At 59.0% G+C, this 57515-nt stretch carries 55 protein-coding genes (2 of these 55 running past the window's edge); 14 read left to right on the top strand and 41 right to left on the bottom strand.

Translation table 11 applies throughout. The annotated features are described in order from the left end of the window. The 24 genes from tagH to NL116_RS00650 all read right to left on the bottom strand — a co-directional run. A protein-coding gene (gene tagH, locus NL116_RS00765) for a type VI secretion system-associated FHA domain protein TagH (protein WP_494375611.1) crosses the window boundary here: on the bottom strand, positions 1-213 show its start. It extends 984 nt beyond the left edge of the window; only the first 213 of its 1197 coding nucleotides appear in the window; the start codon lies at positions 211-213; its stop codon lies beyond the left edge, outside the window. A gap of 17 nt (positions 214-230) precedes the next feature. Continuing rightward, the gene (locus NL116_RS00760) at positions 231-371 is read right to left on the bottom strand and encodes a hypothetical protein (RefSeq protein WP_007894589.1); all 141 of its coding nucleotides are present in this window, start codon (positions 369-371) and stop codon (positions 231-233) included. A gap of 93 nt (positions 372-464) precedes the next feature. After that, the gene (locus tag NL116_RS00755) at positions 465-1982 is read right to left on the bottom strand and encodes a sigma-54 interaction domain-containing protein (protein ID WP_494375610.1); all 1518 of its coding nucleotides are present in this window, start codon (positions 1980-1982) and stop codon (positions 465-467) included. Between the two features lie 10 nt (positions 1983-1992). Further along, a complete protein-coding gene (tssH, locus tag NL116_RS00750; protein WP_494375609.1) occupies positions 1993-4641 on the bottom strand; it encodes a type VI secretion system ATPase TssH in 2649 nt (882 codons plus the stop codon). 13 nt (positions 4642-4654) lie between these two features. Then, positions 4655-5662 (bottom strand): type VI secretion system baseplate subunit TssG, encoded by a 1008-nt coding sequence (gene tssG, locus NL116_RS00745; RefSeq protein WP_494375608.1) that lies wholly within the window; start codon positions 5660-5662, stop codon positions 4655-4657. Continuing rightward, positions 5626-7413 (bottom strand): type VI secretion system baseplate subunit TssF, encoded by a 1788-nt coding sequence (gene tssF / locus NL116_RS00740; protein WP_494375607.1) that lies wholly within the window; start codon positions 7411-7413, stop codon positions 5626-5628. The genes tssG and tssF overlap by 37 nt, the downstream gene beginning before the upstream one ends. 24 nt (positions 7414-7437) lie before the next feature. Beyond that, complete coding sequence (locus tag NL116_RS00735; protein WP_494375606.1) at positions 7438-7905, bottom strand: hypothetical protein; 468 nt, start codon at positions 7903-7905, stop codon at positions 7438-7440. Further along, positions 7892-8185 carry a hypothetical protein gene (locus NL116_RS00730; RefSeq protein ID WP_109626776.1) on the bottom strand — a complete coding sequence of 98 codons (294 nt, stop codon included), beginning with the start codon at positions 8183-8185 and terminating at the stop codon, positions 7892-7894. Before NL116_RS00730 ends, NL116_RS00735 begins: the two co-directional genes overlap by 14 nt. After that, a complete protein-coding gene (locus NL116_RS00725; protein ID WP_494375605.1) occupies positions 8186-9091 on the bottom strand; it encodes a hypothetical protein in 906 nt (301 codons plus the stop codon). Between the two features lie 3 nt (positions 9092-9094). Then, entirely contained in the window at positions 9095-9601 is a 507-nt protein-coding gene (locus NL116_RS00720) for a PAAR domain-containing protein (RefSeq protein ID WP_494375604.1), read from the bottom strand. Positions 9602-9611: 10 nt separating this feature from the next. After that, on the bottom strand, positions 9612-10019 hold the full coding sequence (gene tssE, locus NL116_RS00715; RefSeq protein ID WP_008150080.1) for a type VI secretion system baseplate subunit TssE: 408 nt from the start codon (positions 10017-10019) through the stop codon (positions 9612-9614). A 13-nt stretch (positions 10020-10032) separates the two neighbouring features. Beyond that, entirely contained in the window at positions 10033-11508 is a 1476-nt protein-coding gene (gene tssC / locus NL116_RS00710; protein ID WP_494375603.1) for a type VI secretion system contractile sheath large subunit, read from the bottom strand. Positions 11509-11536: 28 nt separating this feature from the next. Then, positions 11537-12040, bottom strand: a complete 504-nt coding sequence (tssB, locus tag NL116_RS00705) for a type VI secretion system contractile sheath small subunit (RefSeq protein WP_027926311.1) — start codon at positions 12038-12040, stop codon at positions 11537-11539. 32 nt (positions 12041-12072) lie between these two features. After that, positions 12073-13629 carry a type VI secretion system protein TssA gene (gene tssA / locus NL116_RS00700; protein WP_494375602.1) on the bottom strand — a complete coding sequence of 519 codons (1557 nt, stop codon included), beginning with the start codon at positions 13627-13629 and terminating at the stop codon, positions 12073-12075. A 781-nt stretch (positions 13630-14410) separates the two neighbouring features. Next, positions 14411-15160 (bottom strand): hypothetical protein, encoded by a 750-nt coding sequence (locus NL116_RS00695; RefSeq protein ID WP_494375601.1) that lies wholly within the window; start codon positions 15158-15160, stop codon positions 14411-14413. 364 nt (positions 15161-15524) lie between these two features. Further along, positions 15525-15992 carry a hypothetical protein gene (locus NL116_RS00690; protein WP_494375599.1) on the bottom strand — a complete coding sequence of 156 codons (468 nt, stop codon included), beginning with the start codon at positions 15990-15992 and terminating at the stop codon, positions 15525-15527. Next, a complete protein-coding gene (locus NL116_RS00685) occupies positions 15989-16738 on the bottom strand; it encodes a hypothetical protein (protein WP_494375600.1) in 750 nt (249 codons plus the stop codon). The genes NL116_RS00690 and NL116_RS00685 overlap by 4 nt, the downstream gene beginning before the upstream one ends. 364 nt (positions 16739-17102) lie before the next feature. Beyond that, a complete protein-coding gene (locus tag NL116_RS00680) occupies positions 17103-17570 on the bottom strand; it encodes a hypothetical protein (RefSeq protein WP_494375599.1) in 468 nt (155 codons plus the stop codon). Next, positions 17567-18697 (bottom strand): hypothetical protein, encoded by a 1131-nt coding sequence (locus NL116_RS00675; protein ID WP_494375598.1) that lies wholly within the window; start codon positions 18695-18697, stop codon positions 17567-17569. Before NL116_RS00675 ends, NL116_RS00680 begins: the two co-directional genes overlap by 4 nt. Next, positions 18681-19148: a hypothetical protein gene (locus tag NL116_RS00670; protein WP_494375597.1), complete on the bottom strand. Its 468-nt coding sequence runs from the start codon at positions 19146-19148 to the stop codon at positions 18681-18683. Before NL116_RS00670 ends, NL116_RS00675 begins: the two co-directional genes overlap by 17 nt. Beyond that, positions 19145-20275, bottom strand: coding sequence for a hypothetical protein (locus tag NL116_RS00665; protein WP_494375596.1), 1131 nt, complete (start codon positions 20273-20275; stop codon positions 19145-19147). Before NL116_RS00665 ends, NL116_RS00670 begins: the two co-directional genes overlap by 4 nt. Next, positions 20259-23891 (bottom strand): toxin VasX, encoded by a 3633-nt coding sequence (locus NL116_RS00660; RefSeq protein ID WP_494375595.1) that lies wholly within the window; start codon positions 23889-23891, stop codon positions 20259-20261. Before NL116_RS00660 ends, NL116_RS00665 begins: the two co-directional genes overlap by 17 nt. Beyond that, the gene (locus NL116_RS00655; protein WP_494375594.1) at positions 23888-24754 is read right to left on the bottom strand and encodes a DUF4123 domain-containing protein; all 867 of its coding nucleotides are present in this window, start codon (positions 24752-24754) and stop codon (positions 23888-23890) included. Before NL116_RS00655 ends, NL116_RS00660 begins: the two co-directional genes overlap by 4 nt. Then, entirely contained in the window at positions 24751-26751 is a 2001-nt protein-coding gene (locus tag NL116_RS00650) for a type VI secretion system Vgr family protein (protein WP_494375593.1), read from the bottom strand. Before NL116_RS00650 ends, NL116_RS00655 begins: the two co-directional genes overlap by 4 nt. A 532-nt stretch (positions 26752-27283) precedes the next feature. On the opposite strand from NL116_RS00650, the gene NL116_RS00645 reads away from it, so the two are divergent. Next, positions 27284-27679, top strand: coding sequence for a DUF6124 family protein (locus tag NL116_RS00645; RefSeq protein ID WP_494375592.1), 396 nt, complete (start codon positions 27284-27286; stop codon positions 27677-27679). A gap of 88 nt (positions 27680-27767) precedes the next feature. Here NL116_RS00645 and NL116_RS00640 read toward each other — a convergent pair whose 3' ends face one another. From NL116_RS00640 to NL116_RS00630, 3 genes are all read right to left on the bottom strand, one after another. Then, the gene (locus NL116_RS00640) at positions 27768-28043 is read right to left on the bottom strand and encodes an HU family DNA-binding protein (protein ID WP_003213368.1); all 276 of its coding nucleotides are present in this window, start codon (positions 28041-28043) and stop codon (positions 27768-27770) included. Positions 28044-28237: 194 nt separating this feature from the next. Further along, positions 28238-29386: an NAD(P)/FAD-dependent oxidoreductase gene (locus NL116_RS00635; protein WP_494375591.1), complete on the bottom strand. Its 1149-nt coding sequence runs from the start codon at positions 29384-29386 to the stop codon at positions 28238-28240. Between the two features lie 22 nt (positions 29387-29408). After that, a complete protein-coding gene (locus NL116_RS00630; RefSeq protein WP_007954349.1) occupies positions 29409-29576 on the bottom strand; it encodes a rubredoxin in 168 nt (55 codons plus the stop codon). Between the two features lie 200 nt (positions 29577-29776). Here NL116_RS00630 and NL116_RS00625 point away from each other — a divergent pair, with 200 nt between their 5' ends. Next, positions 29777-30328, top strand: coding sequence for a chorismate--pyruvate lyase family protein (locus NL116_RS00625; protein ID WP_494375590.1), 552 nt, complete (start codon positions 29777-29779; stop codon positions 30326-30328). After that, complete coding sequence (gene ubiA / locus NL116_RS00620) at positions 30328-31218, top strand: 4-hydroxybenzoate octaprenyltransferase (protein ID WP_494375589.1); 891 nt, start codon at positions 30328-30330, stop codon at positions 31216-31218. Before NL116_RS00625 ends, ubiA begins: the two co-directional genes overlap by 1 nt. A gap of 88 nt (positions 31219-31306) precedes the next feature. On the opposite strand, the gene NL116_RS00615 is transcribed toward ubiA, so the two are convergent. Further along, positions 31307-31690, bottom strand: a complete 384-nt coding sequence (locus tag NL116_RS00615; protein ID WP_494375588.1) for a COG4315 family predicted lipoprotein — start codon at positions 31688-31690, stop codon at positions 31307-31309. A 152-nt stretch (positions 31691-31842) separates the two neighbouring features. Here NL116_RS00615 and phoB point away from each other — a divergent pair, with 152 nt between their 5' ends. The 3 genes from phoB (at position 31843) to NL116_RS00600 (ending at position 35364) form a co-directional block, all read left to right on the top strand. Next, entirely contained in the window at positions 31843-32532 is a 690-nt protein-coding gene (gene phoB / locus NL116_RS00610) for a phosphate regulon transcriptional regulator PhoB (RefSeq protein WP_007896474.1), read from the top strand. 81 nt (positions 32533-32613) lie between these two features. Next, complete coding sequence (gene phoR / locus NL116_RS00605) at positions 32614-33900, top strand: phosphate regulon sensor histidine kinase PhoR (RefSeq protein ID WP_494378162.1); 1287 nt, start codon at positions 32614-32616, stop codon at positions 33898-33900. Between the two features lie 123 nt (positions 33901-34023). After that, on the top strand, positions 34024-35364 hold the full coding sequence (locus NL116_RS00600) for a hemolysin family protein (protein ID WP_494375587.1): 1341 nt from the start codon (positions 34024-34026) through the stop codon (positions 35362-35364). Between the two features lie 45 nt (positions 35365-35409). Here the strand turns inward: NL116_RS00600 and NL116_RS00595 are convergent, their stop codons facing one another. The 7 genes from NL116_RS00595 to NL116_RS00565 all read right to left on the bottom strand — a co-directional run bounded on the left by NL116_RS00595 (position 35410) and on the right by NL116_RS00565 (position 44545). After that, entirely contained in the window at positions 35410-36306 is an 897-nt protein-coding gene (locus tag NL116_RS00595; RefSeq protein WP_494375586.1) for a peptidoglycan DD-metalloendopeptidase family protein, read from the bottom strand. A gap of 203 nt (positions 36307-36509) precedes the next feature. Next, positions 36510-37409: a response regulator gene (locus tag NL116_RS00590; RefSeq protein WP_140664926.1), complete on the bottom strand. Its 900-nt coding sequence runs from the start codon at positions 37407-37409 to the stop codon at positions 36510-36512. 167 nt (positions 37410-37576) lie between these two features. After that, positions 37577-38338, bottom strand: a complete 762-nt coding sequence (phoU, locus tag NL116_RS00585) for a phosphate signaling complex protein PhoU (RefSeq protein ID WP_123433154.1) — start codon at positions 38336-38338, stop codon at positions 37577-37579. A gap of 72 nt (positions 38339-38410) precedes the next feature. Then, positions 38411-39244, bottom strand: a complete 834-nt coding sequence (gene pstB, locus NL116_RS00580; RefSeq protein ID WP_007934504.1) for a phosphate ABC transporter ATP-binding protein PstB — start codon at positions 39242-39244, stop codon at positions 38411-38413. A 131-nt stretch (positions 39245-39375) separates the two neighbouring features. After that, on the bottom strand, positions 39376-41046 hold the full coding sequence (gene pstA / locus NL116_RS00575; RefSeq protein WP_494375585.1) for a phosphate ABC transporter permease PstA: 1671 nt from the start codon (positions 41044-41046) through the stop codon (positions 39376-39378). A gap of 15 nt (positions 41047-41061) precedes the next feature. Further along, entirely contained in the window at positions 41062-43344 is a 2283-nt protein-coding gene (locus tag NL116_RS00570) for an ABC transporter permease subunit (RefSeq protein WP_494375584.1), read from the bottom strand. A gap of 199 nt (positions 43345-43543) precedes the next feature. After that, a complete protein-coding gene (locus NL116_RS00565; RefSeq protein WP_477795543.1) occupies positions 43544-44545 on the bottom strand; it encodes a phosphate ABC transporter substrate-binding protein PstS in 1002 nt (333 codons plus the stop codon). A gap of 188 nt (positions 44546-44733) precedes the next feature. Here NL116_RS00565 and NL116_RS00560 point away from each other — a divergent pair, with 188 nt between their 5' ends. Together NL116_RS00560 and NL116_RS00555 are read left to right on the top strand one after the other, a co-directional pair. Continuing rightward, positions 44734-45792 carry a helix-turn-helix domain-containing protein gene (locus NL116_RS00560; RefSeq protein ID WP_494375583.1) on the top strand — a complete coding sequence of 353 codons (1059 nt, stop codon included), beginning with the start codon at positions 44734-44736 and terminating at the stop codon, positions 45790-45792. Further along, positions 45789-46280 carry a PIN domain-containing protein gene (locus NL116_RS00555; protein ID WP_494375582.1) on the top strand — a complete coding sequence of 164 codons (492 nt, stop codon included), beginning with the start codon at positions 45789-45791 and terminating at the stop codon, positions 46278-46280. The genes NL116_RS00560 and NL116_RS00555 overlap by 4 nt, the downstream gene beginning before the upstream one ends. 9 nt (positions 46281-46289) lie before the next feature. Here the strand turns inward: NL116_RS00555 and NL116_RS00550 are convergent, their stop codons facing one another. Next, positions 46290-47588 (bottom strand): MFS transporter, encoded by a 1299-nt coding sequence (locus NL116_RS00550; RefSeq protein WP_494375581.1) that lies wholly within the window; start codon positions 47586-47588, stop codon positions 46290-46292. A gap of 363 nt (positions 47589-47951) precedes the next feature. Here NL116_RS00550 and NL116_RS00545 point away from each other — a divergent pair, with 363 nt between their 5' ends. Further along, positions 47952-48356, top strand: a complete 405-nt coding sequence (locus tag NL116_RS00545) for an acyl-CoA thioesterase (RefSeq protein ID WP_007942704.1) — start codon at positions 47952-47954, stop codon at positions 48354-48356. Between the two features lie 57 nt (positions 48357-48413). Then, a complete protein-coding gene (locus tag NL116_RS00540; RefSeq protein ID WP_494375580.1) occupies positions 48414-49313 on the top strand; it encodes a D-hexose-6-phosphate mutarotase in 900 nt (299 codons plus the stop codon). Positions 49314-49431: 118 nt separating this feature from the next. Here the strand turns inward: NL116_RS00540 and NL116_RS00535 are convergent, their stop codons facing one another. From NL116_RS00535 to purE, 4 genes are all read right to left on the bottom strand, one after another. Next, positions 49432-49968: a DUF3299 domain-containing protein gene (locus tag NL116_RS00535; protein WP_059181930.1), complete on the bottom strand. Its 537-nt coding sequence runs from the start codon at positions 49966-49968 to the stop codon at positions 49432-49434. 88 nt (positions 49969-50056) lie between these two features. Further along, positions 50057-50302 carry a GlsB/YeaQ/YmgE family stress response membrane protein gene (locus NL116_RS00530; RefSeq protein WP_008030708.1) on the bottom strand — a complete coding sequence of 82 codons (246 nt, stop codon included), beginning with the start codon at positions 50300-50302 and terminating at the stop codon, positions 50057-50059. Positions 50303-50412: 110 nt separating this feature from the next. After that, on the bottom strand, positions 50413-51495 hold the full coding sequence (locus tag NL116_RS00525; protein ID WP_494375579.1) for a 5-(carboxyamino)imidazole ribonucleotide synthase: 1083 nt from the start codon (positions 51493-51495) through the stop codon (positions 50413-50415). Positions 51496-51506: 11 nt separating this feature from the next. Then, positions 51507-51998, bottom strand: a complete 492-nt coding sequence (gene purE, locus NL116_RS00520) for a 5-(carboxyamino)imidazole ribonucleotide mutase (RefSeq protein WP_034149342.1) — start codon at positions 51996-51998, stop codon at positions 51507-51509. Between the two features lie 448 nt (positions 51999-52446). On the opposite strand from purE, the gene NL116_RS00515 reads away from it, so the two are divergent. Next, positions 52447-52683 (top strand): hypothetical protein, encoded by a 237-nt coding sequence (locus tag NL116_RS00515; RefSeq protein WP_494375578.1) that lies wholly within the window; start codon positions 52447-52449, stop codon positions 52681-52683. A gap of 195 nt (positions 52684-52878) precedes the next feature. Further along, a complete protein-coding gene (locus NL116_RS00510) occupies positions 52879-53472 on the top strand; it encodes a hypothetical protein (protein ID WP_494375577.1) in 594 nt (197 codons plus the stop codon). 56 nt (positions 53473-53528) lie between these two features. On the opposite strand, the gene NL116_RS00505 is transcribed toward NL116_RS00510, so the two are convergent. Next, entirely contained in the window at positions 53529-54440 is a 912-nt protein-coding gene (locus NL116_RS00505) for a LysR substrate-binding domain-containing protein (RefSeq protein WP_494375576.1), read from the bottom strand. Positions 54441-54620: 180 nt separating this feature from the next. Between NL116_RS00505 and aspA the strand changes: the two genes are divergently transcribed. Both aspA and NL116_RS00495 read left to right on the top strand, forming a co-directional pair. Continuing rightward, positions 54621-56045 (top strand): aspartate ammonia-lyase, encoded by a 1425-nt coding sequence (aspA, locus tag NL116_RS00500; RefSeq protein WP_027926288.1) that lies wholly within the window; start codon positions 54621-54623, stop codon positions 56043-56045. Between the two features lie 497 nt (positions 56046-56542). Beyond that, positions 56543-57515: the 5' portion of an alanine/glycine:cation symporter family protein gene (locus NL116_RS00495; RefSeq protein ID WP_494375575.1), read on the top strand. 479 nt of this gene lie beyond the right edge of the window; 973 of the gene's 1452 nt are visible here — the first part of the coding sequence; it begins with the start codon at positions 56543-56545; its stop codon lies off the right edge, out of view.

The raw sequence follows: 57515 nt of genomic DNA, 5'->3' as shown, positions 1-57515 counted from the left end.
GATGCCGTTGCTGCTGGTATCGGTCAGGAAAAACGTGCCATCGCGGTAGCTGATCAACGCGTGGTGATTGGACAGATGCCGCTTGCGGTCCGGAATGATCCAGTCGCAATCTTCGCCCCGACCGATGACGCCACCGGCCTGTTTGAAGGTCTTTTGGCACAAGTCCGTGGGCACGAATTGCTTGGTGTTGAGCATTTCGAAAACCAGTTCCATGGTGATACTCCTTGCGGTCACTTGCCGCGATTGACCGCCTGCGGATCACCCAATGGGCGATAGGTGTTGTCGTTGTATTTGTAATTGCCGCTACAGCCGCCGAGGCCGCATAAAACGACGAGGGTCAGCAGGACGGCTTGCCAGTGACGAACAGGCATCAGAGGGTCTCCAGAGGTAGACAAAGCACAACGCGCCGACCCGTTTGGGCGGCGCTGTTAGAAGCGGTTGAGGTGAAATCGACGGACATTTGCCTACCCATCGAAGTCACCCAGGTTGATATTCAGGCGACCGAGGCGGTACAGCAGCGTGCGCCGTGGCAGGCCGAGTTCGCGGGCGGCGAGGGTCTGGTTGCCGTCGTTTTTGCGCAGGCAATCGAGCAGCAGGCTGCGCTCGACCTGTTCCAGGCGTTCGCGCAGGTTCAGGCTGTTGTCTTCCGGCATGGCTTCCATGCGCAGGGAGAAATGCTCGGCCAGCAACTCGCCGCCCTCGCACAACAGAACAGCGCGTTCGACCAGGCCTTTAAGTTCGCGCACATTGCCGGGAAAGGCATAACCGGACAGGTGCTCCAGCGCAGCATCGGACCAACGCACCGCGTCGCGTTGCAAGAACGAGCACGCTTTTTCAGCAAAGTGTCGTGCCAGGTCGAGGATGTCGCCTTCACGCTGACGCAGGGCCGGCAACTCGATCGGAAATTGCGCGAGGCGGTAGTACAAGTCCTCGCGGAACTTGCCTTCGCTGACCAGCACCGACAGATCCCGGTGCGTCGCGGCAATGATGCGCACATCGATCTTGTGGGTGTCGTTGGAACCCAATGGTCGGATCTCGCCTTCCTGCAACACGCGCAGCAACTTGGCTTGCAGCGACAACGGCATGTCGCCGATTTCATCGAGCAGCAAGGTGCCTCCATTGGCCGCATCGAACAGCCCGGCGCGGTCGCGGTCAGCGCCGGTGAAGGCACCTTTGCGGTAGCCAAACAGCTCGCTTTCCAGCAGGTTCTCGGGGAACGCCGCGCAGTTCTGCACGATGAACGCCTGAGAACGGCGCGGACCGCAATCGTGAATCGCCCGCGCCACCACTTCCTTGCCGGTGCCGGTTTCGCCGCGCAACAGCACGGTGTAAGGGCTGTGCAGGACTTTGCTGATCAGCGAATAGGTCTGGCGCATGGCCGAACTCTTGCCGATCAAACCGTAACCGCTGGCGCTCGGAACGCTGACCTTCACTGGCCGCGCATCACTGGTTGGCTGACGCAGACGTTGCAGCAAATGCAGTTGGCCGAGCACGAACGAACCCAGTTGCCCGAGGGAATCGGCTAAGCCTTGCAGGTCGATGTGCCGGTGACTGGCGCACAGCAACAAGCCTTCAACCGACTTCTGCTGATTGACCAGCGGCACGCACAGCAACGACTGCCAGGGCGTGGCCTGCGGCGGCAGGAAACTCGTTTCGTGCAGGCTGCCGCTCAATTCGCTGAGGCTCACCACGCGGTTCTGGCACAGCGCGAATTGCAGCAGTTGTTCGCCGTTGTAATCCGCCGGCAGGCTCGCCGCTTCCCGGGGTTGCAGGATGCCGTTCAGGCACTCGGCATTCATTCCCAGGCAGGTGTGGGTCGCGTCCAGCAGGTACAGCTGCGTCAGTTCGCAATCGCTGAGCTCGGCCAGACCGCGCACGAAGTCACCCAGCAACGCAGCACTGTCCGCCGCACGCGACAGGCTGGCGAACTGCGCCAGCAAGGCTTCGGCATAGACCAGCGGTTGCGAGACTTGAGTGAACATCACACCCACCTCAGGCGAACTCGCAGATCACGCTGGCGTCACCGTCGAGCGTGGCATGCACACGCTTGAGGCTTTCACCGGTGGCCATCGCGTCGAGCAAGCGGTCGGCCACCAGCGGCAGTACGTGCAGGTCCAGCAAGTGGTCGATCAGGCGCGCGCCGCTGTCGCTTTGGGTGCAGCGTTCGGCCAGATGATCGACGAGGTTCTGGCAGTAAGTGAAATCCAGTTGACGACGGTTCAGGCGCTCGCCCAAACGACCGAGTTTGATTTCGATCAGCTCGCGCAGCACCGGGCCGCCGACCGGGTAGTAAGGCACCACGCGCATGCGCGCCAACAGTGCCGGTTTGAAGTGTTTGCTGAGGACCGGGCGGATGGTTTCTTCAAGCACTTCGGCGGTCGGTCGCGCGCCGTTTTCGCAGAGTTCACTGATGCGGTCGCTGCCCAGGTTGGAGGTCATCAGGATCAGCGTGTTGCGGAAGTCGATCTCGCGCCCTTCTCCGTCGTTGGCCACGCCTTTGTCGAAAATTTGGTAGAACAGATTGAGCACGTCCGGGTCGGCTTTTTCGACTTCATCAAGCAGCACGACGGAGTACGGCTTCTGACGCACGGCTTCGGTGAGCATGCCACCCTCGCCGTAACCGACGTAACCTGGCGGCGCTCCGATCAGGCGCGAAACCGTGTGTTTCTCCTGGAACTCGGACATGTTGATGGTGGTGATGAAACGATCACCGCCGTAGAGCAAATCAGCCAGGGCCAGTGCGGTTTCGGTTTTGCCGACGCCGCTCGGGCCGACCAACAGGAACACGCCAACGGGTGCGTCCGGTTTGTTGAGGCCGGCAGCGGTGGCGCGCATCGAACGGTCCAGCGCGTGAACGGCTTGTTCCTGACCACGGATGCGCGTACGCAGGTCGGTGGCAAAGCTCGCGACCTTGGCGTTGTGCTCGCGGGCCAGTTGCGCCAAGGGCACGCCGGTCCAGGCGCTGATCACTTCAGCGACCAGACGCGGGCAGACTTCGAAGCTCACCAGACGTTCTTTGACTTGCAGTGCTGTCAGGGTTTTGTGCGTGTCGTTGAGCGCGGCTTCGAGGGTTTCGACGCTGTGCGCTTCGTCCACTGGCAGCGTTTCAATCACCGTGCCTTCAGCGTCTTCTTCAACCGTGACGGTCGGTTCGACGGCAGCGGCTTCACGCGCCCTGGCCAGTTGTTGGCGCAGGTCCAACAGGCGTTCGGCCAATACCTTCTGTTCGGTCCACAGGGTTTCCAGCACCGCCCTTTCGTCTTCAGCTTCTTCCAGCCGCGCTTCCAACCCGTTCAACGCTTCGTGATCGATCGACAAACCGGCTTCGGCATCACGGCGCAGGGCCTGACGCTGACGACCGCCTTCAGCCAGTTCGCCACGCAGGCGTTCGAGGCTTTCCGGGGCAGCGGCAAGGCTGATGCGCACGCGCGCGCAAGCGGTGTCGAGTACGTCGACGGCTTTGTCCGGCAGTTGCCGGCCGGCGAGGTAACGGGCGGACAGTTCGGCAGCGGAAACGACGGCGTCATCGCGCAGGTAGATGCCGTGGCTCTTCTCGTACACCTGAGCCAGGCCGCGAAGGATGGTCACCGCTTCGATGACGGTCGGCTCGTGCAGTTGCACCGGTTGGAAGCGCCGGGCCAGCGCCGGGTCTTTCTCGAAGTATTTTTTGTACTCCGCCCACGTGGTCGCTGCGATGGTGCGCAACTCACCACGGGCCAGTGCGGGTTTGAGCAGGTTGGCGGCGTCGGAACCGCCGGCATTGCCGCCCGCGCCGATCAGCGTGTGGGCTTCGTCGATGAACAGGATGATCGGTTTCGGCGAGGCTTTGACTTCGTCGATCACGCCCTTGAGGCGACGTTCGAATTCACCTTTGACGCTGGCGCCGGCCTGCAACAGGCCCATGTCCAGCGACAGCAGCTCGACGCCTTTCAGGACATGCGGCACTTCACCGGCGGCGATGCGCGAAGCCAGGCCTTCGACGATCGCGGTTTTACCCACACCGGCTTCACCGACCACAATCGGGTTGTTCTTGCGGCGACGGGCGAGGATGTCGACCATCTGCCGGATCGCGCCGTCGCGGCACAGTACCGGGTCGAGTTTGCCGTCGCGGGCTTGTTGCGTCAGGTTGTGGGTAAAGCGCTGCAGCAAGGATTCGCCCGGCACGGCGGGTTTGCCGGTGGCCGGCTGTTCTTTCTGCGACAGGGCAAATTCTTTCAGGCGATCAATGTTCAACTTCGCCAGCAATGCCTGGTAGCGGCTGCCGGCATAGCGCATCGGGTTGCGCAGCAAGGCGAGGATAAGCGCGGCCTGTTCGACCTGGGTCTGGCCCAGTTCAAGGTTGGCCACCAGCAAGGCATCCTGCAGCCATTGCACCAGCTCCGGGGCAAACACCGGGTTGCGCGAAGCGCTGTGCTCGACCCGCGACTGCAGGGCGGCGCTCAGTTCACCGGCATCCACTTCGGCGTCTTGCAGCGCGCGTGCGAGCAGGCCTTGCGGACGCTCCAGCAAGCCCAGCAGCAAATCTTCGACGAGGATCTTGCTGCCGCCACGGGCGACACAGCGTTCGGCAGAACTTTCCAGGTCACGACGGGTTTCGGCGTCCAGCGCCTGGATAAGTTGTTGCAGGTCTACGTTGATCATGGGTCATCTGTCCTTAATGAATTTTGCTGCCCAGGGTCACCACGCCGTCCGCTTTTTCGCGGCCCAGCCAACTGGTCCAACCCAAGCGACAGGCGTTCTGCTCACCGATGCGCAGTTCCGGAATTTCTTCGTGGCGCAACACCAGGCGAATGTCGTAATCGAGCGGGTCACGCAGCGTGAAGCGCACCAGCGCGCACAACGGCTGGTAGCCGAAACCGATGGGCAGGAATTCGTGAAAGCGCTGCCAGTCGAGTTCGCGGATGTGAATGCGGAATTTGCCGCTGCGGTCGCGCACGTGTTCGCCCAGCACCAGGTCTTCGCCGAGCAGGCTGTTGGCGCGACCCAAACGGTTGCGCTGTTCGTCGAGGATTTCCACGCGGCGCTCGATGCATTGCTCGATGGTCAGCTCGGCGTGCTTGAAGTAGTAACGCAGCACGGCTTCGATCAGCGCCGCCGAGTGCGCCCGCAAGCTGAGCAAGCCGAGGTATGGCAGCAGGCGTTTCCAGTTCAGTTCGCCGGCCTTGCGAATCTCTTCGCCGCCGAGGCCAATCAACGCAAACAGCTGCGAAGAGAACGGGTCGAGCGCGCCGCTCTCAAAGCTCGCGCGGTAGCGGTATTTGCGCCAGATAGGCAGCATCAGCCGTTGCAGGCGATGGTGGAACAGGTCGAGGAAGTGGCGGGTCGGATTGCCGTCTTCGCTGTCGCCCAGGGCCTGTTCGCCATAGAACGCTGGCAGCGGCGAACCGGAACCGACCAGGCCGATCAGGTTGAAACGCAGGCGCGCGCGCATCTGCCCGTGCTCGTGGAAAAACTCCACGCGATCGACATCGCTGCCAGGGAAACCCAGGCTCGGGTTGGCCTGGAATTCCAGCTGGTCGTACAGATCGTCCTGACTCAGGTGCGGGTGGGCCTCGCGCAGCCGGTCAACCACCAGCAGCACGGCCTGAAACAGCGAGTACTCGCGTATTCCTCGGGTCAGACCGCTTAAAGCAGCGGCTGAAGGCCCATACGTGGTGTCCATTGGTACACCTCTCCCTGTGTGCTTTTTACCCGCAGCTCGTGGTACGAATTGAGACTGGCGTAAAGCGCGAAAAACTCGTTAAGAACCGAGGCGAACACGAACAGGTCGCCTTCACCGATGTAGCCTTCCGGGTCGATGGTCAGCTCGGTGCGCAACCCGCGCACCGGCAAGCCGCGATGCAGGCGGTCGACGTGTTGGTGTTTGATCGATTTGAGCCCGCCGAGCAGACGCTTGCTGACCTTCTCCGCGTGCTGGTCGTAGTAGCGTGGCAGGTCGTAGGTTTCGAGAATCACCTTCAACGCATTGACGTCGGCCAACGACAGGTAGTTAAGCGACATGTTGCTGATCAGCTTCCACAGGAAGTCGCGGTTCAGCGGCGGCGCATAACTCGGGGTAGCCGGGGTGATGTTGCGGAAACTGAGGAACTCCGGCGTCTCTTCACAGGCTTGGCAGATGTCGCCGAGCTTGAGTTTTTTCGGCAGGTTCTGGTTGGTGCACATCAGCTCGATCGACAGGGTTTCGTGGGCTTCGGTGTGGCGGATGCCAAAGCTCAGGTAGGTGTCGAGGCCGTCGTGTAACAGCGACGAACGCTGGCGGATGCTGTAATGCGGACGGCTGTTGGGCACGTCGAAACTCGGGTCGTGCTCGAAGGATTCGAACGGCACGTATTCCTGGTAACCGAGGCCGCCGGGCTTCCAGCCGGTGACGGTTTCCACCGAGAACACGCCGCAGTTTTGCAGATCGAATTCGGCGGGCAGCAGCAGGTATTCGTCCTGCTTACCGTCGAGGCGGATCGGCAGTGCGTCGTGCTTGAACAGGTTGACGATGGGCGTGCAGTAGAGCTTCACGTTGTCCAGGGTCGGACGCATCCGCATGATGCCGCTCTTGCGAATGTCGAAGCGCAATTCGAGGCCGCGCACTTGCTTGAGCGTGTCTTCCGGCAACGCCTTGAGCATGTCCAGACCGTTGACGTCGACGAACAGGAACTTGTCCTGGAAGGCGAAGTATTCCTGCAAGTAGCGGTAGCCACGGAAGGTGTTCAGCGGATAGGGGATCAACGCTTCTTCTTCGGCAAAACCCACCGGTTGCACACGGTCGCCGGGCATCTTGAACGCCATCGGCGTGCCGTTGACGCCATTGATGGGCTTGCCCGCGCTGTCCAGCGGGATCAACTCGATGCCTTCAAGATTGCGCAACAGACTGAGGTACAGCATCTGACTGATGTAACGCTCGCCAGCGAAGTGCAGACGCAAGCGGCTCAATTCCAGCTCACCCAGATGACCATCGGCGCTCATCTCCAGGCGCAGGCTCAACAGCGAACCGTCACCCTTCACCGAGTAATTCAGCGCGGCCAGATCCAGCGGCAAGACTTCGGTCGGGTAGCAGGTGCGAAAGAGGCAGCGCACGTCATCGATTGGCACGCTCTCAACCGGAGTGTCGCGTTCGACCATCAACGCAGGACCCGAACGCTTCAGCGGGTCGAACTGCAAAATGCTAAACGCCGGCAGCGGCCGCATGTAGTTGGGCCACAGCAATTGCATCAGCGAATGGCTGAGCTCAGGGAGTTCGTCGTCGAGCTTCTGACGCAGCCGCCCGGTCAGGAACGCAAAACCTTCCAGCAACCGCTCCACGTCCGGATCCCGCCCGGCCTGGCCGAGGAAAGGTGCCAACGCCGGGCTACGTTCGGCGAAACGGCGGCCTAACTGGCGCAGTGCGGTGAGTTCGCTTTGGTAGTAGTGGTTAAAGGACACGGGGTACCTTCCTGGTAGTGGAACTCATGAAAAAAACGTCCTGTAGACCGCGACTGTCAGACCGGAAACCACGTAGCCGGCGATGAGCAGGTACGGTAAAAAAGCCAGCCAGCCAAACATCATCGGGAACCCGGCAAGGCTCCCCAAAAGCACATGGGCCAACCCATAAATCACCCACGGAGCGGCGTAAAAAGGGATGAACGTCAGCGGTGCGCGCCACACGCTTTTCAAAATTTGCTGTTCGGTTTTTCCGTTCAGTGCTCGCGTTGCCCACAGGGCAAAGGCGATGTAGGCCGGGATGCCGAATGTGAGGACGTAGATCAACAGCATTTGTTGCAAGTCCAGAACCGCCGCGTATTCGTTGCCCTGCTCAACCCGTGTCAAAGTCAACATCACCAAGAGCGGAGACCAGAGTGCTGCCCTGAAAAAATTTTGATGAGGGCAGCCTTCACTTTTCCGAATGCCCTGCGCCGAATCGTTAGTAAATTTCACTGAACACCCAGTGATTAAAACTGTAAAGAGCAACAACACCCACAACAGTGGACGCCAATAACAAAAACCCATCGCGAGAGTTTTTATATTTAAAAAATCTTGTTAACGCTTTTACAAAATAATAAAAAGAGAGCGCCATCATCGGAATATAAAGAGCCATACAAAAAACAAACAAGCTCCCATAAACATCAAATCCGTCTATTGACCATTGGGTTTTCGGGTCAGTGCACGACATCAGCAGCAATACCGCAGCCACAAAAAAATAAAAATAACGAAGCATCTAGCGTAGCCCCTTTGAATAGAGAAGCTTGGCGAGCTCTCGACGCCTTGCTTTTCCTTCTGCACTGTCGCCGGAATAGTAAAAGTGCCCTTCCGCCGTTGGCATCTGCCTACCAAGTTCAAGAGCCGAGTCGACAAGTTCCTTATCAGTCATGCCCGCATAGATAGGGTCGCCCTTATCCTTCAAGTCGATAATTATTGCGCTACCGATGTTTGGATGATTACTAACAGCTTCTTTCAAACTTTTATTGATCGGAGCACCAATGAGGACAAGGTTGTCTATTTTGGTGCCCGAACGGGCATAGTGCATAGCAGTACGGGCCGCGACTACGCTGCCCCAAGAGTAACCCACTATATTGAATTGCCCGATCTTTGGAATTGGCTTGGTGATTTCCAATGCGCTCAACGGAAACTCCGTTGTTTTGATTTTTGAAATATCCCGCCCTATCTTGATCGCCAACATATCGCTTGTCGGGGTACATTCCACTACGCTATTGCTTTTGATAGTGATCAAACCATAGATATACTTTTTCTCTATGTATTCGCCGCCATATTTGCACTTCTGAATTTCGCCATACTCAAATACGACTGAATCACTTTCGTCTTGGTTGTAGAGCACCACAGACGCAGCATCACTAAGCATGTCGACCAGATCGGGCACATGCTTATCCCATCCAGTTATTAGAGATGAGTAGTTCCCATAAACGGCATTTAAAATTCCAGCCTCTTTGAACGCAGCCACCATATCTGCGTTATAAGCACCAATCATCCCGGCGCCGCCCAAAAATACTGTCAGCCCTTGTTCAACAACAATCGGTTTAGGCGTCAGATCCTTAGTCGGTGTACTTTGCATCGCAGCGACTTTTGTAAAAGCACCACTTGAAGTATTGATGACATCGGCGCCCATCTATCAATCTCCTTTTGCAACATAGATTTCAACTTGCTCTGCACTTTCGTGACGAGCTAGTCGGTGAGTGAAACCTTTTTCATTAGTAACACCCTCTTCCTGCGTACCGTCTTGGCGAACGAGCAGATATCTACGATTGGCAATGGGCATACCAGCTTCATCTGTCAGAGCAAACTGCTCATCAAACCCAGGAAGAATCAAAGGCAACGGCGCCACAAACGGCACCGGCGTATGCGAATTCCCGATAATCACCGTCCCGGAACCCGCCGTAACCTTGTTGCCATGAGTCCCGACGGAATCCACCGTGGCGGCCGGTTTTCCGTTAATCAAAACCGTCGTCGCCAACCCGCCCGACATCGCACCACCACACGCCGAGGCATCGCCTTGGCGGGCGGCCGCGAGGCCGTCGAAGAAGACGTCGCCGGAACCGGCGACGATCGGGTTGGTGCCGTGGCCGGGGAGCGGGCAAGCGGTGGGGTCGGATACACGTGCTGCGGGTTTGCCGGACATACGAATCTCCTTAGTTGACCTTCACTTGACCGCTGCCATCCAGGCGCGCGGCGAAACTGACCTGACGCTTGAAACCATCCACTTCCAACAGGCCTTCGATGCTGAAGGACAGGCGAAGCTGATCGTGGTCACGCGGCAGGGAGATGACACGCACATTGCTCAGGCGTGGCTCGTAGGCTTCGATGAAATTCTCGATGGCCAGACGGGCCTGACTCAGGGAGTCGTGCAGGCTCAGACGCATGTCATTGAGATCGGGTAGCCCGTAATCGGACAGCGTTTGCACGCTGCCCGCACGGGTGCTGAGCATCTTGGCCAGATGGGCAGCCACGGACGCCATGGCGGAAACCTCGCGGCTCCAGCCGACGCGTTTGTCCGCGTCGCCACCCAGGCGTTCGAAAAGGCTGCCGTATCCAGTCATGAGTTAGCTCCGCTTACTCTTTGTCCAGCTTGCCAACCAGCGACAGGGTGAAATCGGCACCCATGTACTTGAAGTGCGGGCGCACGTTCAGGCTGACGCGGTACCAGCCAGGCTCGCCTTCGACATCGCTGACGATGATCTGAGCGGCACGCAGTGGGCGACGGCCACGGACTTCGGCGCTCGGGTTTTCCTGGTCGGCCACGTACTGGCGGATCCACTTGTTGAGTTCCAGCTCGAGGTCGGTACGTTCTTTCCACGAACCGAGTTGCTCGCGCTGCAGCACTTTCAAGTAGTGAGCCAGGCGGTTGACGATCATCATGTACGGCAGTTGGGTGCCGAGCTTGTAGTTCAGCTCGGCGGCCTTGCCTTCTGCGCTGATGCCGAAGAACTTCGGCTTCTGCACCGAGCTCGCGGAGAAGAACGCCGCGTTGTCGGAGCCTTTGCGCATGGTCAGGGAGATGAAGCCTTCCTCGGCCAGTTCGTATTCACGACGGTCGCTAACCAATACCTCGGTAGGAATCTTGGTTTCGATTTCGCCCATGCTTTCGAAGTGGTGCAACGGCAGGTCTTCGACCGCGCCACCGCTCTGCGGGCCGATGATGTTCGGGCACCAGCGGAACTTGGCGAAGCTGTCGGTCAGCTTGGTGCCGAACGCGTAGGCCGTGTTGCCCCACAGGTAGTGTTCGTGGCTGTTGGCGACGGTCTCTTTGTACACGAACGATTTGACCGGGTTGTCTTCCGGGTCGTACGGGTTACGCAGCAGGAAACGCGGCACGGTCAGGCCAACGTAACGGGAATCTTCCGACTGGCGGAAGCTCTGCCATTTGGCGAATTGCGGGCCTTCGAAGTGATCTTTCAGATCCTTCAGGTCCGGCAGGCCGGTGAAGCTTTCCAGGCCGAAGAATTTCGGGCCGGCAGCCGCAATGAACGGCGCGTGGGACATGCAGGCTACGCTGGACACGTACTGCATCAGTTTCACGTCCGGCGAGCTTGGGGACATGAAGTAGTTGGCGATGATCGCGCCCACAGGCTGACCACCGAACTGACCGTATTCAGCGGTGTAGATGTGCTTGTACAGACCCGATTGCATCACTTCCGGCGAATCTTCGAAGTCGTCCAGCAGGTCGTCCTTGGAGACGTTGAGGATTTCGATCTTGATGTTTTCGCGAAAGTTGGTGCGGTCGACCAGCAACTGCAGGCCACGCCACGACGATTCCAGCGACTGGAAGTCCGGGTGGTGAAGGATTTCGTCCATCTGGCGGCTGAGCTTGGCGTCGATCTCGGCGATCATGCGGTCAACCATGGCTTTCTTGACCGGCTCGCCGTTGTTCTGCGGCTTGAGCAGCTCTTCGATGAAGGCCGACACACCGCGCTTGGCGATGTCGTAGGCTTCGTCGTCCGGGGTCAGGCGGGTTTCGGCGATGATGCTGTCGAGAATGCTGTATTCGCCATTCTCTTTACTTTTTTGCTGCGCTGCACTCGTGCTCATAGTGTTGGCTTCCTTGGCTGATGGAGACTCAGGCGTCCTGGGCTGCGGCGTTCAGGCCCAGCTCACCCAGTACGCGACCGCGGGATTCGTCGTCGGCGAGCACGCCTTCGATGGCTTTGCGGAACGCAGGTGCGTTACCCAGCGGGCCTTTGAGGGCGACCAGCGCGTCGCGCAGTTCCATCAGTTTCTTCAGCTCAGGCACTTGCTCGACCAGGCTGGCCGGGTTGAAGTCCTTCATCGAATTGACGCGCAGTTTCACGGCCAGTTCTTCAGTGTCGCTTTCTTCCTGAAGACGGTTCGGTACGCTCAGTGTCAGGCTCAGCTCTTGCTTGGCCAGCACTTCGTCGAAGGTCATCTTGTCGATGCTGATCGGCTTGCGATCTTCGACTTTGCGTTCGTCCTTGCGGTGGGTGTAGTCACCGATTGCCAGTAGTTTCAACGGCAGTTCGATCTCTTCCTGGGCACCACCGGTGGCAGGTTTGAACGTGACGTTGATGCGTTCCTTGGGGGCTACCGAGCCTTCTTTGGCCATGGCTTTTCTCCTTGCGGTTGTGGCCCGGGGGCCTATTCGAGTACCACTTCGAGATCGAGGTGGCACAGCCTGCGATAAATCTCTTCCTTGCGTTCACGTACGGCATGGTTCTGCGGCAACAACTCGCAGCAGCTATGCAGTAAATGCAGCACTTCCAGCGCAAGATCGGGCTCCCAGGCGTTCAGGCCTGAGTCCTGTAATGTCTGGTCGAGGGTCTCTAACTGGGTCTTGGCCAGTTCGTATTTCTTGGCCATGAAGCACAGCCGCGCGAGGGCGAACTGCCAGAAGAATCGAACGCGTCCGCCCTGGGCGCTTTGCAGCCCCTGTTTGAGGATTTGCACGGCAGCCTTGAGGCCGTCCTTGCGCAAAATCGGCAGAACTTCTTCGAGGGCCAGCTCCCACGCGGGCTGCGTGTCAGCGACTTCAACCTTGCGCGGCGCGCTGGCGGTTTGCAGGTGCGGCATGACGTGGGCGCTGATCCAGGCGCGGGTGGCGGGATCGGCGAATGGCGCGCCATCGTGGTAACGCAATTCGATGATGCCGGGCAGGCGCTGAATCAACAGCGCGAAGTGGATTTCCACTTCGCGCATGGCCATCTCGGCGTTCAAGGACTGAAGGCATTCCCAGACCATACGCTGACCGTCGAACCAGAACGGCGTCTTTGCCAGACTCGCCTCCAGTTCCACCAGCAGGTCGGCGTATTTGGCTTGGTCGAATCGGTCCTGATAGGCCTTGAGCTTGTCCGCCGGCAAGCCGCGCAGCACGGTGATTTGCTCGGCGTTGCGCTCGGGGACCGCGTCGATGGGCAGCCACAGCAACGTGCGATTCAGGCGCAAGGCGCGCAGGTCAGTGGCTTTCTGCTTCAGCCACCAGGCACACAACGGCCGCGCGCTTTCTTGCTGGGCGCGCAGGGCCTTGTGGGCTTCTTTTTCGTTATCGATCGGTGCGCCGGGGGTGAACAACTGCGTGGCGGCTTGTTTGACCTGGGCGACGGCGGCACCGACCACGCCGGGTTCCGGCTGGTTGTCGGCAGCGCGCTGCACCATGTTTTTCAGGCGGCGGGAGATCGGCAGCAGCAGCGGTGCGTCGTCGCCCAAATGTTCGGTGCAAGCGGCATCGAGGCCTTCAAGGTGTTCGACCAGCCGCCGGAACATCGGCAACTGTTCTTTGATCGCGATGTTTTCTGTCAGCACCTGCTCGAGACGCGGCACCAGCCAACTGATCGCAGCAGCGCGAGTACGGGGCTTGTTCGGGTGGACGTCGGCCCAGTGATGTTCTGATAAATGGTGCAGCAAACCGAGACCGGCCAGCAGCCCTTGGAACGATTCACGCTGGTACAACGCCCAGGTCAGCCAGGCGCCAACGCGCAAATCCTTGGATTGGGTACGCAGCAGGTTTTCGCTGTTTTCACGGATTTTCAACCAGTCGATCTGGCCGCTTTCGTGCATGGACGAGGCTTTCGCCAGCTCGCTTTCCAGCGCTTCAAATTCGCCCGAAAAGCGAACGTCCTCGCCCGCGAAATTCTCTTTGGAAACAGAGACTTTTGCGAGTTCGAGATAATGCGCGGAAAGTTTGCTTGAGTAGGACATCCATGGCCTTTATTTAGGATTACGGTCATACGCCAAAAGAAGATTTCAGCGGCGCGGGACAGTATCAAAGAGCTGCGATGAGTCTCATCCAATTGAGTTCGTGCTCTTTCAAGTGCGCGCATCGTAATCACAATGATGGCCACTAGCAAGCATCTGATTAAACAACAAGACGAAGTGCATTTATGCCTTGTAGGAGATCACCCTATATGTAGCAGGGGAATCCCTGAGATCATTTTAATTAATGAACGCTTCAACCTCGCGCCGGAAACGGCCGAGATAGAGCCTTCCCACGCTTCCACCTTAATAAACGCTGTATTCAGTGCCGATTCGCACCACGAGCCAGACGCGAAGCATGCCAAAAATAAAAAAGGATGAATGTAGGAGCATTCCTAAATGTCACTTTAATCAGAAAATAAGATGACGGGATGAGAACAGGGGATAAGAAAAGTGCCATCACCATGATGGCGCACAATAACTAAAACCGGAGTTCCAAAATGGAACTTTCAGTATCGCGGACATTTCATTCCAGGCTTAAGGATCGCTCCTACATCAGTTTTTTGGGTATCTTGTTAACGCACCCAGCATTTTGGTGACTTGCATGAGCTGACGACATTTCTTAGGTCGCCGACGCAACATTCGGTAACCCACTCCGCATATTCTTCAGCAACATTCCTCGCCTCCTGCCACCAACAGACTGTTCCAAACAGCACTGCGTCCATGGTCAGCCGGTCTGCGAAATCGTTGACCCCGGATGCCAGGCCTTCGAGCACGTTTCGACCGCTTATGTGCGACGTTTGTCGGTCGAGTTCAGCCGCTGAACCTCGGCAAAAATCTCGGTAATCGGTCGACGAGGTTGGCGTTTATGCAGCTGTCGGACCTGATCGCTCAGGCGCAGCAGTTCTTCACTCGGTTTGGCCCATTGTTCCTTCGGCAACGGCTCGGACCATTGGCGCATCACTCCGGGCATGGCCTGCGGGCCCAGTTTCTGGAGACGGCGGACTTCCCATTCGGTCAGGTGGTTGGGAATCGTCCACAGGGTCATGACGTGGTACAGGTACCAGAAAAACCCCGAGATCCGACCGCGCTGGCCGTCGCGGATTTGCTGGTGCATACGGGCGCGGGCGTTGTGGAAGGTGTGCAGGCCTTCGTGGGGTGGATCGTCAGGGCCTTGCAGGTCTTGCGGGTCCTGGATGGGTTTGAGGTCGTGGATTTCGTATTCCATGTAGCCGCGGATGGCTTCCCAGTGGCTGATGGCCAGGGAGAGGCCGAAGCAGGGGAATTCGACGCTGGTCAGGGTCTCGCCGTGCTGGAAACCGATGCCCATGCCGTATTGGCGGTGGATGCCGTATTGGGTGGCGCCTTGGGCTTCGATGACCCATGCGGAGAGGGATTCCCAAGGGACGAAGAGCGGTTCGGTGGCGTCTTCGGGCATGAAGCAGACTTCACGGCGTTGGCGGTTGAAGCGGGTGGGGATGATGGCGGCGCGTTTTTTGTGGTTGTGGTGCCAGACACCGAGGCCGATGAGCAACATAAAAAAACCGCCCTGTATGGCTGGTCCGTACGCCTCATTGAATACTCCTTTTATGGCATGAGTAATATCGTCCCAGCCCATCCCGAACACAAAGAACATGAAGCCGCCAAATAGAGGTATTAAGAATGCAACCGAGAAGGCAACACTGAATGGTCCTCCCAATATGGCTTGCCATGAAAATATCTGCGGCGATCCCAGTCCGAAGTCCATGTACACCTCATTTAGCTCCCCGATATGCGGGCCATGCGGCGGCAGCGCTGTCGGCAGTGGCAACGGTGCAAGGTAGGTAATCTTCCCGCTGGCAAATGGTTCGACGTCGCCGGCTTTGCGGGATTGCTCAAGCTGCGGCGCAGGCATCGGGCTATCAAGGTTGGTGGGCATGGTCGGCCAACTCCAGCAAATGGGTTTCAACCAGCAACATGGGCGGATGCTCGGTAACGGAGTTAGAAGGTTGTGCAGGGAAATGGTCTTCGGTCCGAGGGCTCAGGCAAATGACCCGAATGCGAGATACCCACGCGCCCTTGGCGTTCAAGGTCTGGATACAGACCGCCAGCTCCAGCGTTTCGGAGACCGGGGTAAATTCGGCATCAGGATCCGCTGGATATTGCAGGCACAGCACCAACCAATCGGGTCCTGTTTGTACGATGCGCAGGCTGTTCGCCACTTCCTCACTGATGACGTCCTTGCGCTCGCGCGGTACTCCACGACTGTAGAGCGGCACGGAAAGACGGTGGGCGCCGATCCCCAGGCGATGAGCCGCTTTGCCACTCTGGATCAGTTCCGGGGGTTTTTTCTGATAGTCGAGTAAGGCTTCACGGTTGTAACAGCTCATGCGCGACGCTTGTCCGTCGGATTCAAACGCTGCACTTCAGCAAAAATCTCGGTAATCGGTCGACGAGGTTGGCGTTTATGCAGCTGTCGGACCTGATCGCTCAGGCGCAGCAGCTCTTCACTCGGCTTGGCCCATTGTTCCTTCGGCAACGGCTCGGACCATTGGCGCATCACTTCGGGCATGGCCTGCGGGCCCAGTTTCAGGAGACGGCGGACTTCCCATTCGGTCAGGTGGTTGGGGATCGTCCACAGGGTCATGACGTGGTACAGGTACCAGAAAAACCCCGATATCCGACCGCGCTGGCCGTCGCGGATTTGCTGGTGCATACGGGCGCGGGCGTTGTGGAAGGTGTGCAGGCCTTCGTGGGGCGGGTCGTTCGGGCCTTGCAGGTCTTGCGGGTCCTGGATGGATTTGAGGTCGTGGATTTCGTATTCCATGTAACCACGGATTGCTTCCCAGTGGCTGATGGCCAGGGAGAGCCCGAAGCAGGGGAATTCGACGCTGGTCAGGGTCTCGCCGTGCTGGAAACCGATGCCCATGCCATATTGGCGATGGATACCGTATTGGGTGGCGCCTTGGGCTTCGATGACCCATGCGGAGAGGGATTCCCAAGGGACGAAGACGGGGTCGGTGGCGTCTTCGGGCATGAAGCAGACTTCGCGGCGTTGACGGTTGAAGCGGGTGGGGATGATCTGGAGGCGCTTTTTGTGGTTGTGGTGCCAGACACCGAGGCCGATGAGCAACATAAAAAAACCGCCCTGTATGGCTGGTCCGTACGCCTCATTGAATACTCCTTTTATGGCATGAGTAATATCGTCCCAGCCCATCCCGAACACAAAGAACATGAAGCCGCCAAATAGAGGTATTAAGAATGCAACCGAGAAGGCAACACTGAATGGTCCTCCCAATATGGCTTGCCATGAAAATATCTGCGGCGATCCCAGTCCGAAGTCCATGTACACCTCATTTAGCTCCCCGATATGCGGGCCATGCGGCGGCAGCGCTGTCGGCAGTGGCAACGGTGCAAGGTAGGTAATCTTCCCGCTGGCAAATGGTTCGACGTCGCCGGCTTTGCGGGATTGCTCAAGCTGCGGCGCAGGCATCGGGCTATCAAGGTTGGTGGGCATGGTCGGCCAACTCCAGCAAATGGGTTTCAACCAGCAACATGGGCGGATGCTCGGTAACGGAGTTAGAAGGTTGTGCAGGGAAATGGTCTTCGGTCCGAGGGCTCAGGCAAATGACCCGAATGCGAGATACCCACGCGCCCTTGGCGTTCAAGGTCTGGATACAGACCGCCAGCTCCAGCGTTTCGGAGACCGGGGTAAATTCGGCATCAGGATCCGCTGGATATTGCAGGCACAGCACCAACCAATCGGGTCCTGTTTGTACGATGCGCAGGCTGTTCGCCACTTCCTCACTGATGACGTCCTTGCGCTCGCGCGGTACTCCACGACTGTAGAGCGGCACGGAAAGACGGTGGGCGCCGATCCCCAGGCGATGAGCCGCTTTGCCACTCTGGATCAGTTCCGGGGGTTTTTTCTGATAGTCGAGTAAGGCTTCACGGTTGTAACAGCTCATGCGCGACGCTTGTCCGTCGGATTCAAACGCTGCACTTCAGCAAAAATCTCGGTAATCGGTCGACGAGGTTGGCGTTTATGCAGCTGTCGGACCTGATCGCTCAGGCGCAGCAGCTCTTCACTCGGCTTGGCCCATTGTTCCTTCGGCAACGGCTCGGACCATTGGCGCATCACTTCGGGCATGGCCTGCGGGCCCAGTTTCAGGAGACGGCGGACTTCCCATTCGGTCAGGTGGTTGGGGATCGTCCACAGGGTCATGACGTGGTACAGGTACCAGAAAAACCCCGATATCCGACCGCGCTGGCCGTCGCGGATTTGCTGGTGCATACGGGCGCGGGCGTTGTGGAAGGTGTGCAGGCCTTCGTGGGGCGGGTCGTTCGGGCCTTGCAGGTCTTGCGGGTCCTGGATGGATTTGAGGTCGTGGATTTCGTATTCCATGTAACCACGGATTGCTTCCCAGTGGCTGATGGCCAGGGAGAGCCCGAAGCAGGGGAATTCGACGCTGGTCAGGGTCTCGCCGTGCTGGAAACCGATGCCCATGCCATATTGGCGATGGATACCGTATTGGGTGGCGCCTTGGGCTTCGATGACCCATGCGGAGAGGGATTCCCAAGGGACGAAGACGGGGTCGGTGGCGTCTTCGGGCATGAAGCAGACTTCGCGGCGTTGACGGTTGAAGCGGGTGGGGATGATCTGGAGGCGCTTTTTGTGGTTGTGGTGCCAGACGCCGAGGCCGATAAATAGAGAGCAAAAGCCACTTACTAGCGCGTAGCCGTAGCTTTCATCAAACACGCCGAGTACCGAGCCCCAGATTTCTACTTGGCTGTAACCGAACACAACCCCGAGGAGCGCAGCAAGCATTGGAGGTAGAAAGGCGAGCATTAAAGTGCCGCTGAATGGAAAGACTAGAGTCATTTGCCACATAAAGACTTGCGGTGATCCCAGTCCGAAGTCCATATACATGTCATTTAATTCACCGATATGAGGGCCATGCGGCGGCAGCGCTGTCGGCAGTGGCAACGGTGCAAGGTAGGTAATCTTCCCACTGGCCAATGGTTCGACGTCGCCGGCTTTGCGGGATTGCTCAAGCTGCGGCGCAGGCATCGGGCTATCAAGGTTGGTGGGCATGGTCGGCCAACTCCAGCAAATGGGTTTCAACCAGCAACAGCGGTGGATGCTCGGTAACGGAGTTAGAAGGTTGTGCAGGGAAATGGCCTTCGGTCCGAGGGCTCAGGCGAATGACCCGAATGCGAGAAACCCACGCGCCCTTGGCGTTCAAGGTTTGTACACAGACGGCCAGTTCCAGCGTTTCGGACGCCGGGGTAAATTCGGCATCAGGATCCACTGGATATTGCAGGCATAACACCAGCCGGTCAGGTCCTGTTTGCACGATGCGCAGGCTGTTTGCGACTTCCTCACTGATGACGTCCTTGCGCTCGCGCGGTACACCACGACTGTGGAGGGGAACGGAAAAACGCTGGGCACCGATCCCCAGGCGATGAGCCGCTTTGCCACTCTGGATCAGTTCCGGGTGTTTTTTCTGATAGTCGAGTAAGGCTTCACGGTTGTAACAGCTCATGCGCGACGCTTGTCCGTCGGATTCAAACGCTGCACTTCAGCAAAAATCTCGGTAATCGGTCGACGAGGTTGGCGTTTATGCAGCTGTCGGACCTGATCGCTCAGGCGCAGCAGCTCTTCACTCGGTTTGGCCCATTGTTCCTTCGGCAACGGCTCGGACCATTGGCGCATCACTTCGGGCATGGCCTGCGGGCCCAGTTTCTGGAGACGGCGGACTTCCCATTCGGTCAGGTGGTTGGGAATCGTCCACAGGGTCATGACGTGGTACAGGTACCAGAAAAACCCCGATATCCGACCGCGCTGGCCGTCGCGGATTTGCTGGTGCATACGGGCGCGGGCGTTGTGGAAGGTGTGCAGGCCTTCGTGGGGCGGGTCGTTCGGGCCTTGCAGGTCTTGCGGGTCCTGGATGGATTTGAGGTCGTGGATTTCGTATTCCATGTAGCCGCGGATGGCTTCCCAGTGGCTGATAGCCAGGGAAAGAGCGAAGCAGGGAAATTCGACGCTGGTGAGTGTCTCGCCGTGCTGGAAACCGATGCCCATGCCATATTGGCGATGGATACCGTATTGGGTGGCGCCTTGGGCTTCGATGACCCAGGCCGAGAGGGATTCCCAGGGGACGAAGACGGGCTCGGTGGCGTCTTCGGGCATGAAGCAGACTTCGCGGCGTTGACGGTTGAAGCGGGTGGGGATGATCTGGAGGCGCTTTTTGTGGTTGTGGTGCCAGACGGCAAGGCCGATGAGTAGGGTCCAAAAGCCAGTTTGCATGGCTAGCGGGTAAGACGCATGGAAGATCCCCTCTATTGAGTCCGAAGTGTCCTCCCAGTTGTACCCAAGTACGAGCCCAAGAAAGCCGCCAATTAGCGGAAAGAGGAAGGCGATCATTAAGGCACCGCTGAATGGCCCGCCTAATATGACCTGCCATGAAAATATCTGCGGTGATCCCAGCCCGAAGTCCATGTACACATCATTTAGTTCCCCGATATGAGGGCCATGCGGCGGCAGCGCTGTTGGCAGTGGCAACGGCGCGAGATAGGTGATTCTCCCACTGGGAAACGGTTCGACATCGCCGGCTTTGCGGAATTGCTCCAGGTGCGGCGCAGGGATCGGGATATCAATCTTGGTGGGCATGGTCGGCCACCTCCAGCAAATGGGTTTCAACCAGCAACATGGGCGGATGCTCGGTAACGGTTTGAGAGGCCAACGCCGGAAAGCGGCCGTCACTCCGAGGGTTCAGGCGAATGACCCGAATGCGAGAAACCCACGCGCCCTTGGCGTTCAAGGTTTGTACACAGACGGCCAGTTCCAGCGTTTCGGACGCCGGGGTAAATTCAGAGTCAGGATCCACGGGATATTGCAGGCACAGCACCAACCAATCGGGTCCTGTTTGTACGATGCGCAGGCTGTTCGCCACTTCCTCACTGATGACGTCCTTGCGCTCGCGCGGTACACCACGACTGTGGAGGGGAACGGAAAAACGCTGGGCACCGATCCCCAGGCGATGAGCAGGTTGTCCACTCAAGGGTGGCTGAAAATCACCGAGCTTGAGCCCTGGGAGCACTAGATGGATGTCTTTGGGCTTGGCCTTCAACAGCAGATTTTTCAGCCACGAATCATGCTTGTTCGGACCCTGTTGCGCATACGGGGCGTGAAGCAAATAGGCCAGATAACTTTGATATTCATCCAGGGTATGGTCGCCACGCTCGTCGCTGTCCAGGCTCCACGGTGTGGTTTTCAGCCATTTGTCATGGGCGCTGATGTTGTAGCGGTTGTACAGCCAGGTTCCGCCCAGTTCCAGTACGGTGATCAGGGCGCCGGCGAGGTTGAAGCGGAAGAACACGGTGGAGAGGCGTGTGCCAGCGGCGGCCCACGCAGCGGTCCTTGCGGCAGTGTTTTTTGCCATCAGTACGGTGGAACCCGCGTGTAAGGTGTGACCAAATCCATAGGCATTGACGCTCGTCATGCCGGCCGCCCCCGCTGTCGCGAGCGCTGCACTATTCTGTGCAGCAGCATTCCCGCTACGTGTCGCCTGTTGCCAATTCTGGTGATGGTTGATGAGGCTGACCATTGAAGACGCAAAACCAAAACCGTAGGTGAAGATGCCCAGTCCAACATGCAGCTTGCCCATCTGCACATGTACATTCTGCAAAGCGTGGTGTCGAAGACCCGCGACGAGCGCAGCGCTACGCGCCCTCAACGCTGTGTCGGCGAGACTTTGCGCTGCCGTAAATCCCGCGGCACCCGTAGCGGCAAACGCGGCAAAGAACTCGGCTCGTTTCTTGGGATTTTTGGTCTGATTCATCATCTCCCGATACACCGAAACCAAATTCACCCCCTGCACCAAAAACACCAACAACCCCATCCCCTCGCTCCGAATCAATTTCGCATTCGGCACCGAGCTAACCCCCAACCGAATATCCTTCAACAAACTCCGCACCTCCAACTGCTGCGCCGGCGGAAACACTACCGTCACCCCCGCCCGAGCCGGCGTCGCGCCATACAGCCGAACCGACTGATCCGGCAGTTCCGCAATCGGGCTCAGCGCCCCGGCCAACCGGCCTTCCAGTTGCGTCAACTGCCCGCGCACGCGGACAATTTCTTCCTGCAACTCAACCGCCCTCGGCGTTTTATGCCCTTGGCGGTTTTTGTTGTGGGTAATCTGGCTACGTTCACGGGTCAGGGTTTTCAGGTAGTCGCGTTCCCTGAGCATTTCCTTGAGGTTGGTTTGCAACGCCGTGTGTTCCGCCGGGCTGGCGACAGTAAAGGTCACGCCGGTGGTTTTCGCCGCATCCAGTATCCGCCCCGACAAGGCTTTGGGCAGGCGCCGAAACAGTTCGTCGAGGTCGGGGATTTTTTCGCCCGCCAGATCAAAGCCTTCCAGCGCCCGACTCAGCCCCAGGTTCAGCGCCGGGCTAAGACTGTGCTGGGCCGCGTCAGCAACGGCGCGGGTGTGTTCAGGCAGATCGTCTAGCGCCGGCAGGGGCGCTTGTTCGATTTTCTTCAACTCGCCCAACCAGTGCGGCAGGTTGTTGAACACCCCCATACCGGCGTTGAACAGCGTGGCGTATTGCGCGGCCCGCTCCGGCTGAAGACGCAGCGGCAAGGTGTAGAACAGTGGCCGGGTCAGTTCGGGGTGTTTCTCCAGATAAGCGAGGAGGATTTCGCTCGCGTGATCGCTGCGGCAGATGTCCTTGAGGCAGGCGTATTCGGCGCTGAAGGCCTGGTGGAGTTGCCGTTGATCCTGCGCGTCGTAGTACCAGGCCGAGCGATGGAAGCGCCCGCCCCCCACCAGCATCGTGCGGTCGGCGGTGATGCGCTCGAGCAAGCGGTTCCAGCGGCCAAGGTCGTCGCGATGCTGAAACAGCGCAGCGTCCATGGCCGGCCGGTCGATGAAATCATTGACCCCGCGTTTGCCACTGAAACTGGAGCCTTCGAGCACATCGACGATGCGTTTGTTTTGCTCTTGGCCGAGTTTTACCAAGGTATCGAGGTGACGCTCGACGAATTCGTCGGGGGCGACCTTGAAATGTTGGCGAGCATAGTAACGCCGGTCTGCCTCGTCACTGGCGCGGCTGTGGGCGGTGAAGTCGGGGGTGGCGCCCTGATACTTGGCGAGTTGGAACGCGTCGGCATGCGCTTCTTTGCGCAGCTGCACCAGTTCCGGGGGCACGGGAGCGCCCAGCGACTCGACCTTGCCACCCTTGTTCAGGTAATCCAGCAACGCTTTGCGGGTCTGCTCCCGATCCGGTTCGGGCAACTGTTCCAGATCGACAAAAAGTGCCTGGACTCGCGGATCGTCGCTGGCGTCGGCCAGATTACCGATATCCGCAGGACTGAGCTGGCTCAGGGATTCGATATAACAGGCCAGCAGGTAATCGCGTTCGTTGTGGGCGGCATTGCTCCAGTCGTCGACCCAGCCGACCACGGCGTCCTGATATTCGGCCAGATCACGCAATACACCGAGGTCGTCGTGCACCACAAGGAACAGCGTGTCGTCCTGATAAGCCGGGCGCACCCGCCCGAGAAACTCGCCGATGTGCGACTCGCGAAAGCGCTGCGGTTGCTCCCACAAATAGGGTTCACGCTCGTGCTCGGGGGCATCGCTGACGTGCACGGTCGGCAATAGAACGGCGTCCGGCGGCGACTCGGTTTCCTGTTCCGCGCGGTCTTGTTCTGCCTGCACCTGCCGTGCCGGATCGGTCGCAATCTCTGCCAGCCATTGTTTGCCTTGCTCGACCGTCAGCAGGTGTTCGCCGCCAGTTTCGCAATTCACCGGGCCGAGTTCGACGACCTGCATGAAGTGCTCGCGTTCGGCACGGCTGTCGAGCACCTGCGCGCATTTGGCCGCCGCCCACTGCACCTCGGCGAACGTCACGTGCAAGGTGCTGCGCCTGGAAAACACCAGCGCCGGACGCTCCTCGATAGGCGTTCGCTGATCGATGTCGACCTTGGCGCCCGTGTGCAGCAACGCGCTCACCAGCCCGTCGCGCACCTGGTACTCGTGCAAGTGGCCGGTAACGCTGTCGATCACGTACAACCAGCCATCGCGCAGCATGCGAATGCCCAGCGGGCGGGTCGTCAGGGCATATGGCAGTTTCAGTTCGGCACTCGGGTCGAGTGGCTTTTCCACCAGTCCGTAACGCAAAGGCAGCAGCTGCACGTGGGTTTGGCGCAAGGGGCAAGCACCGGGAGAGCCGATGGCGGTTTTTGAGGCCGTGGCGGCAGCAAGGTTTGCAGGGTGGGTCATGGGCGGCTCCCTTGGCTGGCCCAGCGCTGGGCCAGGTCGGCGGCCAACGCAACGCGCTCGCCAGGTGATTGCAGCGAGGGGGTGTGCAGTAAACGGGCGATAGATGTGTGTTGTTCGGGTGCCGCGCCGCCCAGCCAGGCCATGACGTTGGCGTAGTAGAAAAGCTCGGATTGGCTGCTCAGGCCCAAGGCGCTGGCCTCGGCTTCCAGCTGTGCGAGCATTGACCAACGCTCAGCCACGGTTTCACCGCACTGGCGTTCGGGAAAGAACTTGAGCAAATGGGCGTCCAGCTCGAGCAACGCACGGCGTCGATCAACCCGGTCCAGCGCTGCATTCAGTTCAGGACTCAGGCGATAGGGCGTGGTCAGTTCCGGGCAGTCCGGCAGTCGCGGTTGATGACGCTGCCAATTGGCGTTGACGCTATCGGCTATCACCACGCAGGTAATAGGACCGAACAAACGCTGATCGCCACTGCCGAACAACGCCTGCGCCACGGCCGCATCGGCCAGACGCAGGACCACCGGCAGGCCTTCGGGCAATTCAACGGTCAGCAGTTTGCGCAAATGCTGGGCGACGTCATGCGCAGGTGCGGTGCTGAACAACAGCACGCCCCACTCTTCGTGCGCCTGTTGCCGATAGAACTGAACAATCGGTTCGTCAGGCTGTTGGATCGCCACCAGCAGCGGCGAGATATCGCGCAGCGCAGTGAACGGCGCGCAGTCATACAGCGCAACAGTGCTGGCGCCAGGACCGAGTGTTTTCAAGCGTTCCGGCAAATCGCTCAGCGTCGCGCCGTCCAGCAACAGGAAAGCCTGATGCTCGTTCCAGGGTAGGTCTTCAGGCAGAGAGCTCGAGAGGTTCATGCTTGGGCGGCCTCGCAAACCAGACAGCGCGAGGCGCGGGTTGAGATCAGCGCATGACGTTGCCGTGCCGCATCGAACGTCACTTTCAGCAGGGGCAAGGCGCCCGGCATCAGAGGCTCGGCGGGCAGTCCCACGGCCAGGGTGCCGCCCACCAGAATCGGCACGCTGCTGAAAATACCTTCCGGCCCCAGCGTCAGCCAATGACCGCCAGCCTGGACCGTCAGATGCGCTCCGCCATCGATGACAACTTGTTGTCCGGCACTCAGGTGAATCTGTTGCGTGGCGCTGAGTCGCTGACTAGCGACGCGGATATGTTGATCGCCATGGACCAACAGGTGGTCGTCCTGCTTGAGTTCGGTCAAACGGTTGCCGTGGGCCAGGTGCTGTTCTTCACCGCGCAGGTCGTGGCTGGCGATGCCACCGACAACCACGGTGCGGTGGTTGTCGACTTGAATGCGTTCGTCGTTGAGGACGAGCTGGACGAAATCACGCTGAGCACGCAGGGCAATCTCCTCGGCGCCCTTTTTGTCCTCGATGCGCAACTCGTTGTAACCGCCGCCGCCTGGACTGCTCTGGCTGCGCAAAATGCTTTGCGTATGCTGGGCGGGCAAATCCAGCGGCACCGGAGTCGAGGCGTTGGGCAGACAGTTGAGGATGAGAGGTTTGTCAGGGTCGCCATCGGTGAACCCCACCAGCACTTCCATGCCGATACGGGGGATCTGGACGCTGCCATAACGGTCATGGGCCCAACCGGTAGCGACTCGAAGCCAGCAGCTTGAGTGTTCGTTGTGCTGACCCTCTCGGTCCCAAGGCAGTTGAACCTTTACCCGACCATATTCATCGCAGTAGATCTCTTCACCGGGCGGGCCGGTGACGATGGCATGCTGACTGCCGGTTATTCGCGGTTTGGCGTGTTCGATCGCCGGCCTGAATGGGACATCCCAAGGTGTTGCGACGAAGTGGTTACGGTAGCCCTGACTGAACCCATCCTGCGGGCTGGCATCGCTGATCGACTCCTCAAGCACTTGGGGTTGCAGGCCAACGTGTTCGACTTCAGTCAGGAGCCACAGGCCATTCCAGTCGGCGCGGGGGTGTTCGGACATGTCGACGAAATGGCCGCTACGCATGACGCACTGATCACTGCGCCCATTGGCTTGCCGGTAATCGGCGCGGTGGCGTTCCAGTGCCCGATTGGCCAGATCTTTACCGCGCTCACGATGCGTGAACTGACCCGGAAAACCATAATCCTCAAGGTGCGGCAGCAGCGGATTTTGGGCCTCGCTTTCCAGTTTCAGACGAGGTTTTTCGAAATCGTAATCACGACGGCTGACGTGGGTCGAGCGGGTTTCCAGTCGCAGCTTGAAACGGTCGATCACCGGCGCTTCGGCGACCATGCCACTGCCTGGTCTGTACGCGGTTGACTGGGAAGGTTTCGAGAAGCTGGTTTGATCGTCGCCGAACACCAGCACGTGCCCGTCGGGACTGTGCTCGAAATGAAAGTGCAGTCCTTCTTCCTCGCACAACCGTTGCAGGAAATGCAGTCCGGTCTCGTATTGCACGCAATAGAGCCTAGGCCGGTACTCGGCGCTGAGTTGGAACCGCCAGGCGTTGGGCTGCATTCCCTGGTCTTTCAGTACTTTCGCAATGATCTGCGGCACGCTTAATTGCTGAAAAATGCGCTGGTTATGGCAGTGGGTGAGGTAGGCAAGTTGGGGCACCAGAGTCATCTGATAGCGGGTCAGGCGTTTGCCTGAATCGCCTTGTGCAACTTGATAGACCTGCCCGTGGATGCCGCTGCTGTCAGGACCGAATCGCAGAAAAGCCGGGCGATGCAACAGAGACTCGAGGCCCAGGTCGGGATGTTCGCTGACCAGTTCGAGTTTGACCGCGTAGGGTTGGTTGAGCCTCTCCTTGGCGCGGAATTCGAGTACCTGAAGGTCGTGGGAAAAACCTTCAATGTCGAGTTTGAAAACGACCTGCTTGGCCTCGCTGAGCATCCACATATCCCTGTGTCTATCGGAAGGCACGGGACTTTGCGTGGGTCTGCGAGTTGGCGCAGTCAGGCAAATCTTCATGTTGTGTAGGACAGATCCGTTAAGTCGCCAGACAGGGCGGGAAAGTGTCGACTGACACGCCGTCATCGCGAGCAGGCTCGCAGACAGGGAATGTGTGTTGATTTCAGAGGGGTGTTTAACGGTGTTTAGTGTTACGTCCTGCAAGCTACAACACCTTGCGCCGTTGCCTACGGCTACGCCAGAATCCGCCGGCTTGTGCGCCTTGGGGCCGGTCGGTAACTTGGTTCCTGTCACTGATTCTCAGTGGACGGGTTTAGTCGCCCGCTGGTAATTGAAGTTGCACAAGCTTCCGTCAGACAGGTTTCTCATACCTGCATTTGATGGTGGCTGTGCGCAGGGCACCTTCGGGTGCGCCGGCTTCTTCAATTCCCCGGTCCGACTAACCTGCGTACAGCTGCCACCCCTCCGTTTAGTCGGCGAAGTGGTGTCAGCATCATTCATGGAATTGAAGATCATGTTCAAAGTGACACCCAACCCACCGGACACCGATCCGGTCTCACCCTACGAAAGCCCCGATTCAAACAAACTCAACGACGCCGCCGAGCGCGCCCTCGACCACCATTTTCCGTCAACCAAACCGAAACAATCCAAACCCAACGGCCAGCTCTTCAGCGTTTGCCCCGACATCAACACGGACGCCCTGCTCGCCAACGCGTCGGAAGACTCTCGTTCCATCAGCGCCATCGCCGCCGACCTCGCCGACAATGTGGAAGGCCGACAACGCTCTGTAGCCCTGGCACTCAGCCGCATGGCCGATGGCGTGCATCTGCTGATAGATCGGGCGCTGGATGACCTCGACGAGCCAGAAATGGCGGCGATTCTCGCCAGGAAAATCAGCCGGGCCAGCTGATCCGCCGACCATAAAAAAATGGACACCCAACCTCGTTGGCATGCCCATTTTTTATCCCGCTCACCCGCTGTGCGGGCGTCGGCGCGTATTACGGATTAACACTGTCTTTCAACGATTTGCCTGGTTTGAACGCAACAGTGTTGCTGGCCTTGATTTTGACGGGCTCACCGGTTTGCGGGTTTTTGCCGGTGCGCGCACCGCGGTGGCGTTGCAGGAAGGTACCGAAGCCCACCAGCGTGACGCTGTCCTTGCGATGCAGAGCGCCGGTGATTTCTTCGAGAACGGCGTTGAGAACGCGGTTGGCCTGCTCTTTGGTGAGGTCTGCTTTTTCAGCAATTGCTGCGGCGAGTTCTGGTTTACGCATATTAGTGAAGCCCCTTTGACGGTTTTTTGTTGTTATGTCCGTGCTGCTCTCTGTGGAGCAGCGCCCAAAGCGCCGCAGGTGCTCTACTCTGCGGCAGACGGGAGTGAGGATGGCACGCAAGGCAGAGCCGCGCCAGTCTCGACGCGTGCTTTGTAGGGGCAAAAGAGGGGTGATTCCGACAGAACGACCGGTATTTACGCCAGCAGTGCCGGAAGCTCTTTGTTGAGGGCCAGTTTTTCCATTACGGCCGTGCCTGTCAGGGCATAACCCAGCAGTTTTCCACTGGCATCGCGGCATAACACCTTGATGTCGCCGCCCTGCCCTTCGACTGTCCAAACGCCCTCGCTGCCCCGTGGTGGCGGCGATACCACCAACGGACACACCGGGGTTTTCACGGTAATCGGCATCGGGCCGTAGGAGACTGGCGTAGGGTTTCCGGCCAGGGTCTGGGCCAGCGCTCTCGCACAGCTCATCAGGGGCATGACGTACAGCAAATTCAGCCCATCGACCTCGGCACAGTCGCCCAGCGCGTAGATGTTGTCATGGGAGGTTTTCAGGTGACGGTCGACCACCACGCCACGGTTGACTTGCACACCCGCCGCCGCGGCCAGATCGATACGCGGACGCAGACCAATGGCCGACACCACGACGTCGCAAGGGATCACCTGGCCATCGGACAGATGCGCTTCCAGGCCATCCGCCACGCGCTGCAAGCGATTAAGCACCGGCCCGAGATGGAATCGCGCGCCGAGGCTTTCCAGCCCGGCCTGAACAGCAGCCGCCGCAGCCGGATGCAGCAAGGTGGGCATGACTTGCTCGCACGGTGCGACCAGTTGCACCTCGTAGCCGCCAAGGCTCAGGTCATTGGCGAACTCACAACCAATCAGGCCGGCCCCGAGCAACAGCACCCGACGCTTGCCGGCGGCCGCCGCACGAAAGCGCGCGTAATCCTCCAGATCGTTGATCGGGAACACGCAATCCGCCGCGTCACCTTCGATGGGCACCCGCACAGTTTCCGCGCCCCAGGCCAGAATCAGGTCACGATAAATCACCGATTCTTCACCGATCCACAGGCGTTTGTGGCCCGGGTCGATGCCGCTGATGCGTGTGTGGGTCCGCACTTCGGCTTTCAACTGTTCGGCCATCGCACCAGGTTCGGCCATGCTCAGGCCGTCGGCGTCTTTGTTTTTGCCGAAACCGGTGGAGAGCATCGGCTTGGAGTAGGAACGTCCGTCATCGGCGGTTATCAACAGCAACGGGGTTTCGCTATCGAGTTTGCGAAACTCCCGGGCCAGGTTATAGCCAGCCAGCCCGGTACCGACGATGACGACAGGTGCGTTCATTCCTTACTCCTCTGGTGACTTGTTAGTTGATTTCGATCATTTCGAAATCCATCTTGCCCACGCCGCAGTCCGGGCACAGCCAGTCTTCCGGCACGTCTTGCCACAGTGTGCCCGGCGCAATGCCGTCGTCCGGCCAGCCGTCGGCTTCGTTATAGATCAGGCCACAGACCACACATTGCCACTTTTTCATTCAGTTACTTCCTCAGGATTCAGGCGCATTGCCGGCACGAACGGTCGATGGTTGCCGCGTTGCCGTCCGGCTCAGGGCGTTTTGTACTGATCGGGCCCGCCGGATGCAAGCATGTTCGACGCACCGGCGGCCCCATCAATCAAAATCGCCGGCTGACATGGTAAGCTCGCCGCCTCATTTGCTGCCAATAATGACTCACCGTGCCGCACTCAAACTCCCCGCTGTGGCTCACCCAAAGCCAACTCGCGCCCCTCCCCGACGCGTCTACCCTCGACTGGCTGTTCGACGAAGGCTCCCTGACCCGACGCTTGATCCGTTTGTCGAATGACCGTTTCAGCGTTACGCCGCTGTTCGAAGGCTGGCAACCGCTGCGCGCCGACGAGTGTGTCGCACTGGACCTGGCCGAAGGCAGCGAGGGCTGGGTGCGCGAGGTGTATTTGCGCGGGAATGGCGAGGCGTGGGTGTTTGCCCGCAGCGTTGCGGCGCGTAGCGCGTTGCAGGGCGATGGTTTGCACATGGACGAACTGGGCAGCCGTTCTCTGGGGGAATTGCTGTTTTGCGATCACGCGTTCCAGCGTCGTGCGATTGAGGTGTGTCACTACCCTCAAACAAGGTTGCCGATGGAGTGCCGGACACCTGAGCTGTGGGGCCGTCGCTCGCGCTTCGACCGCGGCGCCCTGAGCGTACTGGTAGCCGAAATCTTCCTGCCGACCTTGTGGAACGCCACCCGCGCCCATCCGGAGAACTGCTGATGTACCAGAGCCTGCTCAAGTCCTTGAACCGCTTGAACCCTCGGGCCTGGGATTTCATTCAACTGACGCGCATGGACAAGCCGATCGGCATTTATCTGCTGCTGTGGCCGACGCTGTGGGCGCTGTGGATTGCCGGGAAAGGCTCGCCGTCGCTGGCCAACGTGGTGATTTTTGTTCTAGGCGTGATCCTCACCCGCGCCGGTGGCTGCGTGATCAATGACTGGGCGGATCGCAAGGTCGACGGCCACGTGAAACGCACGGAACAACGCCCCTTGGTCAGCGGCAGGATCAGTTCCAAAGAAGCCCTGGCGTTCTTCGCCTTGTTGATGGGCGTGAGTTTTCTGCTGGTGTTGTGCACTAACGCTGCGACGGTCTGGCTGTCGTTCGGCGGTCTGGCGTTGGCGTTCAGTTACCCGTTCATGAAGCGCTACACCTATTACCCGCAAGTGGTGCTGGGCGCGGCGTTTTCCTGGGGGATGCCCATGGCGTTCACCGCCGAAACCGGTGAATTGCCGGCGGCGGCGTGGTTGCTGTGGATCGCCAATCTGCTGTGGACCGTGGGTTATGACACGTATTACGCGATGACTGACCGTGACGACGACCTCAAGATCGGCGTGAAATCCACGGCGATCCTGTTTGGCGATGCGGACCGGGTGATCATCCTGACGTTGCAGGGATTGGCGCTGGGCTGCCTGTTGCTGGCCGGGTCTACATTCGAGCTCGGAGGCTGGTTCCACCTCGGTTTGCTAGCGGCCGCGGGCTGTTTCGCATGGGAATTCTGGTACACCCGTGGCAAGGACCGGATGCGTTGCTTCAGGGCGTTTTTGCACAACCACTGGGCCGGGTTGGCGATTTTTGTCGGGATCGTGCTGGATTACGCACTGCGCTGACGGACACGCTTTAGGTAGCAGCTGCCGAAGGCTTGGGCCGCGTTCGGGCGTCCGGCTGCGCCAGCTGCTACAGGGTTAAGCGAATCGCTTACATATGCTCGCGAACGACGTGCCAGACGTCTTTCATCTTGTCGCCCGACATGTCTCCGGGAGCCTTGTCCTTCACGAAGTAATACAGTGGCTTGCCGCCGTAGGCCCACTGCATCGTGCCATCGTCACGCTTGATAATGGTCCACTTGCCTTCAGCCTTGGCACCGGCCTCCGCCTTGAACGGTGGCCAGTGGTCTGCACACTCACCGGTGCACACCGACTTGCCGCCCGTGTCCTTGTCGAACGTGTACAGGGTCATGCCTTTAGGGTCGACCATCATGTCGCCTTTCATCATCGCAGGCTCAGCCGCGAAGGCCATGGCCGGCAACGAAAACGCAGCGACCAGCATCAGGGCCTTGAAGGATTGCGAGATTTGCTTCATGGAAACCTTCCTTTTGTGGTTGTCAGGATTCGGACTTAGAGCTTAGTTCAGGATCATGACAATCGCCGGGCAGCTAAAATACTGTCACACGACTGCAATAATTCCGTTATCTAATGCGGCGCAAGACAGTTAAATGACAAGAGGATTAAGGCATGGTTGGCAGGAGCATTCTGATCGTCGACGACGAAGCGCCCATTCGCGAAATGATCGCCGTTGCGTTGGAAATGGCCGGCTATGACTGCCTGGAGGCGGAGAACTCGCAGCAGGCCCATGCCATCATCGTCGACCGCAAGCCGGACCTGATCCTGCTCGACTGGATGCTGCCCGGCACCTCCGGTATCGAGTTGGCCCGCCGTCTCAAGCGTGACGAGCTGACCGGGGACATCCCGATCATCATGCTCACCGCCAAGGGCGAAGAGGACAACAAGATCCAGGGCCTGGAAGTCGGCGCCGACGACTACATCACCAAACCGTTTTCCCCGCGTGAGCTGGTGGCACGTCTCAAAGCCGTGCTGCGTCGTGCCGGTCCAACCGATGGCGAGGCACCGATTGAAGTCGGCGGCCTGCTGCTGGACCCGATCAGCCACCGTGTGACCATCGACGGCAAACCCGCCGAAATGGGCCCGACCGAATACCGCCTGCTGCAATTTTTCATGACCCATCAGGAACGTGCCTACACCCGTGGCCAGCTGCTGGATCAGGTCTGGGGCGGCAATGTGTATGTCGAAGAACGCACCGTCGACGTGCACATCCGTCGCCTGCGCAAGGCCCTCGGTGATGCCTACGAAAATCTGGTACAAACCGTGCGTGGCACGGGTTACCGCTTTTCCACCAAAGCCTGACCCTGCCCTTACCCGCCCGACAAGCTGACAAGGACGCACGTTTCCGTGAACCAAAACTGGCATGGCACCCTGATTCGCCACATGCTGTTACTGGTCACCGGTTGCCTGGTGATCGGCCTGATGACCGGCTACTACGGCTGGAGCCTCGCTGCGGGGCTGGGCCTTTACCTGGCCTGGACCCTCAAGCAACTGCTGCGCCTGCACGAATGGCTGCGCCTGCACTCCGCCGATGAAGCACCGCCCGATGGCTATGGCCTGTGGGGCGAGGTGTTCGACAGCATCTATCACCTGCAACGTCGTGACCAACGGGTACGTGGGCGTCTGCAAGCGGTAATCGACCGTATTCAGGAGTCCACCGCCGCACTGAAAGACGCAGTGGTCATGCTCGACAGCGATGGCAACCTGGAATGGTGGAACCTCGCCGCCGAAACCCTGCTCGGCCTCAAGACCCCGCAAGACAGCGGTCAGCCGGTGACCAACCTGGTGCGCCACCCGCGCTTCAAGGAATATTTCGAGCAGGACAGCTACGCCGAACCGCTGGAAATCCCGTCGCCGACCAATGATCGCGTGCGCATTCAGCTGTACATCACCCGTTACGGCAACAACGAACACTTGATGCTGGTGCGCGATGTCACGCGCATTCATCAGCTGGAACAGATGCGCAAAGACTTCATCGCCAACGTCTCCCATGAGCTGCGCACGCCGCTGACGGTGATCTGCGGTTATCTGGAAACCCTGCTCGACAACGTCGATGAAGTGAACCCGCGCTGGACCCGTGCCTTGCAGCAGATGCAGCAACAGGGCGGGCGCATGCAGACGTTGCTCAATGACTTGTTGCTGCTGGCCAAGCTGGAAGCCACCGATTACCCGTCGGACAACCAGCCAGTGGTGATTGACGCCTTGTTGCAGTCGATCAAGAGCGACGCTCAGCAACTGTCGGGGCAGAAAAACCAGTGCATTACTCTGGAAGCCGACCCGACGATCATGCTCAAGGGCAGCGAAGCGGAACTGCGCAGTGCGTTTTCCAACCTGGTGTTCAACGCGGTGAAATACACCCCGGCCGAAGGCAACATCCGTATTCGCTGGTGCGCCGATGAGCAAGGCGCGCACCTGAGCGTGCAGGATTCCGGGATCGGGATCGACACCAAGCACCTGCCGCGCCTGACCGAACGCTTCTACCGCGTCGACTCCAGCCGCAATTCCAACACTGGCGGCACCGGCCTGGGCCTGGCGATCGTCAAACACGTGTTGCTGCGCCACCGCGCACGGATGGAAATCAGCAGCGTGCCAGGCCACGGCAGCACCTTCACCTGCCACTTTGCCCCGGCTCAGGTGGCCAAATCGCAAGTCCAAAGGACCGCTGACTGATACCGGCCAGCACGCGCCACTAGGCAATCACCGAGTCAGCCGCTACATTGGCTGACTTGTGCCTGCCCTTCAGGCACCGCATTACTCCCCATTTCGAATATACGGAACCCGCAAAACTCCATCATGGACCCTTCCCCTGGCTTGACCCTCGCAACACTATTTGCCGACTTCGGCATGATTCTTTTTGCTCTGATCCTGGTGCTGCTCAACGGCTTTTTCGTTGCGGCCGAATTTGCCATGGTCAAACTGCGCTCGACCCGCGTCGAGGCCATCGCCGATAAAAACGGCTGGCGCGGGCATATCCTGCGCACCGTTCACAGTCAACTCGATGCGTACCTCTCGGCGTGCCAACTGGGTATCACCCTCGCCTCCCTTGGCCTTGGCTGGGTCGGTGAACCGGCGTTCGCGCACATCCTCGAGCCAATGCTTGAAGCGGTTGGCGTGCAGTCGGCCGAAGTGATCAAGGGCGTATCGTTCTTCGCCGCGTTCTTCGTCATTTCGTACCTGCACATCGTGGTCGGCGAGCTGGCCCCGAAATCCTGGGCCATCCGCAAACCGGAGCTGCTGTCGCTGTGGACCGCCGTGCCGCTGTACCTGTTCTACTGGGCCATGTACCCGGCGATCTACCTGCTGAACGCCAGCGCCAACACGATTCTGCGGATCGCGGGCCAGGGTGAGCCCGGCCCGCATCACGAGCACCACTACAGCCGTGAAGAACTGAAACTGATCCTGCACTCCAGCCGTGGCCAGGACCCGAGCGACCAAGGCATGCGCGTATTGGCTTCGGCCGTGGAGATGGGCGAGCTGGAAGTGGTCGACTGGGCCAACTCCCGGGAAGACCTGGTGACGCTGGAGTTCAACGCGCCGCTCAAGGAAATCCTGGCGATGTTCCGCCGCCACAAGTTCAGCCGTTACCCGGTGTACGACAGCGACCGTCAGGAGTTCGTCGGCCTGCTGCACATCAAGGACCTGCTGCTGGAACTGGCGGCCCTGGATCACATTCCCGAGTCGTTCAACCTGGCTGAGCTGACCCGTCCGCTGGAACGCGTGTCGCGGCACCTGCCGCTGTCGCAGCTGCTGGAGCAGTTCCGCAAGGGTGGCTCGCACTTCGCCTTGGTGGAAGAGGCCGATGGCAACATCATTGGCTACCTGACCATGGAAGACGTGCTGGAAGTGCTGGTCGGCGACATTCAGGACGAACACCGCAAGGCCGAGCGCGGGATCCTCGCGTACCAGCCGGGCAAGCTGCTGGTGCGCGGTGATACGCCGCTGTTCAAGGTCGAACGCCTGTTGGGCATCGATCTGGATCACGTCGAAGCCGAAACCCTCGCCGGGCTGGTCTACGAAAGCCTGAAACGGGTGCCGGAAGAGGAAGAAGTGCTGGAAGTCGAAGGTTTGCGGATCATCATCAAGAAGATGAAAGGGCCGAAAATCATTCTGGCCAAGGTGTTGATGCTCGATTAAGTCGTCCCTGACCTAAACCGCGAAGGCGTCAGTACAGGCAGCACATCACTGCTTGCCCAACACAAAGTTGGGCAACACCCCCATCGGTTGTTTGAACTGGTACGGAATTGATACCAGCCCCAATCCCGAATTACGCTGCACCACAAAATGCAGGTGCGGCCCGGTGCTGTTGCCGGTATTGCCCGACAGCGCCAGCGCACTGCCCACCGACACCCGCTGCCCCTCGCTAACACAGACCGAACCTTGCTTGAGATGCAAATACACGCCCATGGTCCCGTCATCGTGCAGCACCCGCACGAAATTGCCCGACGGGTTGGTACCCCGCCCAGTCTGCCCACTCTCGGTTTTCACCACCACCCCGCCACGCGCAGCGATGATCGGCGTGCCTTCAGGCATGGCGATGTCGATCGCGTAGCGACTCTTTGGCCCGATGTGGCTGTAGGCGCCTTCAGCGCCTTGGCTCACGTGAAACGGCCCGCCACGCCAGGGGAACGGGTATCGATAGGCCATGGCCGACCCTGAGGGGTTGCCCAAGGCGTATTTGAACTTCGGGGTATACACGAGCGGCTTTCCGGCCTGAGTCGCGGTAAGCACCGCCACACGAACACTGCTGCGTGCCGGCAATACCTTGTGGATCGATTTACCCGGCGCGCCGCTGACGTTTTTCAACCCGGCGAAGCTCAAGCCGATCTCGACCGGTGCGTACAGGTTATTGCGCACGTAGACGCTGTGCTCGCCGGCCTTCTTGAGGAAAACCAGGTACACCTGACGCTCGAGGTGCTCATCCATGCGATCTCGAAAAACGAACACCTCCGAGCCTTTCGTGGGGCGGTCACTGTAGGAGACCACGCCATTGGCGTCGGTGGACTTGTAGACCGTCACGGCCATCGCCGGCGTGGCGGCCATGAACAGACCACAGAAAAACAGCAGGCGCGCGAGCATGGGCAGGATTCTGTCGAGTAAGGCCTTGAGTGGAGCCTAGCAGCTGCAATGGACCCAAGGAGTCGGCAGATGTTTCAAAAGGAGCGGTTTAGCGGATGCGTGGTGTTTCTGAGGGCCCCATCGCGAGCAAGCTCCCACATTGGAATGCATCTCAAATGTGGGAGCTTGCCTGCTCGCGAAGACTGGCTTTCGGGCGACGAGGATTACGCGCCCGGAATGAAGTGCTTCTGCGCGGTACCACGGGCAATCAGGCGGGAAATGTAGTCGAGTTTCTGCGCGTCCTGATCCACAAAGCGGAAGGTCAGCTGCAACCAGTCGCTATCAGGTTTCGGCTCGTGGGCGACGACCGCGTGCAGGTAACCGTTCAAGCGGGCGACTTCAGCGTTCTCGCCCTGCTCCAGATCGAGCACGGCGCTGTCGAGGATTTGTGGCAGCGTGTCGGTGCGCTTAACCACCAGCAGCGCTTCCTTGATGCTCAAGGCCTTGATCACGCATTGCTGGATGCCGCTCGGCAAGCGCAGCTGGCCTTGGCCACGACCGCTGGCAGGCGCTGCGGCGGTCGCGGTCCGCACGGGTGGGCTGTTGAGCAAACCACGAGACGGTGCGGCGGCCGGCGTCGGTGCGACCACGGCAGGTTTGCCGCCGGTCAAGGCGCTCAAGGTATCGTTGCCGAAAGCCGAGTTCATTTTCGCCGGCGCGCCGCTCATCAGGGCGTCCAGTTTGCCGACCTTGTTCAGCGCCTGCTTGACCTTGGTCAGCAGCTGTTCGTTGGTGAAGGGCTTGCTGACGTAGCCGGAAACGCCGGCCTGAATCGCCTGAACCACGTTCTCCTTGTCGCCCCGGCTGGTGACCATCACGAAAGGCATGGTCTTGAGGTGGTCCTGCTCGCGACACCAGGTCAGCAGTTCCAGGCCGGACATCTCGGGCATTTCCCAATCGCACAGGACCAGGTCGAACGTCTCCTTCGCCAGCATGGCCTGAGCCTTTTTGCCGTTGATGGCATCTTCCGTGCGAATGCCAGGGAAGTAGTTGCGCAGGGCTTTCTTTACCAGGTCACGAATGAACGCTGCATCGTCCACCACCAACACGCTGATCTTGCTCATCCATCACCCCTCGAAAAAATCCCGGCAAGCATACCGTTTTGCTGATGGCACATTGCCAAAAACCTTCAGTCACGCCGGGACTTTTCGTTCGCGGGTGCTGCTAGTAACGTCGAAAACCACACACAAAAACGCCCGGCCAAAGGACCGGGCGTTTTTCTTGGGCAGTCTTACTTATCGTCAGCTTTGCCCGGAACATTAGCGGTTTCGCTGCTGGTTCCTTCAACTTCTTCTTTCATGCGCTTGAGGCCCAGGTGACGCACGTCGGTGCCGCGCACCAGGTAAATCACCAGTTCCGAGATATTGCGTGCATGGTCGCCGATCCGTTCCAGCGAACGCAGCACCCAGATAATGCTCAAGACCCGCGAGATAGAGCGCGGGTCTTCCATCATGTAGGTCGCCAGCTCACGCAGGGCGGTCTTGTATTCGCGGTCGATGATCTTGTCGTATTGCGCCACCGACAACGCCAGGTCGGCGTCGAAACGGGCAAACGCGTCCAGCGCATCACGCACCATGTTGCGCACCTGGTCGCCAATGTGGCGAACTTCGACGTAACCGCGCGGCGCTTCGCCTTCTTCGCACAACTGAATGGCGCGGCGGGCAATCTTGGTCGCTTCGTCACCGATGCGTTCCAGGTCGATCACCGACTTGGAGATGCTGATGATCAGGCGCAAGTCAGACGCCGCAGGCTGACGACGGGCCAGAATGCGCAGGCATTCTTCGTCGATGTTGCGTTCCATCTGGTTGATCTGGTCGTCGATCTCACGAACCTGCTGGGCCAGACCGGAGTCGGCTTCGATCAGCGCGGTCACCGCGTCGTTGACCTGCTTTTCCACCAACCCGCCCATGGCCAGGAGGTGGCTGCGCACTTCCTCCAGTTCGGCGTTGAATTGCGCGGAAATGTGGTGGGTAAGGCCTTCTTTACTAATCATGTTGGCGTCCTTGGAGCGTCCGGTAAGGTGCGGTGGGCCGCAGCGTCAGTTCAGTGAGCAACCACAGGCTTCCTAGCCGTAACGACCGGTGATGTAGTCTTCGGTCTGCTTCTTCGCCGGATTGGTGAACAGGGTGTCGGTGTCGCCGAACTCCACCAGTTTGCCCATGTACATGAACGCCGTGTAGTCGGAAACCCGCGCGGCCTGTTGCATGTTGTGGGTCACGATGACGATGGTGAATTTCGATTTCAGTTCGTAGATCAGCTCTTCGACTTTCAGCGTAGAGATCGGATCGAGCGCCGAGCACGGTTCGTCGAGCAGCAACACTTCCGGTTCCACGGCGATGGTGCGCGCGATGACCAGACGTTGTTGCTGACCACCGGACAGGCCGAGTGCCGATTCGTGCAGACGGTCTTTGACTTCGTCCCACAGTGCCGCGCCTTTCAACGCCCATTCAACGGCTTCGTCGAGGATGCGTTTCTTGTTGATGCCCTGGATGCGCAGGCCATACACCACGTTTTCGTAGATGGTCTTCGGGAACGGGTTCGGCTTCTGGAACACCATGCCCACGCGACGACGCAGTTCGGCCACGTCTTCGCCCTTGCGGTAGATGTTGTTGCCGTAGAGGTTGATCGCGCCTTCGACACGGCAGCCATCCACCAGGTCGTTCATGCGGTTGAAAGTCCGCAGCAACGTGGATTTACCGCAACCGGACGGACCGATGAAGGCGGTGACACGCTGTTTCGGGATGTTCATGCTGACGTCGTACAGCGCTTGTTTCTCGCCGTAGAACAGGCTCAGGCCCGGCACCTCAATGGCCACGGTTTCCTGCTCGAGGCTCAGGCTTTGTTTGTCGCGACCCAGTGCCGACATGTTGATGCCGTGGGTATGTGCTTCGTGCTGCATGGGAGGCTCCCTGTGCTAACAAATTCGGTTCGTTTTTTGTGGGAGCGAGTCTGCTCGCGAAGGGGCCATCACTGGCGCCAAAAGCTTCGCGAGCAGGCTCGCTCCCACCTGGAAATCAGTGCTTCATCCAATCAGCTATCCAGCGCCTTGTATTTCTCGCGCAGGTGGTTCCGGATGTAGACGGCCGACAGGTTGAGCGTGGCGATCACCAGGACCAGCAGCAGTGCCGTGGCGTATACCAGCGGCCGCGCGGCTTCGACGTTCGGGCTCTGGAAGCCGACGTCATAAATATGGAAGCCCAGGTGCATGATCTTCTGGTCAAGGTGCAGGTACGGGTAGTTGCCATCCAGCGGCAGCGACGGTGCCAGTTTCACCACACCCACCAGCATCAGCGGCGCCACTTCACCGGCGGCACGTGCCACGGCGAGGATCATGCCGGTCATCATCGCCGGGCTGGCCATCGGCAGCACGATCTTCCACAAGGTTTCTGCCTTGGTCGCGCCGAGGGCCAACGAGCCTTCACGCACGGTGCGAGGAATCCGCGCCAGACCTTCTTCGGTGGCCACGATCACCACCGGCACGGCCAGCAGTGCCAGGGTCAGCGAGGCCCAGAGCAGGCCCGGCGTACCGAAGGTCGGCGCCGGCAGCGCTTCAGGGAAGAACAACCGGTCAACCGAGCCGCCGAGTACATAGACGAAGAAACCGAGGCCGAATACGCCGTAAACAATGGCAGGTACACCGGCCAGGTTGTTCACCGCGATCCGGATAATTCGGGTCAGCGTGTTCTGCTTGGCATATTCCCGCAGGTAAACCGCCGCCAACACGCCGAATGGCGTCACGATCATCGCCATGATCAACGTCATCATCACGGTGCCGAAAATCGCCGGGAAGATCCCGCCTTCGGTGTTCGCTTCACGCGGGTCATCGGACAGGAATTCCCAGACCTTGCTGAAGTAGAAGCCGACCTTGGTCAGCGTGCCCATGGCGTTCGGCTGGTAAGCATGAACCACTTTGCCGATGCTGATTTCGATCTCTTTGCCGTTCGCATCGCGGGCCGTAAGGCTGTCACGGTTGAACTGGGCGTGCAGGTCATTCAGACGGGCTTCGATGTCTTGATAACGTGCGTTCAGTTCGGCGCGCTCGGCGTCCATGTCCGCTTGCGCGGCGGCGTCGAGCTTGCCGGCCAGTTCCAGTTTGCGACCGTGCAAACGAATGCGTTCCAGACCGGCGTTGATCGCACCGATGTCGGTCTTTTCCAGGCTCTTGAGCTGTGCCGCGAGCTTGTTCACGCGATCGACACGGGCTTGCAGTTCAGGCCAGGCCGCTTCGCCTTCAGCGATGACTTTGCCGTCCTGTTTGACGTTGACCAGGTAACCGTAGAAATTGCCCCACTCGCGACGCTCGATGGTCATCAGCTCAGGCGGGGTGTTCTGGTTGGTCAGCCATTCGCCGACGATCCAGGTGAAGTCGTTGCCGTTCAAGTCACGGTTGCCGACCTTGATCAGCTCGCGGGTCATGAATTCCGGGCCCTGATCGGGCACCGGCAGGCCAGCGCTTTTCAGGCGCTCGCGCGGCACTTCTTCTTTTTGTACCACTTCACCGATGACCAGGTGATTGGCCTGGCCCGGCACGTCGTAGCTGGCGTGAATCAAATCCGCCGGCCAGAAGTGACCCAGACCGCGCACGGCAATCACCGCCAGCAGGCCAATGGTCATGATGACCGCGATGGACACCGCGCCACCGCTGATCCAGACGCCCGGGGCGCCGCTCTTGAACCATCCGTTCAGGGAGTTCTGTTTCACAGACTTCTACCTTTCTTAAAGCGACGAGTATTTCTTGCGCAGACGCTGACGAATCAGTTCTGCGAGGGTGTTCATGACGAAGGTGAACAACAGCAGCACCAGCGCCGAGAGGAACAGCACGCGGTAGTGGCTGCCGCCGACTTCCGATTCGGGCATTTCCACTGCGACGTTGGCGGCCAGGGTGCGCAGGCCTTCGAACAGGTTCATTTCCATGACCGGGGTGTTACCGGTGGCCATCAACACGATCATGGTTTCACCGACCGCACGGCCCATGCCGATCATCAGTGCCGAGAAGATGCCCGGGCTGGCAGTGAGGATCACCACGCGGGTCATGGTCTGCCACGGCGTAGCGCCGAGGGCCAGGGAACCGAGGGTCAAGCCACGAGGCACGCTGAACACGGCGTCTTCGGCGATGGAGTAGATGTTCGGGATCACCGCGAAGCCCATGGCCAGACCGACGACCAGTGCGTTGCGCTGGTCGTAGGTGATGCCCAGGTCGTGGGAGATCCACATGCGCATGTCGCCGCCGAAGAACCAGGTTTCCATGTACGGGCTCATGTACAGCGAGAGCCAGCCCACAAACAGGATCACCGGGATCAGGATCGCGCTTTCCCAGCCGTCCGGCACTTTCAGGCGGATCGATTCAGGCAGGCGGCTGAAGGTGAAACCCGCCACCAGAATGCCGATCGGCAGGAGCATCAGCAGGCTGAAGATGCCCGGCAAATGCCCTTCGACATACGGTGCGAGGAACAGGCCGGCGAAGAAACCGAGGATCACCGTCGGCATTGCTTCCATCAGTTCGATGACCGGCTTGACCTTGCGGCGCAAGCTTGGGGCCATGAAGTAGGCGGTGTAGATCGCCGCAGCGACAGCCAGCGGTGCAGCCAGCAACATGGCGTAGAACGCAGCCTTCAAGGTACCGAAGGTCAGCGGAGACAAACTCATCTTCGGTTCGAAGTCGGTGTTGGCGGCGGTCGATTGCCAGACGTATTTCGGTTCGTCGTAGTTCTCGTACCAGACCTTGCTCCACAGCGCGCTCCACGAGACTTCCGGGTGCGGGTTGTCCAGCAGCAGCGGCTGAATCTTGCCGTCCGCTTCGACGATGATGCGGTTGGCGCGTGGCGACAGACCGAACAGGCCTTGGCCTTCGACGACCTGATCCACCAGCAAGGTGCGGTGAGCGGTGCTGTGGAACACGCCAAGCTTGCCGGAGGCGTCGAGGGCAACGAAGCCCTTGCGACGTTCTTCGGCGGTGATTTCAACAATCGGCGTGGTGCCCATCTGGAAGGTGCGGATCTGCTTCAGGCGTTGTTCGCCATCCGGGTCGCGAGCCATGAACCATTGGGCCAGGCCGCCTTTGGAGTCGCCGAGAATCAGCGAGATGCCGCCCACCAGTTGCGTACTGGCAGTGATTTGCGCTTCGCCGTCTTCAAGCAGTTTGTAGCGGCCGTTGAGACTCTTGTCGCGAAGGCTGAACACGTCGGCCTGGGCACGACCGTTGATCACGTACAACCACTGCTGACGCGGGTCGACGAAGATGTTCTTCACCGGTTCGGTCATTTGCGGCAGATCGATACGCTTCTGCTCGTTGGTGACTTCGCCGGTCATCATGTTTTCTTCACTGGTCAGCGACAAAACATTGAGTTGCGAACCGGTAGAGCCAACCAGCATCAGGGTCGAATCGGTGGCGTTAAGGCTGACGTGCTCCAGCGCGCCGCCGGATTCGTTGACCGCAATTGGTGTTTCGCCGTACGGGTATTCGATGGCTGGCGAGATGGTTTTCTTGCCATCCGGGTAGCTGACTTTATAGGTGTGACGGAACACCAGCGCCTGACCGTTGGACAGGCCCACAGCCACCAAAGGGTGACCGGGTTGATCTTTACCAATGGAGGTCACGTTGACGCCGGCCGGAAGCGGCAGATCGACGCGCTTGAGCTCAGCGCCACTGTCGATATCAAAGAACAGCGCCTGGCCCTTGTCGGAAACCCGCATGGCGACCTGGTTCTGTTCTTCGAGGGAAATCAGTAACGGGTTGCCGGCGTCTTGCATCCAGGCGGGCGTGATGGCGTCTTTGGCAGTCAGGTCTGCGCCCTGGAACAGGGGCATGACGACGTAGCCAAGGAAAAAGAAAATCAGCGTGATTGCGCCAAGGACAGCGAGGCCGCCAACAAGGACGTACCAACGGGTCAGGCGATCTTTGAGCGCGCGAATGCGGCGCTTGCGTTGCAACTCAGGCGTATTGAAATCAATTCGCTTGGGGGGATTCGTAGTCATGGTGGAATTGGCCAGATCATTCATGCGCACACCCTAGCGGTCCTGTATGACAGAAAGATGACAATGCAGTGACGCAGCAAGTCCGCCGCCAGCGGGAACTGGCAGCGGACCGGAAATTTGGGAGTGTGGGAGCAAGAACCTTGGCTTGCCGGGAGACCGGGTGACGGCCATCGCGGGCAAGCCACGCTCCCACAGGATCCGAGGTTAACCTCGAATCAATTTGTTACTTTTTTGCGACTTCAGCGCCGCCTTCCGCCAGACCCAGGTCAGCCAATGCTTTGGCTGCGACTTTGGCTGGCAGTGGGATGTAGCCGTCTTTCACTACAACTTCCTGGCCCTGTTTGGACAGAACCAGTTTCACGAACTCGGCTTCCAGCGGGGCCAGAGGCTTGTTCGGGGCTTTGTTGACGTAAACGTAGAGGAAACGCGACAGCGGGTATTTGCCGTTCAATGCGTTTTCTTCGGTGTCTTCGATGAAGTCAGTGCTGCCTTTTTTGGCCAGGGCCACAGTCTTCACGGAAGCGGTTTTGTAGCCGATGCCCGAGTAACCGATGCCGTTCAGCGAGGAGCTGATCGATTGCACGACCGAAGCCGAACCGGGTTGTTCGTTGACGTTTGGCTTGTAGTCGCCTTTGCACAGGGCTTCTTCTTTGAAGTAGCCGTAGGTGCCGGATACCGAGTTACGACCGAACAGTTGAACCGGCTTGTTGGCCAGGTCGCCAGTCACACCCAGGTCGCCCCAGGTTTTGACGTCGGTTTTAGCGCCGCACAGACGAGTGGACGAGAAGATCGCGTCGACTTGTTCCATGGTCAGGTGCTGGATCGGGTTGTCTTTGTGAACGAAGACAGCCAGGGCGTCCACGGCAACCGGGATAGCGGTTGGCTTGTAGCCGTACTTCTGCTCGAAGGCCGCCAGTTCGGTGTCCTTCATCTTGCGGCTCATCGGGCCCAGGTTAGAGGTGCCTTCAGTCAGCGCAGGTGGCGCGGTGGCGGAGCCAGCAGCCTGAATCTGGATGTTGACGTTCGGGTATTCTTTTTTGTAGTTCTCAGCCCAGAGGGTCATGAGGTTGGCCAGGGTATCGGAGCCGACGCTGGACAGGTTGCCCGACACACCAGTGGTCTTGGTGTAGCTCGGGATAGCAGGGTCAACAGCGGCGAACGCGTTGGCAGTCGCAACGCCAGCAGCGACAAAAGTCATTGCCGCCATCAAACGCTTCAGTTTCATGCCTTACTCCTAGCAGATAGGGTGTGTTAAGTCGGGGCCAAGTATCAGCAGGCCGTGTGAACACTCTATGGCTGAAATATGACAATTGGATGAAAGGCCAGCATTCGAGCATCGTAGATATCCAGTCTTGCATTGCAGGTTGACAAATCACAATTAGGATATAGCCTTGTCAACCACAAGAGGAACCCATGATTAACGACCGAATCCGCCGCGCTCGCTTACAGCGGGGCATGTCTCTAGAAGCTTTAGCGCTCAAGCTTGGCGATATCACCAAGCAAGGCCTCAGCAAATACGAGAAAGGGGCAGCCACTCCAAACTCCGCACGCCTGTTACAAATGGCAAAAGTATTGGAGGTCAGTCCAGAGTACTTTTTCCGGGCCGAGGCTGTGCCGCTTGCACCGTTAGAGTTTCGCAAACTGGCGAAAATGCCGAAGTACCGCCAGGTTCAAGTCGAAGAACAGATTCGTGAGCATCTCGAGCGCTACATCGCTCTGGAAGACTTTTTCGACCCGGCGGACATCCAGACTCCGGCCACCCCAGCGCAAATGCTGCCGGTCTCCTCTATAGAGGAAGCTGAACGCGCGGCCGAGCAACTGCGTGATTTCTGGAAGATAGGCAGTGATCCCATCTCCAACCTAACCGAGCAACTGGAAGAGCACAGCATCAAGGTAGCAATGCTCATGGGGCCAGATGACTTTGATGGGGCCTGCGCCGCAACCGGTGACGGTCGTCATGTCTTGATCGCACTCAACTCGGAGCGCCCCGGCGAACGCATTCGCTTCACCGCTGCCCATGAGTTGGGTCATTGGGTCATGCAGTTACCCGCAGAAATGCCCGAAAGAGAAAAGGAAAGCTGCTGCCATCGTTTCGCGGGGGCCTTCCTCTATCCGGCCAAAGGTGTCACCAGTGACTTTGGTAACCACCCTCGCTCCAGGGTTCATCCCCGGGAACTGCTCATCGCCAAGCGCCAATACGGAATTTCGATGCACGCAGCACTGCGACGTCTCAAGGATTTAAATCTTCTCAGCGACGGCGGTTACAAATCCCTCACCATTCAATTCAGCTCGAACGGTTGGCGCAAGGCCGAACCAGAGCCATTGCCGTGCAAACCACCACAACGTTTTGAGTCGTTGGTGTTTTGGGGATTGGCCGAAGGATTGATCACCAAATCCCGTGCAGCTGAACTTCTACGCAAACCAGTGAGCGCTTTAGACCCCAATTTCCTGGGCTCACTGGAGAGTGCATGACACTGATCTACATCAGCGATACGAATATCTGGATCGATTTCAGGAATGCAGGGCTGCTGGAACAGATGTTCAGCCTGCCGTTCACGCTTTGCTGCACCGATTTCGTACTGCATGAGCTCGAAGATTTTTCGCATGACGAATTGCGTGCCCACGGGTTAATCGTCGAATCATTCGAGGGGCCGGAAGTGGCTCGGCTGTACGGTCTCAAAGTCGAACATAACAACAGTTCTCTGGCAGACGTTTCCTGCTACCTACTTGCTCAGCAAACAGGTCGACCGCTATTGACGGGTGACGGCAAACTTAGAAAGCAGGCACAAAAGGATGGGCTACAAGTACACGGTGCACTCTGGCTGCTGGACCTGATGGTTGGCCATCAGGTTGTTGGATTGCAGCAGGCTGCAGATGCTTTAGAGGACATGGTCATGCGTGGAGCACGATTGCCGTCAGGCGAATGTGAGGCAAGGCTTTCGCGCTGGCGAAAGCCTTAATGGAGACGGTTAACGCCCCTTCCTCCAAAGATACCCACCCACCAAAATCCCGACCCCGCAAATGATCGCCACATAGTAAGCGGGCCCCATCGGGCTTTCCTTCAGCAGCAACGTCACCACCATCGGCGTCAAACCACCGAAAATCGCATAGGCCAGGTTGTACGAGAACGACAACCCGCTAAACCGCACCACCGCCGGGAAGGCTTTGACCATCACATACGGCACCGCGCCGATGGTGCCTACCAGCAAACCGGTCAAGGCGTACATCGGGAACAGCCAGTCCGGGTGATTGAACAGGCTGTGATAGAACGTCCACGAGCTGATCAGCAACGCAGCGCTGCCAAAGACAAACACACGCCCGGCACCCAAACGATCCGCCAGCGCACCGGAAGCCACACACCCCAGGCTCAGGAACACAATCGCCAGGCTGTTGGCCTGCAACGCCGTGGTCGGCGAGAAGTGGTAAACGGTCTGCAACACGGTCGGGGTCATCAGGATGATCACGATGATGCCGGCGGACAGCAGCCAGGTCAGCAGCATGGAAATCAGGATCGCGCCGCGATGGTCGCGCAGCACCGCGCGCAGCGGCACTTCTTCGGCCAGGGCCTTTCGCAGTTGCAGTTCGGCGAACACCGGGGTTTCGTGCAGCCAGCGGCGCAGGTACACCGAGAACAGACCGAACACGCCACCAAGCAGGAACGGGATCCGCCAAGCGTAATCCGCGACTTCCACGGGGGTGTAAAGGCTGTTGATCGCCGTGGCCACCAACGATCCCAACAGAATGCCCGCCGTCAGACCGCTGGTCAGGGTGCCGCAGGCGTAACCGATATGCCGCTGCGGCACGTGTTCGGAAACGAAGACCCATGCACCCGGCACTTCACCGCCAATCGCCGCGCCTTGAATCACCCGCATCAACAGCAGCAGGATCGGTGCCCACATGCCAATCTGCGCGTAAGTCGGCAGCAAACCCATGATCAGGGTCGGCACCGCCATCATGAAGATGCTCAGGGTGAACATCTTCTTGCGCCCCAGCAGGTCGCCGAAGTGCGCCATGACGATCCCGCCCAATGGTCGCGCCAGGTAGCCGGCGGCGAAGATGCCGAACGTCTGCATAAGACGCAGCCACTCGGGCATGTCCGCCGGGAAGAACAGTTTGCCCACCACCGTGGCGAAGAACACGAAGATGATGAAGTCATAGAACTCCAGCGCACCGCCCAGGGCAGACAGCGATAAAGTCTTGTAGTCGTTGCGAGTCAACGGACGTGCGGGTTGAGTCGGCTGCGCGATGCTCGAGGGCGCTGTGGTCATGGCAAGGGCTTCTCTTATAGTCGAATCTGCAACCTCAACAACGCTGGCGGAGGCTTGGGCAGGTCCGGCACGATAACAAATTGTTCGAAAAAGCACATAGAGGTGCGTTTTTGACGGTCAAAATGAGAACCCGGCGGTCGTCTCGAAGTCTACTGACCGATATACTCGGGATCTTGCAACAATTTGAAAGGGTTGCTGTGCGAAGACGCTGCTGGCTCTACCAGTCGATTTCGCAGAGTTTCCCTTTAGGCGCCTTAGAAAAACGTGACGAACGCAGTATGTTCGGGGCTGAATCGTTTTTCTTGAAAGCGGCTATTCACCTGAAGTACCAACGAAGAGTCACGGGTCAGAGGCACCCCCGGCATGATAGAGCTCGAACAAGAAGATCCAATCCCGCAAGGCGACCTGGCCCTGCAAATCACCGCGCTCCCTCGCGAAACCAACGGCTTCGGCGACATTTTCGGCGGCTGGCTGGTAGCGCAGATGGATTTGGCCGGCACTGCCATGGCCAGCAAAGTCGCCGGCGGGCGCGTCGCCACCGTTGCGATTGATCGCATGGCGTTCCTGGTTCCCGTGGCGGTGGGCGCCCAGCTCTCCTTTTATACCCAGGCCCTGGAAATCGGCCGCAGCTCGATCAAGATGATGGTCGAGGTCTGGAGCGACGATCCGCTGTCCAGCGAGTGGCGTAAAGTGACTGAAGCGGTGTTTGTGTTCGTCGCCATTGACGGCAGCGGCCGTACTCGCTCGGTTCCGCCCCGCGCACGTTAAACGCTGCGGCGGTTTTGCGGTCCATTGCAGTCATTGTTCCCGATCGAGAGTTGTCCCATGAACACGCCCAACGTTGAAGCCGTGAAACTGGATGAACTGAACTGCTGGCGCATCCGCCACGGTCAGGCCGAATTGCTGGTTGCCCAGCAAGGCGCGCACATCCTCAGTTATCAATTGGCCGGCCAACCCCCGTTGATCTGGCTCAACGATGAGGCCGTGTTCAAGACTGGCAAAAACATCCGCGCCGGCGTGCCGGTGTGCTGGCCGTGGTTCGGCAACTTTGCACGCAACCCGCCGAGCGTTCAGGCGATGCGCGTCAGCCATGAAGCGCCGAGCGCCCATGGTTTTGTCCGGGCGATGGATTGGGAGTTGGACGGTATCGAGGCCGAAGGCGAAAGCCTCAAGGTGGAATTTGTCCTGCCCTACCCTGAGGGTGGCTTTGCGGAGTGGCCTCACAAGGTGGGTTTGAAGTTGAGCATCCGCCTGGATGAGCAACTGCACATCAGCCTGACCAGCCATAACCAGGGCAGTGACACCGTCACCCTCAGCCAGGCGCTGCACAGCTATTTCGCGGTCAGCGATGTGCGCAACGTGCACGTTGAAGGACTGGACGGCTTGAGCTACATCGAGACGCTGGATGACTGGAAAACTGTCACTCAGACAGGTGATCTGCGTTTTACCGGCGAGACCGATCGCATTTACCTCGATCCCCCGACGACGCTGAGCATCGTCGATCCGGCGTGGGAGCGACGCATCGAGTTGACCAGCAGCGGGTCGCGCGCTGCGGTGATCTGGAACCCGTGGATCGAGCGGGCGGCGGCGTTCAGCGACATGGCTGACGATGGCTGGCAGCGCATGCTGTGCATCGAGACGGCGAATGTGATGGGGGATGTGGTGACATTGGCGCCGGGTGCCAGCCATACCCTGGGCGTGAGCATCGCCAGCAAATCTCTCTAAGCAACACCCCAGAACAAGTGTGGGAGCGGGCTTGCTCGCGAATGCGGTGTGTCAGGTGACATTAATATCAACTGACACTCCCTCTTCGCGAGCAAGCCCGCTCCCACATTTTGATCACCTACAGATCTGATTCCTTCACCACTCGCACCTTCGCCGCATCCAGCGCATACGCCGCATCAGCCAGGTCGTTGTTGACCTTCTCGATTTTCAACGTGCCGGTTACCCAGAGCGGCGTGTATATGTCATCCAGCTTCAACCCCTTCGGATAACGCACCAGCACCAACTGGTTAGGCGGCGGTGGCGGCACGTGGATGCAGGCGCCCGGATACGGTACGAGGAAGAACAGTGTGCTGCGACCCTTGGCGTCGGACTCAAGCGGCACAGGGTAACCACCGATACGGATGTTCTTGTCGTTCATCGACGGCACGGTCTTGGTCGAATACATCACCGCCGGCAAGCCCTTGCTTTGCTTCATGCCACCCTTGGCGGTAAAAGTGCCATCGCCTTCGGGGGAGTTGTGGTCGATTTCAGGCATGGCTTCTAGGGCTTTCTGATCCGACTTGGGCATCAATTCCAGCCAGTCGGTTTCCGGCAGTTCGCCAGCATGGGCCAAACCACTGCCCAGAAAAAGGAGAGTCAACAGAAGACGGCGCATTGAGGTGCTCGGTAAAGGAAGGGCGATAAGTTGCCGAGCATTCTAGCCCCCTCTGCGTGCGACGCAGAGGGGGCTTTGTCACTTTGGATCAGTTCTTTTTGATCAAGCCGTAGATCACCAGCAACACCACGGCGCCGACCAGCGCACCGATGAAGCCTGCGCCTTGACCGGCCTGGTAAATGCCCAGAGCCTGGCCGCCGTAAGTGGCCGCCAGCGAACCGCCGATACCGAGCAGGATGGTCATGATCCAGCCCATGCTGTCATCGCCCGGTTTCAGGAACCGGGCCAGCAGGCCGACGATCAAGCCGATAAAGATGGTTCCGATAATTCCCATGGCATTTCCCTCTGATTTGGTAGATATGCCAAAGCCTAGTCAGACTTTCGCATCCTGCCATGAGAGAACGGCGGCCCGTGAATGGTTCCGCCGCTGCCACATGAAACTATTTATTCGGCGATGAGCGCTTCGACCTTGAGGATCTGTGCTGCCAGCGTCTCGCGGTCCGCACAGCGCAGGTTGGCGTGACCGACCTTGCGACCAGTCTTGAACGCCTTGCCGTAATGGTGCAGATGGCAATCGGCAATCGCGATCACTTTCTCAACCGGCGGTACAACGCCGATGAAGTTGAGCATCGCGCTCTCACCGATTTTGGCCGTCGAACCCAGCGGCAGACCGGCAATGGCGCGCAGGTGGTTTTCGAACTGACTGCACTCGGCGCCTTCGGTGGTCCAGTGCCCGGAGTTGTGCACGCGCGGGGCGATTTCGTTGGCCTTGAGACCACCGTCGACTTCAAAGAATTCGAACGCCATCACGCCGACATAATCCAGCTGCTTGAGCACGCGACTGGAATAGTCTTGCGCCAAAGCTTGCAGCGGGTGATCGGTGCTGGCCACGGACAGCTTGAGGATGCCGCTGTCGTGAGTGTTGTGAACCAGTGGATAGAAGCGGGTTTCGCCATCGCGGGCACGCACGGCGATCAGCGACACTTCACCGGTGAACGGCACGAAGCCTTCCAGCAGGCAGGCAACGCTGCCCAACTCGGCGAAGGTGCCAACCACGTCTTCAGGCTTGCGCAGGACTTTCTGGCCCTTGCCGTCGTAACCCAGGGTGCGGGTTTTCAGCACGGCCGGCAGTCCGATGGAAACCACGGCGGCGTCCAGATCGGCTTGCGACTGAATGTCGGCGAACGCGGGGGTCGGAATCCCCAGGTCCTTGAACATGCTCTTCTCGAACCAGCGATCACGGGCGATACGCAGGGCTTCGGCGCTCGGGTAGACCGGCACGAATTGCGAGAGGAACGCCACGGTTTCCGCCGGAACGCTTTCGAACTCGAAGGTCACCAGATCGACTTCATCGGCGAGCTGACGCAGATGATCCTGATCGCCGTAATCGGCCCGCAGGTGTTCCCCCAACGCGGCTGCGCAAGCATCCGGCGCGGGGTCCAGGAAAGCGAAGTTCATACCCAGCGGGGTGCCCGCCAGCGCCAACATGCGACCCAACTGGCCGCCACCGATTACACCGATCTTCATCGTCAACAACCTCAGGCGATGCGTGGGTCTGGATTTTCCAGGACGCTGTCTGTCTGCTCAGCACGGAAAGTCTTCAGCACTTCGTGGAACTGCGGGTGCTTGGCGCCCAGGATGCTCGCCGACAGCAGCGCGGCGTTGATCGCGCCAGCCTTGCCGATGGCCAGGGTCGCAACCGGGATGCCGGCCGGCATCTGCACGATGGAGAGCAGCGAATCGACGCCGGACAGCATCGCCGACTGCACCGGCACGCCCAGCACCGGCAGGTGGGTCTTGGCCGCACACATGCCTGGCAAGTGGGCTGCGCCCCCGGCACCGGCGATAATCACCTCGATACCACGGGCCTCAGCCTCTTCGGCGTACTGGAACAGCAGGTCCGGGGTGCGGTGGGCAGAGACCACTTTCACCTCGTAAGGGATGCCGAGCTTTTCCAGCATATCGGCGGTGTGGCTAAGGGTGGACCAATCGGACTTGGAGCCCATGATCACGCCAACCAGTGCACTCATCGTCGTGCCTCTTCTCTCTGGGCGCCAGACGGCGCGTCAAAAAACAACAAGCCACGCAGGATGCGTGGCTTGATTGTACGAATTATGGCCGGGCGAGCCGGCCGAAGGCCGCGCAGTATACCGCAATGAAGCAGATAAACAGCCCCCGAAACGACCATCTGTCATACGACACAAAGTGCCGGATTTATTGACCTGAAGGTCAAGCGTACACAGCGCCCGCCACGGCCCTTCAAGACAATAACCGAATCAATGACAAATGCGCACAAGGAGTGCCACTTATCACTCTCAAACACCAAGTAATAAATAAGGAATATCAACACGTGCCGACCCCGAAAAACTCGTGTTATATAACAAGCGACACAAACTTAACGTGTCACGACTTAATCAACAAACACTTTTAACGCCCTCACCTCAATCACCGCGAGTGTTATTTCCATGAGCCTTAACTATGCACCGACTATTAAAATTATTACTGACACTTGTCACCGCCTTGAGTATCAATATCAGTGCCTACGCACTAAATGACAACACACTCAAAGACAACCCGTTGAATCCGATCCGGATGCTCGTCATCTTCCACGACGAGGTGCCTGCATCGAAACGAAGTTCAATATACGTCGAGCGCATTCGCCTCTTTGTCATCGAGTTCAAGCGAATCACTGGCCGGGACATTTCAGTGGCCTGAGATCGGAGTCGGCCGCCCTGTACCAACTTCCATTATGAACATGACACCCCCGAGCCAATGTGTGAGGCGTGAAACCTTCATGTTCCCGACATCGTTTCCTCTTCGCTCTCATCACGACTTATGTCGACAGCCTGTATTGAAACTACTGCAGCCGCTGCTCTCAACCCAACAAGAATTAACAAAAAGGCACACCGCGTGAATAACAATAAAATACATCAAACCAAAAACCCTATCCTTTTAATGGTCTATCTCCACGACGACCTGGACGGGTACGATGAAGGAAAACTTTACGACGACCACTTCGCCTGGCTGAAAACCGAGCTTGAGTCTATATCCGGTCGTGACGTCACGATCATCTTCAACTCTAAATCCACATCACCGGGAATGACCAATTACCCCTACAAAAATGAAAGCGTTTACGATTCAGGGCAGGGCTGGAAAACAAGGGTTAAAGCGTTTACTTCAAAGGTAGAGCAGACTCGACCTTACGACCCAGACCTCAACAAATTCCTCTTGTTAACCCGCAGCCCAATCAACAGCAGCGTTGCCGGCGCTGCGATCGAAAAAGGTCAGAGTGGGATCGCTTCGATATTTTATTACATGGCACCCGCCCACGAGGTAGGCCATATGTTCGGTGCCACCCATGACGATGCGGACGTGATCTACGACGGCTGGTGGCATGACACGATCATGAACACTGACTGGGCGACGACTTTTCGTGGCAATGCCTACCGGTTCAGCGACAAGAACCGAGAGAATATTCGTCACTACCTCAATCAGTTCGACTGAAGCGCCGGTGAGTCTGGCCACCGGGTGAACGCCATTTGCATGGGTTCGCGCCCGACTCAGGAAGCGGGGCTAGCCGCCCCGCCTTCCAGCTTGCGCCACAGCAATCGCACGTTAGCCTTGCGCACCAGCGCGCAGCGGTACAGGCGGATCTCCAGCGGCACATGCCATTGCGGACCACCGCAGACCACCAGTTCACCGCGCGCCAGCTCCGCACGCACGCTGAGTTGCGGGACCCACGCAATCCCCAGGCCTTCCAGCGCCATGCTTTTCAGGCTGTCGGCCATGGCCGTTTCATAAATGGTGGTAAACCGCAGCGCCCGCTGGCGCAGCAGCATGTTCACCGAGCGACCGAGAAACGCACCAGCGCTATAGGCGAGCAAAGGCACGCTGCCCTCGCCTTCCAGATCGAACAACGGTTTGCCGTCCGCATCCGCCGCGCACACAGGGAGCATTTCGGTATGGCCGAGGTGCAGTGAAGGGAAGATTTCCGGGTCCATCTGCAACGCCGCATCCGGGTCGTAGAACGCCAGCATCAAATCGCAACCGCCTTCACGCAGCGCGTGCACTGCGTCGCCAACGTTGGTCGCGACCAGACGCGTCGCGATGTTCAAACCTTCATTGCGCAGCTGCGCAATCCAGCGTGGGAAGAAACCCAGCGCCAATGAGTGAGCGGCGGCGACTTGCATCACTTCGCCCTGCCCGCCTTCGAGGTGATGAAGATGGCGCAGTACTTCGCCCAACTGTTCGACCACGGTCCGCGCCGTCACCAGAAACAATTGCCCCGCCGCCGTCAGCTCGATGGGCGTGCGCGAGCGATTGACCAATTGCAGCCCCAACGCTGCTTCAAGGCTGCGGATCCGCCGGCTGAAGGCAGGTTGCGTCACGAAGCGTCGTTCGGCAGCCTGGGAGAAGCTGCGGGTGGCGGCGAGGGCGCTGAAGTCCTCAAGCCATTTACTTTCCAGATTCATCACGTCCTCCCGGACACGCACCAATTTAGGTCACACGCTCGCCACACACGCGGCGTCACATGGGCATTATGCCGAATGTGCATAGGCCAGTGTTTAACAGCATTGGCCGAAAATTCTCCACAAGCCTAGCATTTGCAGCGTTCCGGCACAGACCGGGTCCCTATCGAGATGATTTCTATCATGTCCTCCGCTGCATCTTTCCGCACAGAAAAAGACCTGCTTGGCGTACTCGAAGTACCTGCGCAAGCGTATTACGGCATCCAGACCCTGCGAGCGGTGAATAACTTCCGCCTCTCCGGCGTTCCGATTTCGCATTACCCGAAGCTGGTTGTCGGTCTGGCGATGGTCAAACAGGCCGCCGCTGACGCCAACCGCGAACTGGGTCACCTGAGCGAAGCCAAGCACGCTGCCATCAGCGAAGCCTGTGCACGTTTGATCCGCGGCGACTTCCACGAAGAGTTCGTGGTGGACATGATTCAAGGCGGCGCCGGCACTTCAACCAACATGAATGCCAACGAAGTCATCGCCAACATCGCACTGGAGGCCATGGGTCACCAGAAAGGCGAATACCAATACCTGCACCCGAACAACGACGTGAACATGGCGCAGTCGACCAACGACGCCTATCCGACCGCGATCCGCCTGGGTCTGCTGCTGGGTCACGACGCGCTGCTGGCCAGCCTCGACAGCCTGATCCAGTCGTTCGCCGCCAAAGGTGAAGAATTCAGCCACGTTCTGAAGATGGGTCGTACCCAGCTGCAAGACGCCGTGCCGATGACCCTGGGCCAGGAATTCCGTGCATTCGCCACGACCCTGGGCGAAGACCTGGCGCGCCTGAAAACCCTGGCACCTGAACTGCTCACCGAAGTGAACCTGGGCGGTACTGCGATCGGTACTGGTATCAACGCCGACCCGCGTTACCAGCACCTGGCCGTTCAGCGCCTGGCACTGATCAGCGGTCAACCGCTGGTTCCGGCCGCCGACCTGATCGAAGCCACGTCCGACATGGGCGCCTTCGTACTGTTCTCCGGCATGCTCAAGCGCACCGCGGTCAAACTGTCGAAGATTTGCAACGACCTGCGCCTGCTGTCCAGCGGCCCACGCACCGGCATCAACGAAATCAACCTGCCAGCGCGTCAGCCAGGCAGCTCGATCATGCCAGGCAAGGTGAACCCGGTTATTCCGGAAGCCGTTAACCAGGTGGCGTTCCAGATCATCGGTAACGACCTGGCCCTGACCATCGCGGCCGAAGGCGGCCAGCTGCAACTGAACGTGATGGAGCCGCTGATCGCGTTCAAGATCTTCGACTCGATCCGTCTGCTGCAACGCGCCATGGACATGCTGCGCGAGCACTGCATCACCGGCATCACGGCCAACGAAGAGCGCTGCCGCGAACTGGTCGAGCACTCGATCGGCCTGGTCACCGCGCTGAACCCGTACATCGGCTATGAAAACGCCACCCGCATCGCCCGTATTGCCCTCGAAAGCGGCCGCGGCGTGCTGGAACTGGTGCGCGAAGAAGGTCTGCTCGACGACGCCATGCTTGCCGACATCCTGCGCCCGGAAAACATGATTGCTCCGCGTCTGGTTCCGCTTAAAGCCTGAACCGACGCGTTACTTGTAGCACCGCTCACCAGGTCGAGGGACTAGACACCTCTCACCTTTTGAGGGCTTGGGGATTTATCCCCAGGCCCTTTTTTTTAACTTTGGAAGAACAACCGTCTTCTGCAGGAGGGAGCCTGCTTGCGATGCAGGCAACGCGGTATTTCAGTTGCGCCGCGTTATCGTTCATCGCGAGCAGGCTCACTCCTGCAAAGACCTGGCGTAAAAATGTCAGGTGTTTCAAAGGCTTCCCGTTTATCGCTTGCACCACAACTGTGCAGACGGACGGCACTCTCCTAGGTATAGTGCCGCCCCTCTTCGCATGAGCGGTCATCGGTAACGAGGCCCAAACCCATGCGAAACCCGAACTAATAACAAACCTGCGAAATGTGACCGGGACGAACACGCGCCTCACCTGTTGTGCCACGCGCACAGCGGTGTAACGCGATGTTTCTGCCCGCCTAACATTTACCTACACAAAAAACAGCGAGGAATAATCCATGCTCGAAGTCATTAACGACTTCCTCTCAGGGAAAGTACTGATCGTGCTCATTGTCGGGCTCGGTAGCTACTTCACGATCCGCTCGCGTTTCGTTCAATTGCGCCACTTCTTCCACATGTTCTCGGTGTTCGGCGACAGCTTGAAAAGCAGCGCCGGCCAACTCAGTTCGTTCCAGGCCCTGATGCTCAGCCTCGCCGGCCGTGTCGGTGCCGGCAACATCGCCGGTGTCGGGATTGCCGTGACCCTCGGTGGCCCCGGTGCAGTGTTCTGGATGTGGGTGACCGCGCTGGTCGGCATGTCCAGCAGCTTCTTCGAATGTTCCCTCGGCCAGCTCTACAAGCGCTGCGATTCCGACGGCACCTACCGTGGCGGCCCGTCTTACTACATACAACACGGCCTGCAGAAACGCTGGCTGGGCATGATCATGGCGTTTCTGTTGCTGGTGACCTTCGGGTTTGCCTTCAACGGCCTGCAATCCCACGCCGTGACTCACTCGCTGAACAACGCCTTCGGCCTCGACACCACCTACACCGGCATCGCGCTGGCGGTATTGCTGGGCCTGGTATTCATCGGCGGGATCAAGCGCATCGCCAAGGTTGCCGACCTGCTGGTGCCGGTGAAAACCCTGGTGTACATCGGCGTGACCATCTACGTGATCGTGCTGCAATTCGATCACGTTCCGGCGATGTTGATGACCATCGTTAAAAGCGCATTCGGTCTCGACCAGGCGTTCGGCGGCCTGATCGGCAGCGCAATTGTCATGGGCGTGAAACGTGGCGTGTTTGCCAACGAAGCAGGCCTGGGAAGTGCGCCTAACGTGGCAGCCGTCGCGTCGGTCGAGCACCCGGTGGCACAAGGCGTGGTTCAAGCGTTCAGCGTATTCCTCGACACCTTCGTGATCTGCACCTGCACCGCTTTGCTGATCCTGCTCTCTGGCTTCTACACGCCGGGCTTTGAGGGCGATGGTATTG

This window comes from Pseudomonas sp. FBCC-B1667, from assembly GCF_059133255.1.
The sequence above is the reverse complement of the archived record's forward strand: the minus strand, read 5'-3'. Positions and strand labels throughout refer to the sequence as shown.

Coding starts and splice junctions, on each gene's coding strand:
- NL116_RS00635 (WP_494375591.1), bottom strand. CDS start 29,386: ATGAACGCACCTGTCGTCATCGTCGGTACCGGGCTGGCTGGCTATAAC.
- NL116_RS00550 (WP_494375581.1), bottom strand. CDS start 47,588: ATGACCACAGCGCCCTCGAGCATCGCGCAGCCGACTCAACCCGCACGT.
- NL116_RS00730 (WP_109626776.1), bottom strand. CDS start 8,185: ATGCTTCGTTATTTTTATTTTTTTGTGGCTGCGGTATTGCTGCTGATG.
- ubiA (WP_494375589.1), top strand. CDS start 30,328: ATGTACCAGAGCCTGCTCAAGTCCTTGAACCGCTTGAACCCTCGGGCC.
- purE (WP_034149342.1), bottom strand. CDS start 51,998: ATGAGTGCACTGGTTGGCGTGATCATGGGCTCCAAGTCCGATTGGTCC.
- NL116_RS00645 (WP_494375592.1), top strand. CDS start 27,284: ATGTTCAAAGTGACACCCAACCCACCGGACACCGATCCGGTCTCACCC.
- NL116_RS00725 (WP_494375605.1), bottom strand. CDS start 9,091: ATGGGCGCCGATGTCATCAATACTTCAAGTGGTGCTTTTACAAAAGTC.
- NL116_RS00600 (WP_494375587.1), top strand. CDS start 34,024: ATGGACCCTTCCCCTGGCTTGACCCTCGCAACACTATTTGCCGACTTC.
- NL116_RS00675 (WP_494375598.1), bottom strand. CDS start 18,697: ATGCCCACCAACCTTGATAGCCCGATGCCTGCGCCGCAGCTTGAGCAA.
- NL116_RS00695 (WP_494375601.1), bottom strand. CDS start 15,160: ATGTTGCTCATCGGCCTCGGTGTCTGGCACCACAACCACAAAAAACGC.
- aspA (WP_027926288.1), top strand. CDS start 54,621: ATGTCCTCCGCTGCATCTTTCCGCACAGAAAAAGACCTGCTTGGCGTA.
- NL116_RS00660 (WP_494375595.1), bottom strand. CDS start 23,891: ATGACCCACCCTGCAAACCTTGCTGCCGCCACGGCCTCAAAAACCGCC.
- tssC (WP_494375603.1), bottom strand. CDS start 11,508: ATGAGCACGAGTGCAGCGCAGCAAAAAAGTAAAGAGAATGGCGAATAC.
- NL116_RS00670 (WP_494375597.1), bottom strand. CDS start 19,148: ATGAGCTGTTACAACCGTGAAGCCTTACTCGACTATCAGAAAAAACAC.
- NL116_RS00655 (WP_494375594.1), bottom strand. CDS start 24,754: ATGAACCTCTCGAGCTCTCTGCCTGAAGACCTACCCTGGAACGAGCAT.
- NL116_RS00560 (WP_494375583.1), top strand. CDS start 44,734: ATGATTAACGACCGAATCCGCCGCGCTCGCTTACAGCGGGGCATGTCT.
- phoU (WP_123433154.1), bottom strand. CDS start 38,338: ATGATTAGTAAAGAAGGCCTTACCCACCACATTTCCGCGCAATTCAAC.
- NL116_RS00685 (WP_494375600.1), bottom strand. CDS start 16,738: ATGTTGCTCATCGGCCTCGGTGTCTGGCACCACAACCACAAAAAGCGC.
- NL116_RS00640 (WP_003213368.1), bottom strand. CDS start 28,043: ATGCGTAAACCAGAACTCGCCGCAGCAATTGCTGAAAAAGCAGACCTC.
- NL116_RS00665 (WP_494375596.1), bottom strand. CDS start 20,275: ATGCCCACCAAGATTGATATCCCGATCCCTGCGCCGCACCTGGAGCAA.
- tssE (WP_008150080.1), bottom strand. CDS start 10,019: ATGACTGGATACGGCAGCCTTTTCGAACGCCTGGGTGGCGACGCGGAC.
- NL116_RS00535 (WP_059181930.1), bottom strand. CDS start 49,968: ATGCGCCGTCTTCTGTTGACTCTCCTTTTTCTGGGCAGTGGTTTGGCC.
- NL116_RS00530 (WP_008030708.1), bottom strand. CDS start 50,302: ATGGGAATTATCGGAACCATCTTTATCGGCTTGATCGTCGGCCTGCTG.
- phoR (WP_494378162.1), top strand. CDS start 32,614: ATGCTGTTACTGGTCACCGGTTGCCTGGTGATCGGCCTGATGACCGGC.
- NL116_RS00595 (WP_494375586.1), bottom strand. CDS start 36,306: ATGCTCGCGCGCCTGCTGTTTTTCTGTGGTCTGTTCATGGCCGCCACG.
- NL116_RS00720 (WP_494375604.1), bottom strand. CDS start 9,601: ATGTCCGGCAAACCCGCAGCACGTGTATCCGACCCCACCGCTTGCCCG.
- tssB (WP_027926311.1), bottom strand. CDS start 12,040: ATGGCCAAAGAAGGCTCGGTAGCCCCCAAGGAACGCATCAACGTCACG.
- NL116_RS00630 (WP_007954349.1), bottom strand. CDS start 29,576: ATGAAAAAGTGGCAATGTGTGGTCTGTGGCCTGATCTATAACGAAGCC.
- NL116_RS00545 (WP_007942704.1), top strand. CDS start 47,952: ATGATAGAGCTCGAACAAGAAGATCCAATCCCGCAAGGCGACCTGGCC.
- NL116_RS00755 (WP_494375610.1), bottom strand. CDS start 1,982: ATGTTCACTCAAGTCTCGCAACCGCTGGTCTATGCCGAAGCCTTGCTG.
- NL116_RS00555 (WP_494375582.1), top strand. CDS start 45,789: ATGACACTGATCTACATCAGCGATACGAATATCTGGATCGATTTCAGG.
- NL116_RS00515 (WP_494375578.1), top strand. CDS start 52,447: ATGCACCGACTATTAAAATTATTACTGACACTTGTCACCGCCTTGAGT.
- pstB (WP_007934504.1), bottom strand. CDS start 39,244: ATGCAGCACGAAGCACATACCCACGGCATCAACATGTCGGCACTGGGT.
- NL116_RS00505 (WP_494375576.1), bottom strand. CDS start 54,440: ATGAATCTGGAAAGTAAATGGCTTGAGGACTTCAGCGCCCTCGCCGCC.
- phoB (WP_007896474.1), top strand. CDS start 31,843: ATGGTTGGCAGGAGCATTCTGATCGTCGACGACGAAGCGCCCATTCGC.
- tssH (WP_494375609.1), bottom strand. CDS start 4,641: ATGATCAACGTAGACCTGCAACAACTTATCCAGGCGCTGGACGCCGAA.
- NL116_RS00615 (WP_494375588.1), bottom strand. CDS start 31,690: ATGAAGCAAATCTCGCAATCCTTCAAGGCCCTGATGCTGGTCGCTGCG.
- NL116_RS00680 (WP_494375599.1), bottom strand. CDS start 17,570: ATGAGCTGTTACAACCGTGAAGCCTTACTCGACTATCAGAAAAAACCC.
- NL116_RS00760 (WP_007894589.1), bottom strand. CDS start 371: ATGCCTGTTCGTCACTGGCAAGCCGTCCTGCTGACCCTCGTCGTTTTA.
- NL116_RS00590 (WP_140664926.1), bottom strand. CDS start 37,409: ATGAGCAAGATCAGCGTGTTGGTGGTGGACGATGCAGCGTTCATTCGT.
- NL116_RS00525 (WP_494375579.1), bottom strand. CDS start 51,495: ATGAAGATCGGTGTAATCGGTGGCGGCCAGTTGGGTCGCATGTTGGCG.
- NL116_RS00570 (WP_494375584.1), bottom strand. CDS start 43,344: ATGAATGATCTGGCCAATTCCACCATGACTACGAATCCCCCCAAGCGA.
- tssA (WP_494375602.1), bottom strand. CDS start 13,629: ATGTCCTACTCAAGCAAACTTTCCGCGCATTATCTCGAACTCGCAAAA.
- NL116_RS00690 (WP_494375599.1), bottom strand. CDS start 15,992: ATGAGCTGTTACAACCGTGAAGCCTTACTCGACTATCAGAAAAAACCC.
- NL116_RS00540 (WP_494375580.1), top strand. CDS start 48,414: ATGAACACGCCCAACGTTGAAGCCGTGAAACTGGATGAACTGAACTGC.
- NL116_RS00650 (WP_494375593.1), bottom strand. CDS start 26,751: ATGCTCAGCGAGGCCAAGCAGGTCGTTTTCAAACTCGACATTGAAGGT.
- NL116_RS00565 (WP_477795543.1), bottom strand. CDS start 44,545: ATGAAACTGAAGCGTTTGATGGCGGCAATGACTTTTGTCGCTGCTGGC.
- tssG (WP_494375608.1), bottom strand. CDS start 5,662: ATGGACACCACGTATGGGCCTTCAGCCGCTGCTTTAAGCGGTCTGACC.